The 57671-nt window shown below is 41.9% G+C and carries 54 protein-coding genes, 1 tRNA gene and 1 pseudogene (1 of these 56 running past the window's edge); 30 read left to right on the top strand and 26 right to left on the bottom strand.

From position 1 onward, the window contains the following. From ACE1CC_RS10610 to ffh, 6 genes and pseudogenes are all read right to left on the bottom strand, one after another. Positions 1 to 92: pseudogene (locus tag ACE1CC_RS10610) on the bottom strand (ChuX/HutX family heme-like substrate-binding protein) (its annotated part extends 325 nt beyond the left edge of the window); the annotation flags it as partial. 95 nt (positions 93 to 187) lie between these two features. Continuing rightward, the gene (locus ACE1CC_RS10605) at positions 188 to 1144 is read right to left on the bottom strand and encodes a PhoH family protein (protein WP_413270423.1); all 957 of its coding nucleotides are present in this window, start codon (positions 1142 to 1144) and stop codon (positions 188 to 190) included. A 196-nt stretch (positions 1145 to 1340) separates the two neighbouring features. Next, positions 1341 to 1514 (bottom strand): 30S ribosomal protein S21, encoded by a 174-nt coding sequence (gene rpsU / locus ACE1CC_RS10600; protein WP_073595038.1) that lies wholly within the window; start codon positions 1512 to 1514, stop codon positions 1341 to 1343. 172 nt (positions 1515 to 1686) lie between these two features. Then, positions 1687 to 2115, bottom strand: coding sequence for a KH domain-containing protein (locus tag ACE1CC_RS10595; RefSeq protein WP_413270422.1), 429 nt, complete (start codon positions 2113 to 2115; stop codon positions 1687 to 1689). After that, positions 2078 to 2338 (bottom strand): 30S ribosomal protein S16, encoded by a 261-nt coding sequence (rpsP, locus tag ACE1CC_RS10590; protein ID WP_193981862.1) that lies wholly within the window; start codon positions 2336 to 2338, stop codon positions 2078 to 2080. Before rpsP ends, ACE1CC_RS10595 begins: the two co-directional genes overlap by 38 nt. Positions 2339 to 2416: 78 nt before the next feature. Next, on the bottom strand, positions 2417 to 3880 hold the full coding sequence (gene ffh, locus ACE1CC_RS10585) for a signal recognition particle protein (protein WP_413270421.1): 1464 nt from the start codon (positions 3878 to 3880) through the stop codon (positions 2417 to 2419). 330 nt (positions 3881 to 4210) lie between these two features. Between ffh and ACE1CC_RS10580 the strand changes: the two genes are divergently transcribed. The 5 genes from ACE1CC_RS10580 to hpsP all read left to right on the top strand — a co-directional run bounded on the left by ACE1CC_RS10580 (position 4211) and on the right by hpsP (position 10129). Beyond that, entirely contained in the window at positions 4211 to 4885 is a 675-nt protein-coding gene (locus ACE1CC_RS10580) for a glycosyltransferase family A protein (RefSeq protein WP_413270420.1), read from the top strand. A gap of 87 nt (positions 4886 to 4972) precedes the next feature. Next, on the top strand, positions 4973 to 6652 hold the full coding sequence (hpsL, locus tag ACE1CC_RS10575; protein WP_413270419.1) for a hormogonium polysaccharide biosynthesis protein HpsL: 1680 nt from the start codon (positions 4973 to 4975) through the stop codon (positions 6650 to 6652). A gap of 51 nt (positions 6653 to 6703) precedes the next feature. Further along, positions 6704 to 7702, top strand: coding sequence for a hormogonium polysaccharide biosynthesis glycosyltransferase HpsN (gene hpsN, locus ACE1CC_RS10570; protein ID WP_413270418.1), 999 nt, complete (start codon positions 6704 to 6706; stop codon positions 7700 to 7702). A gap of 84 nt (positions 7703 to 7786) precedes the next feature. After that, positions 7787 to 8962 carry a hormogonium polysaccharide biosynthesis glycosyltransferase HpsO gene (gene hpsO, locus ACE1CC_RS10565; RefSeq protein ID WP_413270417.1) on the top strand — a complete coding sequence of 392 codons (1176 nt, stop codon included), beginning with the start codon at positions 7787 to 7789 and terminating at the stop codon, positions 8960 to 8962. After that, complete coding sequence (gene hpsP, locus ACE1CC_RS10560; RefSeq protein WP_413270416.1) at positions 8963 to 10129, top strand: hormogonium polysaccharide biosynthesis glycosyltransferase HpsP; 1167 nt, start codon at positions 8963 to 8965, stop codon at positions 10127 to 10129. A gap of 147 nt (positions 10130 to 10276) precedes the next feature. On the opposite strand, the gene ACE1CC_RS10555 is transcribed toward hpsP, so the two are convergent. Then, complete coding sequence (locus tag ACE1CC_RS10555; RefSeq protein ID WP_413270415.1) at positions 10277 to 11548, bottom strand: MFS transporter; 1272 nt, start codon at positions 11546 to 11548, stop codon at positions 10277 to 10279. Positions 11549 to 11690: 142 nt separating this feature from the next. Between ACE1CC_RS10555 and ACE1CC_RS10550 the strand changes: the two genes are divergently transcribed. The 7 genes from ACE1CC_RS10550 (at position 11691) to aroF (ending at position 18027) form a co-directional block, all read left to right on the top strand. Beyond that, positions 11691 to 12590 carry a tetratricopeptide repeat protein gene (locus ACE1CC_RS10550; protein ID WP_413270414.1) on the top strand — a complete coding sequence of 300 codons (900 nt, stop codon included), beginning with the start codon at positions 11691 to 11693 and terminating at the stop codon, positions 12588 to 12590. Between the two features lie 107 nt (positions 12591 to 12697). Beyond that, positions 12698 to 13447 (top strand): sucrose-phosphate phosphatase, encoded by a 750-nt coding sequence (locus ACE1CC_RS10545; protein WP_413270413.1) that lies wholly within the window; start codon positions 12698 to 12700, stop codon positions 13445 to 13447. Next, positions 13444 to 14079 (top strand): Holliday junction branch migration protein RuvA, encoded by a 636-nt coding sequence (ruvA, locus tag ACE1CC_RS10540; RefSeq protein WP_413270412.1) that lies wholly within the window; start codon positions 13444 to 13446, stop codon positions 14077 to 14079. The genes ACE1CC_RS10545 and ruvA overlap by 4 nt, the downstream gene beginning before the upstream one ends. A gap of 121 nt (positions 14080 to 14200) precedes the next feature. Further along, entirely contained in the window at positions 14201 to 15853 is a 1653-nt protein-coding gene (locus tag ACE1CC_RS10535; RefSeq protein WP_413270411.1) for an alpha-amylase family glycosyl hydrolase, read from the top strand. A gap of 129 nt (positions 15854 to 15982) precedes the next feature. Then, entirely contained in the window at positions 15983 to 16252 is a 270-nt protein-coding gene (gene rpsO / locus ACE1CC_RS10530) for a 30S ribosomal protein S15 (RefSeq protein ID WP_413270410.1), read from the top strand. Between the two features lie 5 nt (positions 16253 to 16257). Then, positions 16258 to 16767, top strand: a complete 510-nt coding sequence (locus ACE1CC_RS10525; RefSeq protein ID WP_413270409.1) for a PAM68 family protein — start codon at positions 16258 to 16260, stop codon at positions 16765 to 16767. A 201-nt stretch (positions 16768 to 16968) separates the two neighbouring features. Next, positions 16969 to 18027 carry a 3-deoxy-7-phosphoheptulonate synthase gene (gene aroF / locus ACE1CC_RS10520; RefSeq protein WP_413270408.1) on the top strand — a complete coding sequence of 353 codons (1059 nt, stop codon included), beginning with the start codon at positions 16969 to 16971 and terminating at the stop codon, positions 18025 to 18027. 183 nt (positions 18028 to 18210) lie between these two features. Here aroF and ACE1CC_RS10515 read toward each other — a convergent pair whose 3' ends face one another. The 3 genes from ACE1CC_RS10515 to ACE1CC_RS10505 all read right to left on the bottom strand — a co-directional run bounded on the left by ACE1CC_RS10515 (position 18211) and on the right by ACE1CC_RS10505 (position 20652). After that, the gene (locus ACE1CC_RS10515; protein WP_413266424.1) at positions 18211 to 18564 is read right to left on the bottom strand and encodes a DUF1257 domain-containing protein; all 354 of its coding nucleotides are present in this window, start codon (positions 18562 to 18564) and stop codon (positions 18211 to 18213) included. 108 nt (positions 18565 to 18672) lie between these two features. After that, positions 18673 to 20199, bottom strand: a complete 1527-nt coding sequence (gene ycf46 / locus ACE1CC_RS10510; RefSeq protein WP_413270407.1) for a stress-responsive protein Ycf46 — start codon at positions 20197 to 20199, stop codon at positions 18673 to 18675. 102 nt (positions 20200 to 20301) lie between these two features. Beyond that, positions 20302 to 20652, bottom strand: a complete 351-nt coding sequence (locus tag ACE1CC_RS10505) for a slr0373 family blue light stress response protein (RefSeq protein ID WP_193981847.1) — start codon at positions 20650 to 20652, stop codon at positions 20302 to 20304. 353 nt (positions 20653 to 21005) lie between these two features. Between ACE1CC_RS10505 and ACE1CC_RS10500 the strand changes: the two genes are divergently transcribed. Further along, positions 21006 to 21076 (top strand) — tRNA-Cys (locus tag ACE1CC_RS10500). 51 nt (positions 21077 to 21127) lie between these two features. On the opposite strand, the gene ACE1CC_RS10495 is transcribed toward ACE1CC_RS10500, so the two are convergent. Then, positions 21128 to 21607 carry a GNAT family N-acetyltransferase gene (locus tag ACE1CC_RS10495; protein ID WP_413270406.1) on the bottom strand — a complete coding sequence of 160 codons (480 nt, stop codon included), beginning with the start codon at positions 21605 to 21607 and terminating at the stop codon, positions 21128 to 21130. Positions 21608 to 21801: 194 nt separating this feature from the next. Here ACE1CC_RS10495 and rnhA point away from each other — a divergent pair, with 194 nt between their 5' ends. From rnhA to ACE1CC_RS10480, 3 genes are all read left to right on the top strand, one after another. Further along, positions 21802 to 22656, top strand: coding sequence for a ribonuclease HI (gene rnhA, locus ACE1CC_RS10490; RefSeq protein ID WP_413270405.1), 855 nt, complete (start codon positions 21802 to 21804; stop codon positions 22654 to 22656). Between the two features lie 184 nt (positions 22657 to 22840). After that, entirely contained in the window at positions 22841 to 23185 is a 345-nt protein-coding gene (locus ACE1CC_RS10485) for a hypothetical protein (protein WP_413270404.1), read from the top strand. 37 nt (positions 23186 to 23222) lie between these two features. Next, a complete protein-coding gene (locus ACE1CC_RS10480; protein WP_413270403.1) occupies positions 23223 to 23627 on the top strand; it encodes a hypothetical protein in 405 nt (134 codons plus the stop codon). A gap of 68 nt (positions 23628 to 23695) precedes the next feature. Here the strand turns inward: ACE1CC_RS10480 and ACE1CC_RS10475 are convergent, their stop codons facing one another. From ACE1CC_RS10475 to ACE1CC_RS10465, 3 genes are all read right to left on the bottom strand, one after another. Further along, entirely contained in the window at positions 23696 to 25624 is a 1929-nt protein-coding gene (locus ACE1CC_RS10475) for an alpha-amylase family glycosyl hydrolase (RefSeq protein ID WP_413270402.1), read from the bottom strand. A 195-nt stretch (positions 25625 to 25819) separates the two neighbouring features. Next, positions 25820 to 27544 (bottom strand): ABC transporter ATP-binding protein, encoded by a 1725-nt coding sequence (locus ACE1CC_RS10470; RefSeq protein ID WP_459563824.1) that lies wholly within the window; start codon positions 27542 to 27544, stop codon positions 25820 to 25822. A gap of 40 nt (positions 27545 to 27584) precedes the next feature. Beyond that, complete coding sequence (locus ACE1CC_RS10465; protein WP_413270400.1) at positions 27585 to 28637, bottom strand: YegS/Rv2252/BmrU family lipid kinase; 1053 nt, start codon at positions 28635 to 28637, stop codon at positions 27585 to 27587. Positions 28638 to 29066: 429 nt separating this feature from the next. Here ACE1CC_RS10465 and ACE1CC_RS10460 point away from each other — a divergent pair, with 429 nt between their 5' ends. Further along, positions 29067 to 29840 (top strand): class II aldolase/adducin family protein, encoded by a 774-nt coding sequence (locus ACE1CC_RS10460; RefSeq protein WP_413270399.1) that lies wholly within the window; start codon positions 29067 to 29069, stop codon positions 29838 to 29840. A gap of 65 nt (positions 29841 to 29905) precedes the next feature. Continuing rightward, positions 29906 to 30559 (top strand): VOC family protein, encoded by a 654-nt coding sequence (locus ACE1CC_RS10455; RefSeq protein WP_413270398.1) that lies wholly within the window; start codon positions 29906 to 29908, stop codon positions 30557 to 30559. 409 nt (positions 30560 to 30968) lie between these two features. On the opposite strand, the gene ACE1CC_RS10450 is transcribed toward ACE1CC_RS10455, so the two are convergent. The 4 genes from ACE1CC_RS10450 to ACE1CC_RS10435 all read right to left on the bottom strand — a co-directional run bounded on the left by ACE1CC_RS10450 (position 30969) and on the right by ACE1CC_RS10435 (position 33142). Next, positions 30969 to 31340: a hypothetical protein gene (locus ACE1CC_RS10450; RefSeq protein ID WP_413270397.1), complete on the bottom strand. Its 372-nt coding sequence runs from the start codon at positions 31338 to 31340 to the stop codon at positions 30969 to 30971. Between the two features lie 143 nt (positions 31341 to 31483). Further along, positions 31484 to 31750, bottom strand: coding sequence for a hypothetical protein (locus tag ACE1CC_RS10445; RefSeq protein WP_413266437.1), 267 nt, complete (start codon positions 31748 to 31750; stop codon positions 31484 to 31486). Positions 31751 to 32038: 288 nt separating this feature from the next. Then, entirely contained in the window at positions 32039 to 32254 is a 216-nt protein-coding gene (locus tag ACE1CC_RS10440; RefSeq protein ID WP_413270396.1) for a hypothetical protein, read from the bottom strand. A gap of 267 nt (positions 32255 to 32521) precedes the next feature. Then, on the bottom strand, positions 32522 to 33142 hold the full coding sequence (locus ACE1CC_RS10435; RefSeq protein WP_413270395.1) for a hypothetical protein: 621 nt from the start codon (positions 33140 to 33142) through the stop codon (positions 32522 to 32524). Between the two features lie 239 nt (positions 33143 to 33381). On the opposite strand from ACE1CC_RS10435, the gene rpsD reads away from it, so the two are divergent. After that, positions 33382 to 33990, top strand: a complete 609-nt coding sequence (gene rpsD / locus ACE1CC_RS10430) for a 30S ribosomal protein S4 (RefSeq protein WP_193985684.1) — start codon at positions 33382 to 33384, stop codon at positions 33988 to 33990. Positions 33991 to 34073: 83 nt separating this feature from the next. Here the strand turns inward: rpsD and moaA are convergent, their stop codons facing one another. The 4 genes from moaA to ACE1CC_RS10410 all read right to left on the bottom strand — a co-directional run bounded on the left by moaA (position 34074) and on the right by ACE1CC_RS10410 (position 37090). Next, positions 34074 to 35060: a GTP 3',8-cyclase MoaA gene (moaA, locus tag ACE1CC_RS10425; RefSeq protein WP_413270394.1), complete on the bottom strand. Its 987-nt coding sequence runs from the start codon at positions 35058 to 35060 to the stop codon at positions 34074 to 34076. A 693-nt stretch (positions 35061 to 35753) separates the two neighbouring features. Then, on the bottom strand, positions 35754 to 36089 hold the full coding sequence (locus ACE1CC_RS10420) for an STAS domain-containing protein (protein ID WP_413270393.1): 336 nt from the start codon (positions 36087 to 36089) through the stop codon (positions 35754 to 35756). 538 nt (positions 36090 to 36627) lie between these two features. Further along, positions 36628 to 36954, bottom strand: a complete 327-nt coding sequence (locus ACE1CC_RS10415) for a zinc ribbon domain-containing protein (RefSeq protein ID WP_413270440.1) — start codon at positions 36952 to 36954, stop codon at positions 36628 to 36630. After that, complete coding sequence (locus tag ACE1CC_RS10410; RefSeq protein WP_413270442.1) at positions 36917 to 37090, bottom strand: hypothetical protein; 174 nt, start codon at positions 37088 to 37090, stop codon at positions 36917 to 36919. The genes ACE1CC_RS10415 and ACE1CC_RS10410 overlap by 38 nt, the downstream gene beginning before the upstream one ends. Before the next feature lie 151 nt (positions 37091 to 37241). Between ACE1CC_RS10410 and ACE1CC_RS10405 the strand changes: the two genes are divergently transcribed. The 6 genes from ACE1CC_RS10405 to guaA all read left to right on the top strand — a co-directional run bounded on the left by ACE1CC_RS10405 (position 37242) and on the right by guaA (position 47826). Beyond that, positions 37242 to 41411 carry a TIR domain-containing protein gene (locus tag ACE1CC_RS10405; protein ID WP_413270392.1) on the top strand — a complete coding sequence of 1390 codons (4170 nt, stop codon included), beginning with the start codon at positions 37242 to 37244 and terminating at the stop codon, positions 41409 to 41411. Between the two features lie 75 nt (positions 41412 to 41486). Further along, a complete protein-coding gene (locus ACE1CC_RS36765) occupies positions 41487 to 43043 on the top strand; it encodes a DUF4231 domain-containing protein (RefSeq protein WP_459563823.1) in 1557 nt (518 codons plus the stop codon). Positions 43044 to 43056: 13 nt separating this feature from the next. Continuing rightward, positions 43057 to 43383, top strand: coding sequence for a hypothetical protein (locus ACE1CC_RS10390; protein ID WP_413270391.1), 327 nt, complete (start codon positions 43057 to 43059; stop codon positions 43381 to 43383). Positions 43384 to 43430: 47 nt separating this feature from the next. Beyond that, positions 43431 to 44774, top strand: coding sequence for a hypothetical protein (locus ACE1CC_RS10385; protein WP_413270390.1), 1344 nt, complete (start codon positions 43431 to 43433; stop codon positions 44772 to 44774). A 10-nt stretch (positions 44775 to 44784) separates the two neighbouring features. Continuing rightward, positions 44785 to 45984 (top strand): cobalt-precorrin-5B (C(1))-methyltransferase CbiD, encoded by a 1200-nt coding sequence (cbiD, locus tag ACE1CC_RS10380; RefSeq protein ID WP_413270389.1) that lies wholly within the window; start codon positions 44785 to 44787, stop codon positions 45982 to 45984. Between the two features lie 234 nt (positions 45985 to 46218). Further along, on the top strand, positions 46219 to 47826 hold the full coding sequence (guaA, locus tag ACE1CC_RS10375; protein WP_413270388.1) for a glutamine-hydrolyzing GMP synthase: 1608 nt from the start codon (positions 46219 to 46221) through the stop codon (positions 47824 to 47826). A gap of 85 nt (positions 47827 to 47911) precedes the next feature. Here guaA and ACE1CC_RS10370 read toward each other — a convergent pair whose 3' ends face one another. Continuing rightward, positions 47912 to 48148, bottom strand: coding sequence for a hypothetical protein (locus ACE1CC_RS10370; protein WP_413270387.1), 237 nt, complete (start codon positions 48146 to 48148; stop codon positions 47912 to 47914). A gap of 480 nt (positions 48149 to 48628) precedes the next feature. Here ACE1CC_RS10370 and ACE1CC_RS10365 point away from each other — a divergent pair, with 480 nt between their 5' ends. Continuing rightward, complete coding sequence (locus tag ACE1CC_RS10365) at positions 48629 to 49576, top strand: outer membrane protein (RefSeq protein ID WP_413270386.1); 948 nt, start codon at positions 48629 to 48631, stop codon at positions 49574 to 49576. A 142-nt stretch (positions 49577 to 49718) separates the two neighbouring features. On the opposite strand, the gene ACE1CC_RS10360 is transcribed toward ACE1CC_RS10365, so the two are convergent. From ACE1CC_RS10360 to sat, 3 genes are all read right to left on the bottom strand, one after another. Further along, positions 49719 to 50675 (bottom strand): TPR end-of-group domain-containing protein, encoded by a 957-nt coding sequence (locus tag ACE1CC_RS10360; protein WP_413270385.1) that lies wholly within the window; start codon positions 50673 to 50675, stop codon positions 49719 to 49721. A gap of 4 nt (positions 50676 to 50679) precedes the next feature. After that, positions 50680 to 52950 carry a caspase family protein gene (locus ACE1CC_RS10355; RefSeq protein WP_413270384.1) on the bottom strand — a complete coding sequence of 757 codons (2271 nt, stop codon included), beginning with the start codon at positions 52948 to 52950 and terminating at the stop codon, positions 50680 to 50682. Positions 52951 to 53109: 159 nt separating this feature from the next. Next, positions 53110 to 54288 (bottom strand): sulfate adenylyltransferase, encoded by a 1179-nt coding sequence (gene sat / locus ACE1CC_RS10350; RefSeq protein WP_413270383.1) that lies wholly within the window; start codon positions 54286 to 54288, stop codon positions 53110 to 53112. 100 nt (positions 54289 to 54388) lie between these two features. Here sat and ACE1CC_RS10345 point away from each other — a divergent pair, with 100 nt between their 5' ends. From ACE1CC_RS10345 to ACE1CC_RS10330, 4 genes are all read left to right on the top strand, one after another. Further along, positions 54389 to 54631 (top strand): hypothetical protein, encoded by a 243-nt coding sequence (locus ACE1CC_RS10345; protein WP_413270382.1) that lies wholly within the window; start codon positions 54389 to 54391, stop codon positions 54629 to 54631. A gap of 163 nt (positions 54632 to 54794) precedes the next feature. Then, positions 54795 to 55553 (top strand): MinD/ParA family ATP-binding protein, encoded by a 759-nt coding sequence (locus ACE1CC_RS10340; RefSeq protein ID WP_413270381.1) that lies wholly within the window; start codon positions 54795 to 54797, stop codon positions 55551 to 55553. A 5-nt stretch (positions 55554 to 55558) separates the two neighbouring features. Then, positions 55559 to 56590: a glutaminase A gene (gene glsA / locus ACE1CC_RS10335; RefSeq protein WP_413270380.1), complete on the top strand. Its 1032-nt coding sequence runs from the start codon at positions 55559 to 55561 to the stop codon at positions 56588 to 56590. A 75-nt stretch (positions 56591 to 56665) separates the two neighbouring features. Next, positions 56666 to 57499, top strand: a complete 834-nt coding sequence (locus tag ACE1CC_RS10330) for a hypothetical protein (protein ID WP_413270379.1) — start codon at positions 56666 to 56668, stop codon at positions 57497 to 57499. The last annotated feature ends 172 nt before the right edge of the window (positions 57500 to 57671 follow it).

Genomic DNA, 57671 nt, shown 5'->3' with positions numbered 1-57671 from the left:
ACTCCGGCACTGCTAGTTACAATTAAACGCAGAGTACCTAAATTTTCGCAAGCTTCGAGAAACTCTTTCAAATTAGCAGACATAATGGTTTTGGTAGTTGGTAGTTGGTATTAAGTTTGTTGTGACGACTTTAGTCGTTCTTTGCTTAATATAAGAAACACTAAAGTGTTTACAAAGAACCATTTTTTTAAGTGTTTTCGTACTTTTCGTAAGCGGAGACGATTCTTTGTACTAAAGGATGGCGCACGACATCTGCTTGGGAGAGGTGACAAAAAGCAATTCCTTCGACGTTTTGCAGAATTTTTTGAGCTAATGCTAAACCAGAGGTTTGATTAGGTGGTAAATCTGTTTGGGTAATATCGCCAGTCACCACCATTTTTGAGCGAAAACCTAAGCGTGTCAATACCATTTTCATTTGTGCTGCTGTGGTATTTTGTGCTTCATCCACAATTACGAAAGAGTTGTTAAGAGTGCGTCCCCGCATATAAGCTAAAGGAGCAACTTCTATCACGCCTCTTTCCATTAAATTGGTGATTTTTTCTGGGTCAATTAATTCATGTAAAGCGTCATACAAAGGACGTAGGTAAGGGTTAACTTTTTGCTGTAAATCTCCTGGTAAAAACCCTAACTTTTCCCCAGCTTCGACTGCGGGACGAGTTAAGATTAACCGTTCATATTGATTAGCTAAAAGTGCTTGAACTGCTAAAACAGCTGCTAAGAAAGTTTTACCAGTACCAGCAGGGCCAATGCAAATGGTTAGGTCGTGGGTGCGAACTGATTGGATATATTGACGTTGACGAAAAGTTTTAGCGCGTATTTCTTCACCGCGACGACTCCGGGCGAGCACATCTCGCTGTAAGTCTTGTAACTCTTCAGTGCGCTGAGTGTCTAAGGCGTGACGGGCGGTGAGGATATCAACGTTAGTGATAGTTTTACCATGTTTCCAGAAGTCTTCTAGCGATCGCACTAACCTACCACAAAGCTCTACTTGATTCGCCGTTCCCGAAATCAATAAATCTTGTCCGCGCAATACCACTGTCGCGCCAGTTTGTCGCGCCAAAGTCTTCAAATTTTCTTCTTGACTTCCGCTTAATGCGATCGCACTTTCTATTGTAGGTAACTGAATCGTTGCAGATTCCGGCATTGTGGAAAAATTTTGCAGCAGTTTAAGATCACCTTTTCTTTATAGAATACTTAATCCATCAACAAAGCAAAAAGACGCTTTACCCGAAAAACCAGCCACCACAGATGCCAAATCTGAGATAACGAAAGGTGTGGTTGAGCGTCATTTTTGCCTTTCTGGAAATCAAAAATTTATCGTTTTATTCCGGCAAATATAATTAATATCTGCGCTTGCGTGAAGCTTCAGCTTTCCGCTTGCGACGGAGGCTGGGCTTCTCGTACCGTTCACGGCGTTTAACTTCCGATAAAATTCCCGCTTTTTGAATCTTTTTTTTGAAGCGTCTCAACGCCGAGTCAATTGACTCATTTTCTCCCAAACGGACTTCTGCCACTTTTTAACTTTCACCTCCTTAAGGCTTTCTAATTTACTGCTAAGGCAATTGTATTGCTTGAGTCCTGAGATTGCCTCAATATTACATAGTAATGCTAGTGCAGCACGGCAGATATAACTAAATCAGTTGAACAAAAAAGTCTTCTTCTGTTCTGTCTTCTGCCTTGAAAGCACTAGCGTGGTCGGAGTCTATGAGGACCTCTCGAAGGACCAGGAGGACGGGGAGAAGGTCTTCGCCCCATATCTCTATCTCTCGGTGGTGGGCTGCTATCATGCTCTGCTGGGGTACCGCCGTAAATATCCAGGTAAACCGATTGTCCGGCTAATTTTGCGGCTGCGGAAATTACGGTTCGGATTGCCTGAATATTACGTCCACCACGACCAAAAACCCGCCCTTTATCTTCCCCTTCAAAAGCCAAGCGAATCCAAACTTTCGGTCTAGTCGCTGAAATTTCGCAGTCTACCTTTAAAGAATTAGGCGACTCCAAAAACGGCAGAAGCAGGAATTTCACAAGTCCGGGATAATCTGGTGGACTTGTGGTTAACAAGGGCTGGGCAGAACCATTATTCGGTAACTGGGGTACGTAGCTGCTCGAAGACATTAGCTTTTTGGAGGATGCTGCGAACGGTGTCGGTGGGTTGAGCGCCTTCTTTGAGTCGTTTGACGATCGCTTCTACATTCAGTTTAGTCTCATCAGTACGAGGATTATAGAATCCTAATTCTTCGATCGGACGACCTTCTCGACGAGATGTACTCAGCGCCGCCACTATCCGATAGCTGGCTTCCCGCTTTTTGCCGTATCGCTTTAATCGCAATTTGATCATTTTGGAAAACTAATTTGCACAATTCTGACTAATCTACAATTGTACTTCTCTACGAGGAGCAATTGGGTAAAGAAGTCATTATAATTGACCAAAACCTTTTTTCTTTTTATCTTTTTTCGGTTTCTTTTTGCCACCGCCCCCGCCATGACCGCGCCAGCCCGGAGGTGGTTGCCGATTCCCGAAAGGACTCATCCCACCGCCCATTCCGGGCATACCCATTCCGGGCATCCCCATGCCTGGGATTCCGCCTTGTCCCATTTGCTGCATCAAAGAACGCATTTTTTGGAAATCAGCTACCAACTTAGAAACTTCTGTTTCTCGATAACCTGAACCTTGGGCAATGCGTTTGCGGCGACTGGGAGAGGAAGCTAATAATTCCGGTTCCCGGCGTTCTTGGGGAGTCATGGAATTAATCATCGCCTCAGTTTGTTTGAGTTTTACCTCAGCTTCCCGCAACTGTTGGTCGGAAATTTTCGGCATTCCGGGCAACATTTTTAATAGCCCGCCGAAAGATCCCATATTTTTCATCAACCGCATTTGCTTGAGGAAGTCGGTAAAGTCAAACTTAGCCGAGAGGATTTTTTCCTGCATCTTTTCAGCGTCGGTGAAATCGATCGCTTCCTGCGCCTTTTCCACCAAAGTCAGCACATCACCCATCCCCAAAATCCGGGAAGCCATTCGGTCAGGGTAAAAAGGTTGTAAAGCATCAACTTTTTCACCCACACCGATAAACTTAATCGGTTGACCAGAAACCTGCCTTACCGAAAGCGCCGCCCCACCTCTAGTGTCACCATCCATCTTGGTGAGAATGGCACCAGTAACTCCTATTTGTTCGTGGAAAGTCCGAGTCAGAGTCGCCGCCTCTTGTCCCGTCATCGCATCTACAACTAGCAGAGTTTCATCAGGTTGCACGGTTTGTTTAATTCGGGCTAACTCTGCCATCATGTCTTGGTCAATTTGCAAGCGTCCGGCAGTATCGATAATTACCGTATCAAAACCTTCCGCTTTCGCCTTTTCCACCCCTTGACGGGCAATTTCTACGGGGTCAGCATCTTTCCCCAGTTCAAAAACTGGGACTTCAATTTGTTGACCTAATGTTACCAACTGATCGATCGCCGCCGGACGATATACGTCAGTAGCTACCAGCAAAGCAGAACGATTCTCTTTTCGTAAATGTAAAGCTAACTTAGCCGTAGCCGTAGTTTTACCCGTTCCCTGCAACCCTGCCATTAAAATAACAGTGGGTTTGGTCTTCGCCTCTGCCAAAGGGACATTGCTTTCCCCCATCACCGTTACCAGTTCGTCATGAACGATTTTGATAAACTGTTGATCGGGGCGCACGCCAGCAATGACTTCTGCGCCTTGGGCTTTGGTTTTTACCTGGGCCACAAAATCTTTCACTACTTGCAGGTTGACATCTGCTTCCAGCAAAGCGCGGCGCACTTCCTGCAAAGCTTCTTGAATGTTGCTTTCGGAAATGCGGTCTTGTCCCCGTAACTTTTTCCAGGCACTTTCTAAACGATCGGCGAGTGCATCAAACATAAATCAGTATTTCTTAGATAATCTTAACCTTACACAGAGAGAGCCTTATGAGCAAAGTTGCTAGCCACTATTTACCAGCTTAATGGCTTTTAACGCCACTAGTCGAGCAGTTTTCCGAATGTTATAACAGAGTCGGATAACATTTAGTATCGCCCCCCAATTTTTTATCTCATAGCGAACTCTACCAAAAGTAGAGTAGGCTGAACACCTTGATATAGATATCTGTAACTAAATAATAGGCTACGCTTTGACTATGGAGCTAATATGCTTGTATTTGTTGTACCACTGAAGAGCCGTAAAGTTTCCCAATCCTGGGAGCGGGTATGCCAATTGTTTGAAAGATCTATTAAATCAATCTGTAATCAAACTTCACCTGATTTTAGAGTAATTGTAGTTTGTAACGACAAGCCTGAAATTACATTTACCCATCCCCATATTACATATCTAGAAGTAGATTTTCCCCCTCCCAATGAATCGTCGCCCATAGTTAATGGAGATACAGACAAGGGTCGAAAAATCCTAGCAGGAGTAAATTACGCTCGTCAACTAGCACCTTCTCATACCATGTTTGTTGATGCCGATGATTGCGTCAGTAAACACTTAGCAGAATTTGTAAATCAACATTCAACCTCTAATGGATGGTTTATCAACAAAGGCTATAAGTATCGCGAAGGAAGTAAATTTATCTATCTAAAAAATCAAGAATTTCACCATCTATCGGGTAGCTGCAATATAATTAAATACGAACTAAACGACTTACCTGAAAATCCTGAATACGATCGCGGTTGTGGCTATTATAAATTTTACATTTTTCATAAAAGAATAAGCTCTATTCTAGCTGAAAAGGGAACACCAATAGCACCATTGCCCTTTGCTGGCGCAGTTTATGTACTTGAAAATGGAGAAAACCTGTCTGCTAATAAATATCAGCCAAGTTTCAATTGGCTAAATTGCCGAATTTTAACCCCAGCTACTAAAGACGAGTTTGGTTTGTATAAACTATAAAGATGAATAGTTATTGAAGCCAAATCATAATTTTATTCAATGATTTTTACTAAGATCGCTAAATAACAACTGATACAATATTCCTCAATGCGGAAATTAAAATCTAAACGGAAATCTAAGAAACAGGATAATGCTACTGAAACCATAACAGTCAGTCTTAAGGAGCAACTAATACAAAAGAGGAAAGCGGCGCAGGCAAAGAAAGAATTTATTAGCTTTACGAGTTCTGTACTTTTTCTCGCTATATTTCTTGGTCTATTGCTGTTTCCTGTGGGTGGTATTAAAGCATCATTGGCAGCGTTCGGGGGAATATTTTGTATGATCATGTCGTTCAAATATCCCCGTCAAGCTCTCTGGGCTTTCATGTTCTACGTACCCTTTGGCGGTACGGTAGTATACGCCCTTGCAGGCGGTAATGCTCTGTTTCAGTTAGCTAAAGATGGGTTTTACATTCCCGCAGTAGTAACCATATATCAGGAATGTAAACGGAAACGGTTGCCCTTCTTAATTCCCGATGGGCTCAAGACAAGTTTATTTTTTTTGCTAGCAGTGTGTGTATTAACCTTACTCCTGGTTAACGGTGCCCAACAGTTCGGCCCTGCGTGCAGTAGTCTTCCGAGAGGAGCTAGAATACCCTGTAGAGATGGTCAGCCAATTTTGCTGGGAATCTTGGGATTGAAAGTTCTGTTGGGATACCTGCCCCTGATTACCTGCGCTTTCTATCTCATCCGTAGCAAGCGGGAGTTGCTTTTCCTGACTCGAACAAATACGGTTTTGGCGATCGTCTGCTGTGCTTTAGGGTTCATTCAGTATTATTTTTTGACCAGCGGCAGGTGTGCCGGAACTCGTGGGTTCTCAGGAGATGCTTTATTTAAAGCAACCTTGGAGGCTAGGTGTTTGGTGGGTGGTTCCCTGGTGTTTAGCCCGGAAGTTGGGATGATTCGCTTACCAGGTACATTTGTTTCCCCTTGGCACTGGGCTTGGTATCTGATTTCTGGAGCCTTTTTAACTTTTGCTACTGCTTTCAGCGACCCTGCCCCACTTTGGCGGATCACAGGTTTGGTTGGTATGTTGGCGGTGTTGGTCAATGCGGTTATTTCTGGTCAAAGGATTGCTCTGGCATTGGTTCCACTGGTCTTTATCATCCTGTTGGTGTTGACAGGACAATTGGCTAACCTGAAACGGTTTCTCCCAATTGCCGCCGGAGTAGCGGTGGCAGTGACAATTGGTACGATGCTGTTCCCCGATCTAGTCCAAGAGCGGGTTGATAGCTTTATCGGTCGTTGGAATGCCGCACCACCGACGGATTTTATTGCCGCTCAAGCGGAAAACTCTTCTAAAAAGAGTGATGGATTTTTCGGGCAGGGATTAGGTCGTGCTACCAACTCAGCCCGCGCCTTTGGTAATGTGGATTTGATAGAAACCTATTATCCCAAAATACTCCATGAGATCGGGCCGTTGGGATTGCTCGGCTTTTTGGGGCTGGTGACGAGTCTAACTTATTTTACTTTTAAAGCTTATCGATCGGTTAAAGAGCCAAATTTACGCAGTTTCGCCGCCAGTTTTTGGGTTTTTGTTTTAGTGATCAGTTACAACACTTACTGGTATCCTCTCGATACAGACCCAGTGGCTGTTTATTACTGGTTCTTTGCTGGGGTAATCTTAAAATTGCCACAAATAGATAAGGAAGAACGAGAGAAACTAAAAGCAACAGAGGTGGAAGATCCTAAGTCTAAAAAGAAGAAAAAAGTCAAAAAAAAGGTGTGAAATCTAAGTAAATGTTGCAAATTTATTAATTGGTAAACAGGAGGTAAAAGCGTGAATTGGCCTTTAATTTCGGTGATTATTCCTACTTATCAACGTGAAGAAGCTTTACGGGCGACGATCGCAGATGTATTAAAACAAGATTACCCCTATTTTGAAGTAATTGTAGTCGATCAAACTAAAACCCATCAACCAGAAACTCAAGCTTATTTAGAAGAGTTAGCCAACGCCGGAAAAATTCATTGGTATCGTTTAGATTGGGCGAGTTTACCAGGGGCGAGAAATTACGCAGTTCGGCGGGCAACAGGAGATATTATTTACTTTATTGATGATGATGTAGAAATGCCAGTTGATTGTTTAAAAAATCATGCCCGTAACTATATGGAAAACCCGGAAGTAGGGGCAGTGGCGGGAAGAGTTTTCGATCGCATGAAATTGGCAGATTCCCAAAGGGAAAAACCAGGAGAAACTTACACAATTGAATATTTGCCACCGCAAGCAATGGACCCTGGAATAGCTTGGTATTATATTGATTTAGTCCATACGACAAAACCGCAACAAGTGATTACAGCGAGAGGTTGTAATATGTCGTTTCGTCGGGAAATTTTTAGCAAACATGGGTTGTATTTTGATGAAAGATTTCGTGGTAGTGCGGTGCGGGAAGAGTCAGATTTTTGTTTAAGATTGCGAAAAACGGGTTATAAAATTTGGTATGACCCAGAGGCTTTTTTGGTACATTTGGGAGAAGAAACGGGAGGGTGTCATGATATCAGTACGCGATCGCTAAAATACCAAATAACTTTCTACCACAATCATTTTTTGATGGGTATGAAAAATCTCACCATTGACCAACAATTAAGATTATTTTACCGTTTATTTGACTGTCACGTACTCGGTCGTCCACCCTGTCACAAAAGCGGTTCCCCATTAAAAATTATTACCCGTGCCGGATTTTACAGTTTAGGTTTTTTCAAAGCTTTAGGTACAGTAATTCAGTCTAATTGGAATAATGGGCAAATTTACACTAAACAAGATTTAGTTAAAGAGTCATAAGTTCGTTGTCAGGACTTTAGTCCTGCTATTGAGGAAATAAACGACTAAAGTCGTCACTACAAACACCCTAAATTAACAAAAAAAATGAGAATTCTAGTTGCTAGCCATACTTATATTGTTGACCTGAACCGCGAGAAATTAAGAGAATTATCTCGGTTAGAATCAGACATTGAAGTGACAGTAGTTACTCCCCGAATTTGGCAACCGGGAGGAGTCCAAAATAAAACAATTGAAACTCAACCTTTAAAAGAAGGTTCTTTCCGGGTAGTGCCAGTTTCTAACTTTAGCAAAAACAACCAAGGTTTATTAACTTTTGGCGCAGATTTGATTCCTTTATTACGTCAATTTAAACCAGATATTATTCAGGTTGAACAAGGTTCTAAAGCTTTGGCTTATGCGGAATTTATTACTTTGAATAAACTCCTGGGGTTGCAGGCAAAAAATGTCTTTTTTACTTGGTGGAATCTGCCTTATAACTTAAAATTTCCCATCTCATTACTAGAATCTTACAATCTCAGTAATACTCATGGAATAGTTGTGGGAAATAAAGATGGAGTAGACATTTTACGGGAAAGAGGCTACAAAGGGCCAATGGTAATTATGCCCCAATTGGGTGTTGATGAAAGTTTATTTAAGCCGCAAACTCAACCCGAATTAGCTAGGCAATTGGGGATTCAAGAAAATGATTTTGTTGTGGGTTTTGTGGGTAGATTTGTTGAAGAAAAAGGCTTACTTACTTTGGTGGAAGCTTTGGCAGGTTTAGCAGAAAAGCCTGGGAAGTTGTTATTATTAGGTCGTGGGCCTTTGGAATCAACTTTGTTGGCAATGGCGGTGGAAAAAGGAATTAAAGAAAAGTTGATTTTGGTGGAAAGTGTGCCGCACGATCGCGTTTACCAATACATCAATTTAATGCACACTTTGGTATTACCATCACAAACAACTTATCAATTTAAAACTTTGACTGCTGCGGGTTGGAAAGAACAATTTGGTCATGTTTTAATTGAAGCAATGGCTTGTAAAGTTCCGGTGATTGGTTCTGATTCGGGAGAAATTCCTAATGTAATTGGTGATGCTGGTTTAGTATTTCCTGAAGGCAATGTTGAGGAGTTGCAAAAATGTTTAATGCAGCTAATGGAAAACCCGGAATTAAAAAATAAGTTGGCAAATTTGGGTTATCAAAAAGCTATGAATCAATACACTAATAAAGCTTTAGCTAAACAATTGTTAGATTTTTATAAGCAAATCACTGAAAATAATTAAATGCGAATTCTCCAAATTGTTCCCTCTATTTCTCTAGTTTATGGTGGCCCTAGTCAAATGGTTTTGGGTCTTTCTGCTGCTTTAGCTAAAGCAGGAATTGAAGTCACAATTTTGACTACTAATAGTAATGGAGATGCTGGACAACCGCCTTTAGATGTTCCTTTAAATTGTCCGGTAGAACAAGATGGTTATCAGATTCGTTATTTTCGTTGTTCTCCGTTTCGCAGATACAAATTTTCTTTGGATTTGCTGAAATGGTTAAATGATCATGCCAAAAATTATGATTTGGCGCATATTCATGCTTTATTTTCGCCTGTGTCTTCAGTAGCAGCAACCGTTGCCAGATACCAAAAGTTACCTTACATTTTGCGTCCTCTAGGAACTCTCGATCCTGCTGATTTACAAAAGAAAAAGTTACTCAAAAAAGTTTATGCAGCTTTGTTAGAAAAACCTAATATAGCTGGCGCATCTGCGATTCATTTTACTAGTTTGGAAGAAGCGAAAGTTTCGGAAAGATTTGGGGTAAAAACTAAAGATTTAGTGATTCCTTTGGGTGTGAGTTTGCCAAGGCAGGAGAAGGAAGAAACCGAATTTGCTAATCTGCCATCTCCGGTAATTTTATTTATGTCGAGAGTCGCTCCGAAAAAAGGGTTAGATTTACTAATTCCGGCTTTGCAAAATTTGGCAAACTCAGGGATAGATTTTCATTTTGTGTTAGCGGGATCGAATCCGCAAGATCCAGAATATGAGGAGAAAATTCGATCGCAAATCTCCATCACACTACCAGGCAAAGTAACGATAACAGGTTTTGTGAGAGGCGATCGCAAACTTTCCCTCTTACAAAAAGCCGACTTATTCCTATTGCCATCTTATTATGAAAACTTCGGTATAGCTGTAGCCGAAGCAATGGCAGCGGGAACACCAGTTTGTATTACTCGCGGAGTTTATATTTGGGAAGATATTCTGAATGCAGAAGCTGGCTGGGTATGCGATCGAACTGTAGAATCTCTGACAGCAACATTGCGATTAGCACTTCAAAATCCAGCAGAAATTAAACGCAGAGGATTAAACGCAAAAGAATTAACAATCAAAAATTATAGTTGGCAAGCAATAGCCGAACAAACAATCCAAGCTTATCAACAAATAATCTCTGACTCACCCAATTAAATCCTTTATTTCATCTGTGTTTATCTGTGTTTATCTGTGGATATCTGTGGTGAAAAAATCCCTGACTTTAACTAAGATCTTACACCAAGAGGCTCCAGCCTCTATTTTCGTTCCCTGGTTCAACCAGGGAACGAGATTTGGGAGGTTCTACCTCCTTCCTTGGGTCTGATTGTAACGCCTGAATATGTGATTTAAATACTGCAAAATCGCAATTAAACCACTAACACTAAAAGCAAAAACCAACCAAAAATTATTAGCTAATATGGGGTTTTGATCCATTACCCAACCACCTAAAGGAGGGCCGATCGCATACCCGATCGCCCAACAAAGGGAATTAATTGAAAGGTAAACTCCGCGTAAAGAAACAGGGGCAATATCTGCCACAAAAGCGGCTGCCGAGGGAGTATAAGAAACCGTAGCGATCGCCAAAATTCCCATCCCCAATATTGCCCAAATTAATTGTAATTCTGGTACGCCACCAATCAACCAAATTAAACAAAAACCAATCCCCCAAAATAAAGCCGAGATCGTTAAAGCTTGGGGATGATTAAAGCGTTTGAGAAAGCGAGATACGGGAATCATGGTTAAAATCGCTAAAACCATGTGCCAACTGAAAAGTAAACTAATTAATTGCGAAGAAAACCTACTACTAAAGTACAAACCAAGGGTACTGTGTAGCTGAGAAATGTAAGTAGTAAAAATGATATTGACTACAACAAAAACTAACAGTAAGCGATCGCTTAAAGCCGTTTTCCAGGAATTAGGCAAAAACCCCCAATTTTTGCTGGTGGTAGAGGGAGTTTCCCCATTCCCTTTGTAAGTTTCGGCTATAGCTAAATAAACTACTGCAAAAAAGACTATAAAAGAAATCCCATCAATAATAAACAAAGTTCGATAATTACCAGTACTGCTAATTAAAATACCCCCGAAAATAATTCCCAAACCTAAGCCAAGGTTATCAGCTAATCTCACTACAGCATAAGCTTCTTGTCTTACTTGACCTTCAGTTAAATCGGCTACAGCTGCTTCTGTAGCAGGCCAATATAAACCAATACCAAATCCCGCCAATAAATTAGCTAAAACAAAGGTAAAAAAGCTGTTTGTTGCCGCTAATGCAAAAGAAGCTATTGCCGAAATTCCTGCCGAAAGTAACAAAGTACGACGACGACCCCAAAATTGAGAATCACTAAATGAACCACCAATAATTCTTCCGAAAACGCCAGAAATAGAAGCACTACCTAAACCTAAACCTACCTGGGTAGCAGTTAGACCAACACCTTTAGCAAAAAAAATCGGCGCATAAAAAAGTGTGAAACCAGTGCCAACTTCAGATAAAAATCTACCAATAGCTAGAATCCAAACTTGTGAATTTAGCTGGGGCAACCAAGCACGTAATTTAGACGGTAAAAAAGATTTCATTGGGAAAATTGCAGAAAATATAAAAACTTTTTGGGAAACATTTCTAAAATAAAGTGCTAAACCCTGATATCCTATTTGGCAACAATGTTAATTTCTTTGAAGTCTAAGCTTATACTGACTACCAAGCCGATTGGTTACACACATGAAAATCATTCACCAATCAATCACAATTTTAAGTATTGTCACTCTACTGGGTAGCGTCTCTGTTTTAGATGTTAATGCACAGTCAAAACCTGGACAGAGGGAATCTAAGCCAACCCCGGAAGAGTCGGTAAAGCCTTCTCCTAGTGATAAACCTGGGGAAACTCAAGTAGTTCCGGCAACACCAGAAGTTCCGGCAAATTCCACTCCCAGCGATCCCACTCCGGGGGAAACTCCATCAGCAAGTCCCCCTGCCTCAACTCCGGGGGGTACTACTCAGACAACGCCCAATCCGGGGGAAACGCAGTTAACTGCGGAGGAATACTACCGTCAAGGTGCAATTAAGGCGGAACAACGTAATTATAAAGGAGCGATCGAAGATTATACTCAGGCAATTAAGTTAAAGCCTGATTATGCCGAAGCTTATCTGAGGCGAGGAATTGCCCGTTACTTTTTAAAAGATTACCAAGGGGCGATCGAAGATAGTACCGCAGCATTGAAGATAGAACCCAATAATGCTAGGGCTTTGACTAATCGTGGCAATGCTTATGATGATTTAGGTCAACATGACCAAGCCCTTGCTGATTACAATGAAGCGGCACGCATTGACCCTAAAGATCCTAAAGTCTTTTACAATCGAGGCATTGCTCATAATAGAATGAAAAATGATCAAGCTGCGATTCAAGATTATACTCAGGCAATCCAACTGAGAGCAGATTTTGCAGAAGCATTCTTTAATCGCGGTGTGAGTTATTACAATCTGAAAAATAATCAAGCCGCCATTAAGGATTTTCAACAGGCAGCAGAACTGTTTAAACAACAGGGAAATACTAAGTCTGCTAATCAAGCACTAGAGGCAGTGCGATCGCTTCAACAACTGCGTCCGCAAACCCGTAGCTAAAGAAACATGAAAAATCAAAATGAAAAATTAAAAATTGCGGCGAAAAACTCTTTTTTAATTTTTCATTTTGTATGTTTGATTTAGGTAATATTTCCCCAGAGGTCTTTATGACTAAATTTTTATTTGTTAGCGATTTGGATAATACTCTAGTCGGTGATGACCAAGCCTTAGAAGAACTTAACCAAAAGTTAAAGCAACATCGTCAAGAATATGATACCAAGATTGTTTACACCACAGGGCGATCGCTTACCCTATATCAACAACTAAGAGACGAAAAGCATTTGTTGACACCAGATGCTTTGGTCACTGCTGTAGGTACAGAAATTTATTACCATGTCGGCGATCACCCAGACCCCACTTGGTCAGAACAAATGGCGAGCGGTTGGGATCGGGAAACAGTAATTAACACTGCTTCTCATTTTGCTGATTTAACTCCTCAACCAGAAACCGAACAACGCCCTTTTAAAGTTAGTTATTTTCTCTCAGAAGTTGTAGCAGCAGATGTGCTTTTTGAGCTAGAAGATTTATTACAAAAACGGGGCTTAAGTGTAAGATTAATTTACAGTGGCAGCAAAGATTTGGACATTATCCCCCGACGTGGTAATAAAGGTGCAGCAATGCAATTTCTCCGGCAAAATTGGGGAATTGAAGCTACCCAAACCGTAGTTTGTGGTGATTCAGGTAATGATATTGCTTTGTTTAGTGTTGATAAAGAAAGGGGTATAATTGTTGGGAATGCCCTCCCAGAATTGTTGCGCTGGTGTGAAATTAATCCGGCAGATTATCGTTACTTAGCAAAATCACATTACGCCGCTGGAATTTTGGAAGGTTTGTATTATTTTGGTTTCTTTAAATGATTGCCTATCTTAAAGGCACGATCGCAGGCATCTACAAAACTAGTGGCAATCGCTGGACGCTAATTCTAGAGGTAAATCAAATCGGTTACGAGTTACAAATTCCGCCTCTATTAGCCCAGCAATTGCCAGAAATTGGCGCGACAACTCAAGTTTTTACTCATTACCAAGTCAAAGAAGACCAAACTGTTTTATATGGTTTTGGTTCAACTGCGGAAAGAGATTTGTTTCGTCAGTTAATTAGTGTTAGTGGGATTGGTGCAGCATTAGCGATCGCACTTTTAGATACACTAGGATTACCAGATTTAGTCCAAGCAATTGTTACAGGTAATATTCGCGCCTTAACTAAAACTCCCGGAGTCGGTAACAAAACCGCTGAACGTATCGCCTTAGAATTGAAAACCAAACTATCTCAATGGCGTACAGAAACCGGACTTTCCAAAGCTATCCCATCTAGCCCTGACGCAGCAATCATCGAAGATGTAGAAATGACTTTGTTAGCTTTAGGATACACTAACAACGAAGTAGCAAAAGCAATCAAAGCTGTCAGTGAAGATGGGTTAATAGCTAAAAGTAAAAATGCCGAAGATTGGATTAGAGGTGCTATTTCTTGGTTAAGTCAAGCAATTGAATAAGCAATTAATTCTCTCTTTAGAAGGATATGCAACAAGCAAACTTATCTCTTGCGACTGATCCTAAAAATGAGATGGTAATTAGACAATAACCTTGTAAGCATTCTCTAACCAAATAATTACTATGACCAGTTTAATTGAATTTAAATTATTTGCCCCTTATAACAAAGGTGCAGCTTTAATCGGTTCTTTTTCCAACTGGAAAGAAATCAAGATGGAAAAAGGCAAAGATGGATTCTTTCGCACCAAAGTAGAACTTAAAGACGGGACTTATCAGTATAAATTCCGCGTCCAATCTAAATCATGGTTTTTAGAAGAAGACCAATGGGTAGATATCGTCGATCCTTACGCCACAGACATTGACGACCCTACCCAAAACGGCATAATTCGGATTAAAGACGGGGAAAAAATTGTTGATACTTACGTTTGGCAACATGATGACAAACCTTTACCCCCAGACCATGCTTTAGTAATTTATGAAATGCACATTGCAGACTTTTCTGGTGGAGAACCCGATCGTTATGTAAGGGGTAAATATAAGCACGTAATTGAAAAATTAGATTACCTTTGTGATTTGGGGATAAATGCGATCGAACTAATGCCAGTTAAAGAATATCCAGGTGATTATAGCTGGGGATATAACCCCCGTTACTTCTTCGCCACCGAATCTAGCTATGGCACAACCGCAGAACTAAAAGAATTAATTGATGAATGCCATGCTAGGGGAATTCGAGTATTTATGGACGGGATTTATAACCACTCCGAAGCATCAAGTCCTCTAACACAAATTGACCACGACTATTGGTATCATCATTCACCCCGCGACCCAGGAAATAACTGGGGCCCAGAATTTAATTACGAACATTACGACGAAAATTACCAATGCTATCCTGCCCGTTGGTTTATGGGTGATGTTGTGCGATATTGGGTAAGAGAATATCATATTGACGGCATTCGTTACGACGCAGCAAGACAAATTGCCAACTACGATTTTATGCACTGGATTACCCAAGAAGCCAAAAAAACAGCTGGTGCAAAACCATTTATTAACATTGCCGAACACATCCCCGAAACTACCAGCATTACCAACATAGATGGCCCAATGGATTCTTGTTGGCATGACAGTTTTCGCGCTTGCATTGTCGAACATATTTGCGGCGATACTTTCGATTTAGAACGTCTTAAAGATGCCTTAGATGGCAAACGCCAAGGTTTCATGGGTGCCACAAATGTTGTTAATTACCTAACCAATCATGACCACAATCATGTAATGGCAGAATTAGCCGATCGCGAAATATTTGATCAAGCAGCTTTTCAACGCAGAAAGTTAGGCGCAGTTTTAGTAATGACTGCTGTTGGTATTCCTCTATTATGGATGGGAGAAGAATTTGGCGAATACAAATACAAAACTATTGAAACCGCCAAAATTGAGTGGAGTTTATTGGGGAACGAGTTAAACCAAAACTTATTTCACTACATCAAAGGTTTGATTCATTTACGCAAAAATAATCATGCCCTTTATACAGAAAACATCGACTTTTTCTATGAAAACGACGAAGACAAAGTATTAGCTTACTGTCGTTGGAATGACGAAGGTTCTCGCGTAGTTGTAGTTGCCAATTTTTCTGACAATTTCCTTGGTGGATATCAAATTCCTAACTTCCCAGCAACCGGAAATTGGCACGAATGGACTTACGACTACGATGTAGAAGTTGGCGAAGAAGGTTTAATTACCGACTTAGGCGAATACGAAGCAAAAGTCTTCGTTTGGCATTAACCGCATCCGGGTTCGTTGTAAGCACTGAGCTTGCTGTAACGAAGACAGCGTTTACAACGAACTGACTACATCATGAGTTAACTGTGATAATATAGTAGACTGCTGAATTAATAAAAATAGATTTCATTCATGGCCCTGACTCAAGAACGTAAGCACCAACTAATTACTGATTACCAAGTCCACGAAACTGATACAGGTTCCGCAGAAGTGCAAATTGCTATCCTGACGGAACGAATCAACCGCCTTAGCGAACACCTGAAAAGTAATCAGAAAGACCATTCCTCCAGAAGAGGATTGTTAAAACTGATCGGTCAACGCAAACGCCTCCTGTCATACATTTCTGACCAGGATCAACAACGCTATCAAGCTTTAATCGGTCGCTTGGGCATTCGTGGTTAAAAAATATGTCCGGGGAATTTAAATCCAATCAAGAATCTGGTCAGAATCCGCAGAATGCTTCGTCGGGTAAGGAACGCTTACCTTTTGAACCGAAAAAGAATCGTAAGAAAACGCCAAAAAAACCACCTGTAAATGCGGTGGAAGCGAAAAGCCAAGCTCCGACAAAAACCCTTTCTAAAGAGCAAACGGCAATCCCAGCTGCGGTTAGCGAAAGAATGCTGCGGCGGATGGGATTATTTTCTGGTATTCCCGCAGTTTTTGGCATTTCTACATTCATTATTAGTTATTTTGTAATTACTCATGCCTGGTTCCAACTGCCAAATAGCGCAGTGGTACTGGTCAGCATGGGCTTTTTCGGTTTGAGCGTTTTGGGGTTAAGCTATGGGGCAATTTCGGCATCTTGGGATGAAGAAAGACCAGGAAGCATTTTCGGTTGGCAAGAGTTTACCACTAATTTTGGACGTTTGACGGAAGCATGGCGATCGGCAAAACAGAAAAACCAATCTGAAAATTAGCCCAGCCAAACGGAAATTTTCCTTAAAATCGAGTAATTTGCAGGATTATAAATGATAAGCCGTACAGTAAGGATGAATTGTGCTCGTACAGCTTAGGAAGTAAAAACTCGATTTTTCTCTTAAGAAGTTTAGCCTCTTCATCCTAAGTAGCGGCTACATAAGCTTAATTAAAACCCAAGTGAGTTAACAGGGAATTTTCAAATGATCGTAGTAATGAAAGTCGGCTCACCAGAAGGTGAAATTGCCCGCATTAGTGAAGAATTACGCAAATCGGGACTGACACCAGAACCAATTTTTGGTAAGCACAAGGTAGTAATTGGTTTAGTTGGTGATACAGCTGACCTAGACCCTTTACAAATGCAGGAACTCAGCCCTTGGATTGAACAAGTTCTGCGTGTAGAACAACCATTCAAACGGGCAAGTATCGAGTACCGTCACGGAGAAGCTAGTGAAGTTTCAGTATCAACTCCCAACGGTGTGGTTCACTTTGGGTTGCAGCATCCTTTGGTAGTGGTTGCTGGGCCATGCTCGGTAGAAAATGAAGAAATGATTATTGAAACTGCACGGCGAGTTAAAGCTGCTGGGGCGCGGTTTCTCCGGGGTGGCGCTTACAAACCTCGAACTTCTCCTTATGCTTTCCAAGGTCACGGGGAAAGTGCTTTAGAATTATTGGCAGCTGCTAGACAAGAAACTGGTTTAGGGATCATTACTGAAGTCATGGATGCTGCTGAACTAGATATCATCGCAGAAGTGGCTGATGTGATCCAAATTGGTGCCCGCAATATGCAAAACTTCTCTTTACTGAAGAAAGTGGGCGCTCAAGAAAAACCTGTATTGTTGAAGCGGGGAATGTCAGCTACCGTTGAAGATTGGTTGATGGCAGCTGAATATGTGTTAGCCGCTGGTAATCCAAATGTGATTCTTTGCGAAAGAGGTATTCGGACTTTTGACCGTCAATACACCAGAAATACTTTAGATTTGGCTGTTGTACCTGTGTTGCGGCGGTTAACTCACTTACCGATTATGATTGACCCCAGTCACGGTACTGGTTGGGCGGCTTATGTCCCGGATACGGCGAAAGCTGCGATCGCGATCGGTGCTGACTCCTTAATGATTGAAGTTCACCCCAACCCCGCCAAAGCTTTATCCGATGGGCCACAATCTCTCACGCCCGATCGTTTTGACTCTCTGATGCAAGAACTCTCAGTTGTTGGCAAAGCAATGGGTCGTTGGCCCCAAGCTGTTGCCGCTGTAGTTTGAGGCACGTTGTTGCGCTTTAGCGCTCGCTTTAGCGCTAAAGCGCAACAACGTACATTAACGAGAAAGGCCAGCGGAAAGCTGGCCTTTTTAATCCACAATATAATTCCATCTATCCGATAGGCTGTTGAGTAGAGAAACGGGCTAACAGCAGTTAACCCGTGAGCTTGGGAACGCGCAGAGCAATTATTTTTGCACTACTAGTTTGACGTTGGCGTTTTGCAAACCACGTTGCTTAACTTCAGCCAAAGTCTTGTTCACAGCATATTTTTGGTTGATAGAATTGATCAATTCGGTTTGGTTGTGCTTCTTAGCAACGCCCCACAGGTCAGCGATCAGGTCAAATGTGCCATCGCTGTTGCGAGACCAACCCAGGTCATATTCGCCTTCGAGAACTGCAACCAAGTCAGCACGAACACGCTGTCCATTGTAACCACGAACATCTGCATTGCTCTTAACAGAGATGCCCAGGTCGCGCAAAGAAGTTTTCAGGATTTCAGCGTCGGTGATTTTGGTACGCAGTGTGCTAAAGTGAGACATTGGGATTCCTCCTAGAGAAACTAGAAACAAACAACAACATTTTGTTTTTGGTCAGAAACTGCTAGCTATTAGCTAGCCTTTCCTCCTGTTGGGAGCAGGAGAAAGCTTTTAAAACTCCATTCGCTGATATTCAGCAACGGAGGAGGCAGCTGGTCTGGCACGCTGTCTCGCCCAATCTCTCAAAGCTGTGACTTGTTCAGTCATAGTCCGAGATAAGGGTTGCGTAGCCTTAATTGCGGCGATAATGTCCAACTGCGTGAATTCTCTATCTTGGGCAAACGCTTCATACATTGCAGCGACCAGCGCTTGCTCAATCTCTGCACCAGAAAAGCCATCGGAAACTTTGGCTAATTGATCCAGGTCGAAGCGTGCGACTTCTCGACGGCGTTTGCTGAGGTGAATTTTGAAAATTTCTTGACGTTCCTCTGCATTTGGCAGATCTACAAAGAAGATCTCGTCAAAACGTCCTTTTCTTAAAAACTCTCCGGGTAACCGTTCTACTCGGTTTGCTGTTGCCATCACAAAGACTGGAGAACTTTTCTCTTGCATCCAAGTGAGGAACGAACCAAAAATGCGACTAGAAGTACCACCATCTGAATCAGCAGAACCCGCACTTCCGGCGAAAGCTTTGTCTAATTCATCAATAAATAGAATAGCTGGAGAAACCGATTCTGCGGTCTTTAAAGCATTTCTGAGATTGGCTTCCGATCGCCCTACCATTGAACCGTCGTAGACTCTACCCATGTCTAGGCGCAATAGTGGCAAACCCCAAAGACGAGAGGTAGTCTTAGCAATTAGGGACTTTCCACAACCAGGCACACCCAGAATTAACATCCCTTTTGGTTGGGGTAAACCATACTCTCTCGCTCTTTCGGTGAAAGCATTAGAGCGCTGCATCAGCCATTTTTTCAGTTCTTCTAAGCCACCTACCGCATCGATCGTTTCATCTTCTTCGATATACTCCAGAATCCCGTTGCGGCGGATAATTTGCTTTTTCTCAGAGAGTACGATGTCAACTTCGGCTTCGGTCAGGCGACCTGCTGTGACTTGAGCTTTGCGGTAAACTTTTTCGGCTTCGTCTTTAGTCAGACCCAAGGCTGCACGTAATAGCTTTTCTCTGGCTTCCGTACTTACCTTTCTTCCCCGTCCACCTTGCTCTAGCTGCTGGGTTAATACCTGATTCAGTTCTGCCATGTCCGGTAGCGGGAAGTCTAGAACTACAACTTCCTTTTCCAGCTCAATCGGAATCGTCTGCACCGGGGACATCAGGATAATTGATTTCTGAGTGCCCTTGAAGCTGGCGATCGCATCCCGCAGCCATCGTGTAGTCTGTGGATCGGTAAAAAACGGATGCAGATCTTTGAAGATGAAAATACTAGAATCTCGCTGGGGGTCTCGCTGCTGCCGATTCATTGCCCACTCAATCGCTGCTTGCGGAGAGACTGTGTTGTGCTGCACGCTGCGTGGTTGTCCATATTCCACCATGCCCTGCGTTACTGTCCACACAAACACCCTTCTTTGGGGTTTCATCTGCGCGATTGTCGCGATTGCCTGCTCTGCCCGCTCTTCCTCGGAGGTTACGAGGTAGATCAGAGGATATTGAGCTTGTACTAGAATGCTGAGCTCTTCTTTCATTTCGCCACGACCTACTTACCTACAACCGATTTAAAGAGACGATACAGACAGTACCAGAGAAATCATTTCCTGCTATATCAGTTGCTTACTTATTTAGCTACTTTAGCAGGGAACTAATTCTTCGGCCTCTCCCTGTTGAGTAGATTCCGTTACCGTTACCTTCTCAACCGATGAAAGCTGCTCTTCTGGCAATATACCTGGCTGCTTTTTCAGGGAAGCTAACTCCCCTTGTTTCATAACTAGCGAACCCGTACACTCCGGACAACTGTAAACCCGATGCGTTTGCCCGTAAGCTGCTTCTATTTCTCCCACAATCTCTGGATTGTCTAGGTAGAAGATTATCGCTCGTTCAGCAATCGCTGACATCGGTTCTGAGTCAATAGCGGCTTTTATTTTGAGTTGACGGTGCAGCTCTGGTGAAAGATACAACGTAACCTTTTGTTTGTCTTGCATAATTGACTCATTTCAGTTGTTCTACCCGGGTATGTGTATCAGACTATCGCTTGATTTTCGGGATGTCAAGACATCAAGCTGCTATGACAGCAATATTGTTACATTTGTTCACAATCATTTGATTAGCTGGTATGGTTACGAGGTAGTTCAACAGCCAGAAGATATATTCCATATAGTCCTTAAGTGTGATTGAGAGAAAGTTTTGAGTTTTGAGTTTTGAGTTTTGAGTTAGGGAAAGAGTTTTAAGTTCAAATTTCACCTTGTCTCCCCATCCAATTCTCAAAGATGAAACTCAGTTTTTAGAGCAGTTGCTAAAGAAATAGTAGTTTGATAAGATAGTAATTCTGAAAGATGGCGGCATAGCCAAGTGGTAAGGCAGAGGTCTGCAAAACCTTCATCCCCAGTTCGAATCTGGGTGCCGCCTTTTAAAAGTAACTTACCAATTACTTAACTTTGTTGCGGTACATTGGGATTGTTATACAACAACACTTCCCAGTACCTTGCGGAAAATAATTTTGTCCTCTCCCGCTTTGTAAAATTCTCGAATCCTCGCTTCCTCTTCATAACCGTTCTTTCGGTAAAATGCACGAACGTATTCAAACTCCTCCAGCCCAGAGGTTTCCACTAGTAGAATACGCTCACCATTTTCAGCCAGCATTTGCTCGACGTGACCTAACAAAACGGCTCCGCGTCCCTGCCTTTGCCAGTTAGGGTGAATAGCGATTAGATAGAGATTCCATGTCCCCTTGGTCATTCGTTCCGGTGCAACGTAAGCAACACCCACTGGCTCACGATCGTAGTCTGTAAACCATACACCTTCGCTGTCTGCTTTGTCACCCAAATGCTGATTGAGCATTTGAGCGAGTTCTTCAATTTGGTTTGACTCGAAAAGTCCTGTCGCTTCTGCCAAAGCAAGTAGTGCGTTCGTGTCATCGGGTGTGGTCAATCGAATCATCGCGAGTTCCAGTTAAGGCTTGTACGTTTGCTTCCATTATTCAAGCACCAACATTAGAATTTCCCATCGCCTGGAATAATAAATTCCTGAGATACTTGTAACTAGTGCGATCGCACCAGCTTGAGGAAAACAATTCTCAGTTTTTAGGTATGCTCAAATAGCGATCGCATAGAAGAGAATTACACAAAATTTTGATGTCTTCCTTTCCTCAAATCAAAAGCATATACACTGATGGAGCCTGTAGCGGAAATCCTGGCCCTGGCGGTTGGGGTGTGGTAGTTTATTTTGCAGATGACTCCGTTTACGAAATGGGGGGCGCAGAAGCTCTCACTACTAATAATAGGATGGAATTACAAGCTGCGATCGCAGCCTTAGAATTCCTCAGCAAAACCGGACAAAAAGAACCCGTCACTCTCTACACTGATAGTGAATACGTGAAAAAAGGAATTACCATCTGGGTCAAAGGTTGGAAAAACAAAGGCTGGAAAACCTCCCAAGGTAAAGCAGTACTCAATCAAGACCTTTGGGAAACACTCGATCGACTCAACTCGACAAAAATTAACTGGCAGTATGTTCCAGGTCATGCTGGTAACGTGGGAAATGAACGCTGCGACGAAATAGCCCGGAACTTTTCCCTGAGTCGCCCGCAAACACTCAAACAACTGCCAATATTAAAGACATTTAGTTCGGAAACAACAGTCCAATCTGGTTACACAACGTTACAATCCAGTGATGTACCCTCTGACCTTTCTACATTCAAAATAACTATGACCGATGCGACTATTTCTTCTTCTGCTGAGACACTGGAAAGTTTGTCTAGTGAAGCTAGGGTGACGCAACTACGTAATTTAGTAGAAGTTCTGCATATTGCTGATGATATTGCCGCCAAAGGCTATCTAATCACCAGTTCTGAATTAGCAGACTTAATGGATATTCATACCAGCGCCGTTACTAGTCGCGGAGACAACTGGGTGTGGCGTAACTGGGTAGTGTCGCGAGTCCGGCGAGAGGGTAATCAAATTCTCTGGCAATTGGAACGGGTAGACTAGTGCAAGAAGGCAGAGGGCAGAAGGCTTTTATATTTAGCTTTTTACCTGTTTCAACTGCTCGATCGTTTCTGCTTTGCTGCACTAGAAAAGGTGTGAAATTGCGGATTTTTTCTGCAATTTCACAATTTCATATCTACTAAAGATTGTGCTTTTATCGAAATAAAAAACAAATTTGGTTATTTTTATGGCGGATTCTTCATGGATTGTTAGAGGTGCTTTGAAAGTACGAAATCATTCTGCTTCTGACAAAATGTTACCAATTTTAACAGATAGTCTGATTCGTCTGGGCTATCAGCATCCTCTTCTTTTAGAATCTTCAGAACCGATGGAGTCTCGAAATAAGTGGTATAAAAAAATTCAAGCTGAAACAATAGATTATGAAACCTATTCTCGTTTTATATCAGATGATGAATTTGAGTCTAAAGCATCTACATCTCGACAAGCAGATTCAATAAATATGCGTCTAGTAGAAGGAATTTGGGAATATCAAAAAGACTGGGCTAAAAAGTTCTTTAAAAAAATCAATTAAAGAAGTATGTAAAATTTCGGTAAAAAAAAGAAAGGATATGTGTTTATCCAATGCTTGGGGGGTATTCAGTTGTAACGAAAAAGATTGTGAAATCGAAATAGCTGAGGAATGTGTTTATAATACTAATGCTTTACTTTTGGTTCTTGCACATGAATATATTCATTACATACACTATAAGCTGGTAGATTACAAAGATTACTGTAATTGTCCTAGTATTTTTTCTGAAGGTTTAGCTGAAGTTGGTGCTAGAATGTTTTATGAAGTATCAAATTATCAGATTCATAAAGACCTGAAAAAATCATGGGATGAATCATACGAAATAGCCAGATGTGTCGTTGCTCAAATTATTTCAGAAGGTTTTAATTTAGAGAGCTTTAAGTATTCATTTTTAATGAATATTTCACATAAAACCCCTTGGCATGACTTAGATAAGCTGTTCTAGATCTAAAATGTGTTCAAATTAATAATTAGTCTAGATCCCCGACTTCTTCAAGAAGTCGGGGATCTGGGCTAAGATTCTCTTCCACTCGCCCACATATCACGCCATTTCACAGTTCCTTCACTGGCGACTACCCAACGCCGACAAACCAAATTTTCCCGCAAAGGAGATTGACCTTCTCGTAACAACGCATACTTGTAACTAATCAATTTACCAGCGCTTTCATTGAAAGGAATTTCGCCAAACCAAGTGTTAGTATTGATGTATTCCAAGGGAAAACCTTTAGCAATATCCCAATTACCTAATTCTGGACAATCTCCTATTACCACAATTCTTTCACCTGGTTGAGTATTTACACCGTTAAGTTGGGCGCGAATAATTGTTTGGGCTTTGACTCTTTCGCCAACGTGACTAATCACAATTACATCTCGCGTTTCTAAGGGTAAATCAATTAATTTACCTTCTACAACTTGGAATTTCCGGCGAGTGACAACGCAAGTATGTTCGCCATCAGGTAAATCTGTTAGCACTTCGGGAACTGTGGTTGCTGCGCCACGATTTAAGGCAACAAAACAAATTGAATCACGATATTTTCGCACATAACAATATACATCTGGGGTGATAAATCGCTGCCATTGTCCACCCATTGAAACAGCAGGATTTAACCTTCGCAATCCAGAAAGTAAGCGCATATAGCGATAAATTTCTGTGTCTGTATCCCAGCTACTCATCATGGGGCGATTATAAGGATCGTTACCGCCATTAGTATCATCATGCAAGTATTGTTCTGTGCCGTAATAAATGCAGGGAATACCGCGACAAGTCATAATCAAAGAAATTGCCACTTTTAACATCTCAGGATCGGGATTGAAACTTTGAAAACGTGGCATATCGTGATTATCAATAAATGTCACCAATTCATTGGAACTTTTGTATCGATAATCTAGGTCAAAGATATTCTGAATTTCATGAAATCCTCCCTCTGCACCTTTTCCTAATGCTTGGCGAATCGCGACACAAAGTCCAAAGTCAAGAATTGACATTCCCGACTCGTTGGCAAATTCTACCGATCGCTCATCAAACGGACTACTATAAATCCATTCTCCGAAAATGAAAACATCTGGTCTATGTCTTTGAATATCGGCATTAAATTCTTGCCAAAACCAGATCGGCATGTGTTTAACAGTGTCAACCCGCAAGGCATCTACACCTCGGTCTAACCACTGTTCGATCGCAGATTTAATGTAATTGCGATACTCAATATTGTTCTCGTTGAAAGTAGCTAAACCGGAAAGTTCGCAGTTCTGTACTTGCCATTCATCTTCCCAATTAGTAACAGGGCCATAATGGTGATACCAGTTATTTTTATCATCATTAAAGTCGGCAATTTTAACTCCGTCGTCGTAGAGTTCGCCTTTTTTACCGCTAAAGTCGGGGTTACTATGATTGCAAACAATGTCGAGAATTAACTTCATGTTTCGCTTGTGCATTTCGGCAATTAAGCGATCGAAAGTTGTATTTCTAGTTTCTTGGGTTTGGTTAAGTGATGGGTTTTCTCCAGGGCCGATAAAACGAGGATTCAACCGTTTAAAATCCTTAATCCAATAACCGTGAATTGCTGCTTGTTCAATAAACAAAGCTTCAACTTGTTCAAACAAAGGAGTTAACCAAATTGCTGTGACTCCCAAGTTTTTTAAATAATCGAGTTTGTCAATTATTCCTTGTAAATCTCCACCCCAATATTTACCCCAATCTTTTCCTTCGGGGTCATAAAGTTCGGGATTTGGCCCTTCGCTATTTTCAGGGTCGCCATCAAAGAAACGGTCTACAACAATGAAATAAATTGTTTCTTGGCGAAACTCAATATCTCGCGTATAAAGGAACTCTAAATCAATTTCTGTATCCGGTTTTTGTTCGGATACTAATTCAGCAAATTTTGCAGGTGCATCTGTTACTTCGTACTGTTGCGAAGTAGATTTGGGAGGCGGAGTGGCGACCATATTAGTATTTTTCGTGAGTATAGGTTAGTGACCAAAGAAGGTCTGATATCTACTAACTTTAGTCAGTAGAGCCTGCTTTTGTATATCTATCGATGGGTAGAAGCTAGTAGAAGAAGGCAGTTGGCGTAGCCTGCGACTTTAGCCGCATAGGTAGAAGGAAAGGAAGCGTGTGCAAGTGATTTTTTAGTTAATTAACTACTGAAATTGTTGGGCATAAAAGCCTGCATAACGTCCACCTTTTTTGAGTAATTCTTCGTGAGTTCCTGATTCGACTATTTCCCCATTTTCTAATACTAAAATTCTGGTTGCACGGCGCACAGTTGCTAATCTATGAGCAATTACAAACACAGTTCGATCGCGCATTACCCTTTCCAAAGCTTCCTGTACCAAAGCTTCTGACTCCGAATCTAACGCCGAGGTTGCTTCATCTAAAATCAGAATTGTGGGATTATTAAATACGGCGCGTGCGATCGCAATTCTTTGTCTTTGTCCTCCAGATAAATTAACACCTCTTTCTCCCACCCAAGTTTGATAACCTTGTGGTAACTTAACAATAAACTCATGAGCATTGGCAATTTCTGCGGCTTTTCTTAGCGCATTCATATCAAACTCATTATGCCCATAAGCAATGTTTTCCGCAATAGTTCCCGAAAATAAAACAATATCTTGCGGAACAAGTCCGATTTGCCGACGCAAACTTTTTAATGTTACCTTTTGGATATCAATGGTATCAATAGAAATCTGTCCCCCTTGGGGATCGTAAAACCGCAACAGCAAATTTATTAACGTAGTTTTTCCTGCACCGGAAGTACCAACTAAAGCAATCATTTCTCCCGGTTTAGCAGTTAAACTAAGCTTTTGTAAAACTGGTTTATCGGCTAAATATGCAAAATAAACATCCCGATATTCCACCTTACCACGAGTTGAAAATAACTTAATAGCCTCTTGGTTTTCTACAATTGATGGTTGAATTGCCATCAGTTCAAAAATCCGCTCTACAGATGCTTCCGTTTGTTTAAATTGGTTGTAATTAGTAGTGCTAAAAGATATCGGATCGATTAGCATTGCTACCGCAGTTACATAACTCACAAAACCCGGGCCTGTTAAGTTATTTTGAGCAATTTGCCAACCACCTAACAAAAATAGAATTAATACACTAATTCCCTGTAAAACTCCGACAATAAAAAACTGTAACGCTCTAATTTGTTCCGATCGATATCGAGCAATTCTATGCTGTTCTGCTTCTCCAGAAAACCTCTTGATTTCATAATCTTGAGCCGAAAAAGCTTGTACCAAACGAATCCCGCTAAAAACTTCCGTCAACAAAGCGGATAAATTAGAAATTCTGGTTTGACTGCGCCGGGAAAAATAGAGCATTTTTTCGCCAAACCAACTAATTAATATTGCCATTAAAGGAGCTACAATCAAAGCTGCTAAAGTTAATTGCCAATTCAACCAAATCATGTAGCCTAAAACGACAATTAACTGCAAAATACAGGGAACAAATTCATTAAAGAATTTATTTATTACTTCGCCAATTCGGTCAATATCTTCTGTTAACCGATAGGACAAGTCTCCGGTTTTCGCCGTTTCAAAAAAATCGAGATTCAAATGTTGTAAATGAGCGTAAACTTGTCTGCGTAATTTCAGAGAAATTTTTAATGCAGCTTTTGCCATCAAAGCATTTTGACCATACTGCACTATTCCCCGAATTAGGAAAATTATTGCACCAAAACCCGCAAGTTGGGCGATCGCTCCCAAATTACCTTCACCAATGTATCGCGCAAACTGACCAGCCAAACTCGCCAAAATCGGCCAAAATATGGTAAACGCGAGAGTGCAAACTAACGCTAGAGCGATCGTTTTCCACTCAGGAACAATATAAGGAATCAGTAACTCGTAATTAGAACGCTTTTTCAATCTCGAACTTCCACAAAACATCATGCTGAAATTTAGGTTATCAGCTTTCTGGGTACTCGCTGTCACTATTGGACAAATTGTGATTTTCTTTCGGCTCTATAGTTAGATCGGGTAATCCATCTAACTTCTCAACGGGTGCAGCGGCTTGACTCTGCGGTATCATCACAATTAAACTTTTAGGGATAGTTTCCACAAACACAGGTGTAGTTCCAATCACCTCCCCATCTACAACGACTTTTTGTGGTGGGTCGGTATTAATTAATGCTTTTTTCACTCGCAAATAACCAATATCGTTGCGTTCTGTAGGCGTACCACTAAAAGCAGTTTGTAACAAATGGTAGGATGCTGCGATCGCATTTAACACAGTCACCGGAGCAAAAATTGTTACATCTAAAAACTCATCATCAGGAACCAAACTCGCAGGCCCTTGAGCCAAAATAGAAGTAGGTGGCGCAACATTGGCGATCGTCACTCCCACAGCCGAAAAACTAATAACTTCATCTTCCCTTTCTAAGCGAGCTTCAAAAGATTTTAAATCTCTTAACTGATTAATTGCTGCTAAAATATAAGCCAAAATTCCCAATCTATTTTTAGCTGTTCTGTCTGCTTTGGCAATAGTTTCTGCCTCCAAACCAATACCCGCTAAGAGTAACATTGGTTTTCCATTACAACGAGCAGTACTAATTACTCTGGTTACTCCGTCTAAGATTGCCTGACAAGCAGCTTCCATATTAGTAGGAATTGCTAAACTAACAGAAAAAGCATTTGCCGTACCACGAGGAATTACAGCTAACGGTACATTACTATTAATTAAAGCATCAGCCACAGCAGAAACAGTGCCATCACCACCAGAGGCAATTACTAATTTTGCATCCCGTTCCAAAGCTTCACGCGCCAATTGAGTCGCGCTTACTTCTTTACTAGTTAACTGAATATCTAACTCCATTTCTGGCTCTAAAATTGACTTAATTAATTCTAAATCTCTTTCTGGATTTCCCCTGCCCGCAACCGGATTAAAAATTAAGCAAGCCGAAGCGTATTTCTCTGTTTGTTGAACTTTTTCTGTCTCAGGTGAGTTGTTTTTTGACATCATCAGTGATTGCTGTAACTAAAAATATATCTTTAGATAGTTGTGGATATTTTCCGAAATTGAATAACAAATTGGTGGATTACAAAGAAAATAATCACTTTCTCTAATTCTAATTCTGACAAATTTTTTAGTTGTCAATCTGTTTACCAATAGCTACTGCATCAAAATTTTCTGGAAATCATCGATCGATAGGTGTTTAACTTTAAGTTCACCTACTTTGAAAAATAAAAATTACCTAGTTAAACTAAGTACTGTAGAGACGTTTATAAGTAGAGACGTTTCATGAAACGTCTCTACAGAGTAGTAGGGTGCTCTACTACCCAAGATCCGATCGACAAAATAAGGGCTTTAGCTTCTGACGCACCCTACTAATTGTGCCAGTTGCGTAAGTCCTGATTAAACGTCTTCACTGTACCCAAAAAAAGCAAACTTATGGTTAATGTTAGAGTTCCCAAAGTAGTTCCTCAACCGCCAACATTTTCATCAGTTGAAGCCGAACGTCTGCACCGCAAACAACGTCTGGCTGCTGCCTTTCGTCTGTTTGCCAAATTTGGCTTTAGTGAAGGTATCGCTGGGCACATCACCGCTCGTGACCCAGAAAACCCAAATCATTTTTGGGTTAACCCTTTTGGAATGCACTTTCGGCTAATTCGTGCCAGTGACTTAATTTTAGTTAACCACCAAGGCGAAGTCATTGCTGGAAACAAACCTGTAAACGAAGCCGCTTTTGCCATTCACTCCCAAGTCCACGCCGCCCGCCCTGACGTAGTAGCTGCCGCCCACGCCCATTCGACTTACGGCAAGGCTTGGTCTAGTTTAGGTCGTCTCCTCGATCCTTTGACTCAGGATGCTTGTTCCTTTTACGGAGACCACGCTTTATTTGATGACTACACGGGAGTGGTGTTGGAAATTGAGGAGGCGCGACGAATTGCAAAGGCGTTAGGCGATCGCAAAGCCCTCATCCTCCGCAATCACGGACTTCTCACTGTAGGTCATACTATAGATGAAGCAGCCTGGTGGTTCATCACAATGGAGCGCTCTTGTCAAGTACAACTAATGGCAGAAGCCGCTGGCAAACCAATCTCGATCGAACCAAACTACGCCAGCTTAACCGCCAAACAAGTAGGTTCACATCAGATGGGTTGGTTTAGTTTTCAACCACTTTACGACCTAATTGTACAAGAACAACCCGACTTACTCGATTAATTTTCCTATTCGTAGGGTGCGTTAGTAACGCACCATTCGATCGCAAATTAACACTAGCGAAAACCATGAAACAACTAGAGACTAGCAAAGGAAAATTTTCCCCTGGAGAATCACCATTTTGGGAAAAATCAGGCTTACTGGAATTTAAACCCGGTTATGCCACATCTGAATTTTTTGCTCAGTGGTCTTTTCAGACTAAAATTTATGGCGAAGCAGTAGAAGTAGACCATTTAGTTGTCAGTTTCCCTGACTTTACCAGCTTGGAAAATTACGCCGCAGCTTTGGCTAAATTCCAAGGCAAAATTGTCGAAGGGCCAGGAGTTTTCCCCTTGGAATTCTGTCCCCAAAACTATACCCTAACCACTGATTTGTGGATACATTTAGAAACCATATTAATGCCTTCTGGTGGGTTAATTGTTTTACAAGCACCGCACACAGAAGGCGATCGCACAGACCGCTTTATCCAAGAACGAGGACTAGCAGCTGTCCATCACGTAGCAATTAAAGTTGATGACCTGCAAACAGCAGCTTTAAACTGGCAAGAAAAAGACTTTACACCCCTATCTTTAGAACCTGTAGTCGGTGACTCTCTCTCTCAATGGTTCTTCAGAAATTCTGCCGGACAAATCATCGAACTAATTAACCGCAGTCCCGAAAATCAAGCCACTTTCTTCTGCCAAAATATCGGCGGACTTCGGATGTCGGAAACTCAGGTTTAGTAGAAGATTACCCATATTGTAGAGACGTTGTATACAACGTCTCTACTTCTTTAGAACTTACGCACTGGCGATCCCCCAACCCCCTTACCAAGCAGGGCTAATTCATGTTCGGAGGAGAAAATCATTGAACTGGAACAGGAGTGACACAGAACATCTAATGTAGGAGTAATTCATGAATTACCCCTACATTAGATGTTCTGATTCTGTCAAATAGTCCCCTTGTGGGGAAATTTTCTTCAAAGACAATGAAGTAGCCCTGCCTTACCAAGGGGGCTTGAGAAATTCCCCCCTTGGTAAGGGGGGTTAGGGGGGATCGGGGTTTAAAGCAAAGAGTGCGTAAGTCCTATTCTGCAAAAAAAAGTAGGACAAAAAGCCCTACCACCACCCAAAGGAGAAAGTTTATTACTATTTAAAAACCTGCAAATTCTCTTGATTCTAACCCGGAAAGTTGTTGGGCGATCGTTAATCTCGCTTCTAGCTTAGCAACACTAAACTGATTTCTCAGATATTCCAAATGAGCAACAGCATTACTTTTTTCGGTTGCTAATTTTGCTGAGAGTTCTTGAGCTTTTTGGTATTCTTGATTAACTTCGAGTAATTCAAATCTTCGGGCTTTCCGTTGGCTATCATTTTTTAGGTTAGAATCAGTTGCAACTATCATCTCTGCTTTGCATTCAAAAGCAGAAATTACTTGACGTAACGCAGACAATTCATAGTCTAATTCTACGATCGCTTGGTTGGTTCTAGCGATCGCCACCGGATAATCACTCAGCTTGAGCATTAAAACTTATCCTCTCAAAGAGTAGCCAGCAAAAATTACATAACTAGCAACAACTAATCTAGTGCAAGCAGCATGGGAGGTAGAACCTCCCAGATCTCGTTCCCAGGTTCAACCAGGGAACGAAGAACAGAGGCAGAGCCTCTTTAAGCAACCAATTCCTGTGGATGAGAATTAACAGAAATTTCCGGCAAACTAAGGGTTAATTGTTCAGATTGTGGTAAACCTGCTTTATCCAAAACTTCAACTTCAATCTGCACAGAAACTAAGTAAGAACCTGGTTTTCCTCCCACCGCTTCTGCAATTAATTTAGCCAAATCTGGACGCTTAGCTGTTAGCGGATCTCGCAAAGTGCAACGATCCCACTCCTGCTTCGCGTGAGGATTGAGATTGAGAATATAATGCTTATTCATAAACAAAACCCGCATCCATGCTCTACAACATTTTCCATTAGCCAGTTCCGAAAAAAGGTTGGCTTCATGACTCAACTTGACCATATTATAGTACAAATGTACTGATTTGTCTACCCCAATTCTTATAAGCACTAAAAAAACCTGTCCTAGTCACTAACTAGACAGGCGGAGAGAGATTGTATGTCTTTAGTTTCTCATAGGAACGGCTGATTAGGAAGCAGCTATTAATATCTCTGATATAGATAAAATTAATAATCATGAATTTAGAGTGATTAAAAATCGAATCACTCAATAAGAATTGCTAGAAATTTCATCTACAACAACTAACTTTCTTTTGTGGATCGCATAAAGAATTCGATTGACAGCCATTCTTTCTTCTTCGTCTAAAGATTCATCCAATACGGCTGCCATTAATCCATAGCGATCGGCCAAAGTAACTCGTCCAGAATTACTAACTTGAGCATACAACTCAGAAATAGCGTTGGGTAGGAGTTGGACTTGCATGATGAAAACTGGAACTCGATACTTAATAATATCGTTTATCTAAATCAGTTTCAGGGTGATTCAAACGAGCAATTAAAGGTGATTAATGGAAATCACGGGTTGTGAGAGAAAAGTATTTTTTTGATGAGCGAAATAACCGGAAAACTGTGATACTTATCACTTACTTATGTGCAAATTGGTAGCTAATTAACAAAAAAAGCCGTCCCAAAGATGGAGACGGAAAATCAACAAATCAAATCATGAGGAATCCACACCAATACAGCTTGCTCAAGGAATAGATGGGACAGCAGGAAGTCTGATTGGATCAGATGATGGTGGTACTAAGGGAGTGATTGGTGTGGGAACAATTAATGGTTGCTGCGGGGGTGCTTCTCGCAACGGAAATCTTCCCGGTGGAAAGAAATCTTGAGGGCGATCGCTACCATCAATGCAATCTGCCATCACCCTAGCCACCGCCAAATTTAACGACTGAACTAAACCGACAACACACTTACCAAAACGCACTGGTAACAAACTGCGACGACAATTATCCAAAATTGCGCCTGGATTACCCCCGCGAGTATTCACACTGATATTAACCACACAATTACCTAAATCGCGAGGTCGTCGCACTTGTCTACAAGTAGCCAGCGCAGCACCAGGAGAAATATCCGTTTGCTTGTAAATAGTTAAAACGCAAGTCGTTAAATCTCTCGGATAAAGTGTGCCAGAACAGGAGTCGGCTGCCACCGATGCCGGAATACGCGCTCGCGCCAACTCTTGTCCACAAACCTTGAAATCATAATCAAACGCATTCGATTCCACCGCCAGAGATTCACTGGGAATGGCAACCGTCAACAACAACAGGGTAGCCCAAGATCGGGCAAAAGAACGAAACAGCATTCTCATGCTAGTTCTAGTAAAAAATATAGGAACTGAGAAACATTCAGAACTATAGTTAGTCTGGAAGGAATTGACAATGTTTTTTCCCCTCAGTGCAAAGAAACTCAAATCAACAGAAACCAGATCTGCGTTTTGTTCGTAAATTAAGGTAAAATTTATCAGCGCCCAGTTAAACAAATTGTTAGTTTAACTATATACTAGAAATTCTGGGTAAAATTTGATCTGGATACTAGAGAGGAAGCGAGATGTCGCGATACAGAGGCCCACGCCTCAGAGTGGTTCGTCGCCTGGGAGACCTCCCCGGCTTAACTCGTAAGTCAGCGAGAAAAACCAGCCCTCCAGGGCAACACGGTGCAAACCGGAAGAAACGTTCTGAATATGCGATTCGTTTAGAAGAAAAACAAAAACTGCGCTTTAACTATGGTGTGTCGGAAAGGCAACTCCTGCGTTATGTGCGGAAAGCTCGTCGCGCCACTGGTTCTACCGGACAAGTGCTGCTGCAATTACTAGAAATGCGTTTAGACAACACTGTTTTCCGTTTGGGTTTAGCTCCTACTATCCCAGCAGCTAGACAAATGGTAAATCATGGTCACATTACAGTTAATGGTCGTAAAGTTACCATTGCTAGCTACCAGTGCAAACCGGGCGAAGTGATTAGCGTTAGAGATCGAGACAATTCTCGTCAGTTAGCGCAAGCAAACCTGCAATATCCCGGTTTGGCTAACTTACCAAGCCATTTAGAATTCGATAAAACTAAGTTGGTTGGTAAAGTTAACAGCGTGGTTGAGCGGGAATGGGTAGCGCTACAGATTAACGAACTACTGGTGGTTGAGTACTACTCACGCCAAGCTTAAGGATTTTAGATTTAGGATTTTAGATTTTGGATTGCAGTTAAAATCTAAAATCTAAAATCTAAAATCTGAAATCTAAAATTGTCTCAGCCGCCAATTTGTGACATGGTGCGCGTGTAAACGCCTGTGGTTCCAGAGTTACGTTGTTTAAAGTTAATCTCTGGTTTAATCATTAGTAATTCTCTAACTCGCTCTCTTAATTGGGCAAGGTTAACACCATTGCGGAGGGCGGTTTTTAAGTCAATTTCTCCGGTTTCGTTCAACAAACAAGGGCGCAACCATCCATCAGCAGAAAGCCGCATCCGGTTACACCGATCGCAAAAACATTCCGACATCTGACTGATAAATCCTAGCGTTCCCTTGGCTCCCGGAATTTTAAATACATCAGCAGGGCCATTACCACAGACTTGGGATTCTGTCAAGCCCCAGCGCGAGCGAATTTGTTGGCGCAACTCTTGGGAAGCTATCCAACCACGATCGCCAAACAAATCAGAATTTCCGATCGGCATAAACTCAATAAATCGGACGTGCCATTCTCGATCGATCGACAAAGCAGCTAAATCTAAAACCTCGCGATCGTTTACCCCTGGAATCACCACCACATTAAGTTTCAGGGGATTAAAACCAACTTGGTAAGCAGCTTGAATCCCTAACCAAACTTGTTCCCAGCGAGAACGTCCCCGATTACCAATAATTTTGTCAAAAGTCTCAGGATTGAGAGAATCTAAACTAATATTAATTCGCCGCAAACCTGCATTGTAAAGGTCTTGCGCCAGTGGTGCGAGTAAAAATCCGTTGGTTGTCATTGATAAATCTTGAGTTTGGGGCAGAGATGCGATCGCACCCACCAACTCCACCACCCTTGGACGCAACAAAGGTTCACCCCCAGTCAACCGGAAACGAGTAAAACCTACAGGGATGAACACTTCCTCAATCAGCGTCAGCAGTTCCTCATAAGTAAGTAATTGTTGCTGCAAAATATAATTCAGTTCCGCACCTTCCGGCATACAGTACTGACAACGAAAATTGCAACGATCGATTAAACTAATCCGCAAATAATCAACTTGGTTCATTCGCCTGTGGAATTTCCAATGGGACTACATCTAGTGTAAGGAAAGCAGAAGGCTCCAGAGCACAAGTGGGAAAGTTTTGAGGGCTATTGGAAATGCCAGTGACGTACTTCGATTCGGTTTGCTGTCCACAAATAATGATTTTTCAGTTAATTTTCGCTTAAATGCCGAAAACTAAAATAATTTCAGGCTAACAATGGGCAATTGTTTTGTCTATGGTGCAATACGGTTCAGTTAAGAGGTTTTTGCTGATTATTGTAGAGCGAGCATCTTGCTCGCTAGCGATATATATAAGCTAGAAAAATGGAGAAGTATACATGACAGAAAAGAAATGGACGATGGAGCAACTGACGGATCAGAAAATAGACTCAAACTTATCTAGAGTTATTTAGATAAGGTCTTTTCTCAACCAGCTACTTTCGACTGCATCCGCCAACTTTGCAGCATTGCTCTTAAAGAGTGACTGCGTTGTTCCCAAACTAGTAGCAAGGGAATTAAAGCTAATAAACGCAATCCGCTAGTTAGAACGAATAATCACTGAATGTTAAATCATCTTTACCCAAGCGAAAAAACTCAAGTATGAAGCAGATATTTTCTGACAATAAACAATCAGCCTCACCTACTTAAAAGTAGATGAGGCGAAATGAATTAGCACTTAAAAGCTCAAGTGTAGTGGTTATAAATGGGAGAAAAACTTTAGACGCACTGACGATTGTACCCAGCTTCAACTGCTGCTTGCGTCGTTACATCCATAAATCGCAAAGAGAGATTTTTACCTAAAGCAGAGGCTTGTTTCAACCCTGCAATTAAGCAAGAAATTCCCTCGGCTTCTACAAAATCTACCCATAAAAGATCTATAACTACAGTATCAGTAGTTAGCTCTAGAGCTTGTTCGAGAGCCTTGGTGAAAGATGGACTACTCACACTATCAAGACAACCATTAGGTCTGAGAACAACAGTACGAGGGCGTTTTTCTTCCCAGCTGTTGCCTGAGTGTGAGAAGTTGGGGATCAAGTCCATGAGAGGTTGCATGGGAATCTCCAATGAGTACGCAGAACGAATCAAAGGTAAAATTTATGCCTCGTAAAAAAACAGCTTATTATTCCTTCTACTATACAGCGTGAACTAAAATAACTTTTATGGGTTGCTTTTTAATCACAATAGACCTGTGTTTTGAATCACAATGATTGGCATTTAGAGTTAGCAAAGGTACACTCAATTGATTTCAATCACAATACAGGGAATGTTGATGCCGATGTTAACCAGTTGATGAGAACCTTGATCCCGATACTAAATGGTGACACAGAGCGCTGACTGGTGTGAGACTGCAAGGATAAAAGTGCTCACCTATTCTTGGCAAGAGGAAATGCGTAAGCAGCCCAACGCCAACAAAGCTACCAACCTCAAACGGAACTTTCAAAGCATCTATTAGTAAAGAGGTTGTATCTAACATCTGTACAGAAAACCGCCTAAATTTCTCTGTCTGCTCCGAAAAACTTACCCAAATCTAACTAAACTTGTTAATTTGACCAGGTGTTTTCTTCCTGCTTCCACCAAGGAAGTCGGCTTCTTATTGTCCACAGGCGCAGGGACATACCTGTGTGTCTGTCCGTTCAGGTCGAGCCGACCTTACTTTTTCTTTTGGGGCATTTTCCAAGTTTATCGAGGTGTTTAAATCCCTGTCTATGATGCTGTCACATTTTTGGCAATGAAATACTCTATCTGATAGTTTCATTTCCTGAATGTGACCACATTTAGAACAGGTTTTCGATGAAGGAAACCACCTATCAACTAACTCAACTTTGGTTCCATAATGCGCTTGCTTATAAACCAATTGACGACGTACTTCATAGAAGCAATTATCGCTTATTGCCTCCGCAAGTTTGTGATTTGCCATCATTCCCGATACATTCAAATTTCAAATCGATGAAAGCTGACTGATAAACTGTTTTGCGATCGCTAACGACCCAGGCGGCATTCCTGAAATCATCTTGATTTAGATAAATATTATGTGATATGGTTTGACTTGACACAAAAGTGAAATTACATCTATCTAAGGGAAGAAGTTTATTTACCTTTAGAAGCAATTCTTGATTTTTTTTGATAGTGCATCTACCTTATTGAGGAATATCATGATGAATATCAGGGTAAATATCGTATCTATATCAAATTCAACAGACAGAAATGAATAATAATTTTTGCGATGCTTTCATTTCCTACGGTCGAGCCGATAGTAAAGCCTTTGCGACAAAACTGCATTCTCGATTGGTAGAACAAGATTTAAAAGTCTGGTTTGACCAAAATGATATCCCTCTGGGTGTAGACTTTCAGAATCAAATTGATGATGGCATTGAAAAGGCGCATAACTTTCTGTTCATCATCGCCCCCCATTCAGTCAACTCCCCCTATTGTGGCAAAGAAATCGAACTCGCCCTCAAGCGCCACAAGCGGATTATTCCCCTGTTGCACGTCGAAAAGATTAGTCGTGACACCTGGCAGGAGCGCTACCCTCAAGGAACAGATGCCGACTGGGAAGCTTATCAAGCTAAGGGACTACATTCGAGTTTTACCAATATGCACCCAGAAATAGGCAAAATTAACTGGGTGTATTTCCGTGAAGGCATTGATGATTTTGATAAGTCACTGGTAGGACTCCTAAGTATTTTAGCAAGGAACAAAGATTATGTAGAAAAACATAGCTTCTTTTTAGCCAAAGCCTTAGACTGGGAGAAAAATCAGAAACAGTCGCGTTACTTGCTAGTAGGGGAAGAACGCCAGCAGGCAGAAGAATGGTTAAAAGTCCGTTTCAAGGGAGAACAAGCGCCCTGCACCCCCACCGACTTACATTGCGAGTACATCACCGAAAGTATTAAGAACGGTCAAAATCTGATGACTCAGGTGTTCCTCGCCTACGCCCACCAAGATAAAGAGGTGATGGAGAAAATTCGCAACAGTTTAAGGCGTGAGGGGATTACTGTCTGGACAAATACCACCGACATTCAAACCGGAGAAGCTTATGATAAAGCCATTCGGCGGGGCATTGAACAAGCAGATAATGTGGTCTATCTCCTGTCACCAGAGGCATTAAAGTCAGAATTTTCTGTGCAGGAACTCAACTATGCTCTTTCCCTCAACAAGCGGATCATCCCAGTTTTGGTAAAAGAAACACCAGCAGAAGAGATCCCAGATACCTTACGTTATTTACAGTATATTAACCTAACGGACAATGTAAAAGAAAACGATTACAAACTTGATGAAAGCCAACTATTGAAGATTGTGCATCAGGATGAAGCTTACTACAACGAGTATAAAATTCTGTTGACGAAAGCGCTGAAGTGGAAGCAGCAAAATGATAACCAAAGTATACTCCTGAGAGGATATAACCTACGGAGTGCGGAAGCATGGTTAAAGATAGCAAACAAGAGAGCGCTACATCCGCCCACACCATTAATTGAAGAATTTGTTACCGAAAGTCTGCGGCAACCGCCTGTAACCTCGTTAGATGTGTTTGTTTCCTACTCCCGCTCTGACTCGGACTTTGCCCGCAAGCTGAATGATGCGTTACAGATGCAGGGAAAAACCACTTGGTTTGACCAAGAAAGCATTGCTTCGGGTACAGACTTTCAGCAGGAAATTTATCGGGGGATTGAAATTTCCGACAACTTTTTATTCATTATCTCACCTCGATCGATAAATTCCCCCTATTGTGCCGATGAGGTGGAATATGCAGCCAAGCTGAATAAGCGGTTTGTGACAGTACTCTACCAACCAGTGAACCCAGCCGAGTTACATCCAGAATTAGCAAAAATTCAGTGGATTGACTTTCATCAGAAGAGTACTAATTTTATCACCACTTTCGGCGAACTGATCAGAACCCTGGATACCGATCGCGAGCACGTCCGCAGTCACACCAAATGGTCGCAGCGGGCAATGGAGTGGGAGGAAAAAGGCAAAAATCATGACTTGCTACTGCGAGGAACTGAGTTTGTCATTGCTCAAGATTGGTTAGAAACCGCCTTAGAACAAAAAAAACAACCTCCACCAACTGCCTTACAGCAAACATATATAGAGGACAGTCAAAAAGCGATCCTCGCTGCCGAAGAAGCCGAAAAACAGAGGCAAGCTGAACTACTGCGCTTGCAGCAAGAAAAGACCAAAGAAGCCGAAGCCAGACTGGTAGAAGAAAAGAAAAGCGCCAGACGGCAAAAAATGTTCCTGGGTGCCGTGAGTGCAGGTTTTGTCATTGCCACCCTGTTGGGAGTACTATCTTTTTATTTTTTAAAGCTTGCCACCAAAAAAGAGCAGGAGGCAAAGGTAGCCACAGCTGATGCCTTGGCAGAAAATTCTGATGCCCTGTTTGCTTTTAATGAAAAATTAGAAGCCCTGGTGGCAGCACTCAAGGCAAAGCGAACACTAAAAGATCTCACAGGGGCAAGTCCTGAACTGAAACAAAAAGTTGAGGGCGTACTTCAGCAAGCTGTTTTTGCGGGGAGAGAAAAAAACCTCCTCTATGGACATAAAGCAGCAGTACTTGCTGTTGCCGTTAGCCCCGATGGGAAAACGATCGCTTCTGGTGGCGAAGATAATACGCTCAATCTCTGGAGTCAGGATGGCAAACGCCTGAAAAGTCTCACAGACCATAAAGATTCAGTCAAAGACATAGCTTTTAGCCCTGATGGGAAACTGATGGCTTCAGCGAGTGTGGACAAAACAATCAAACTGTGGCAGCCAGATGGCACTTTACTCAAAACCTTAGAAGGACACACTAAATCGGTGGAAGCTGTCGCTTTCAGCCCTGACGGTAAGCTGATTGCTTCCGCTAGTAATGATGGGACAGTGAAACTGTGGAATTCAGATGGTGTTCTACTCAAAACCTTGACTGGACACACCGATCAGGTAAAAGCTGTGGCTTTCAGCGCCGATGGTAAGCTGATTGCGTCAGGCAGTAACGATCGAACAGTGAAACTGTGGAACACAGATGGCGTTCTACTCAAAACCTTGACAGGACACACTAATGAATTGAATGCGATCGCTTGGAGTCCCAATGGTCAGCTGATTGCTTCCGCTAGTGATGACAACACCATTAAACTGTGGAAAACAGATGGCACGTTGCTGAAAACCTTCACTGGAAACTCCGAATCATTGACGGCAGTGGCTTTCAGTCCAGATAGTCAAACGATTGCCTCTGCTAGTGGCGATCGAACTATCAAACTGTGGAACCTGAATGGCGATGTGTTGTTAACTTTGCTCGGACATGGCGATAAAGTCAGAGATGTAGTGTTTAATCCAGATGGGAATACGATTATTTCCGCCAGCGAAGACAACACCCTCAGACTCTGGAGACGTGACACACCCTTCTTGAAGATCCTCTATGGGCATCAAAAAGGCGTAAACGCAGTTGCTTACAGTCCTGACCAAGACAAGAAAAACCAGTTAATTGCTTCTGCCAGTGAAGACCAGACTGTAAAACTGTGGTCGTCAGATGGGAGATTGCAAGCGACCATTCAGCAAACTGACAAAGTTAATGATGTATCGTTTAGCCCGGATGGTCAGATGATCGTTACAGGGAGTCGAGACCGGAAAATCACCCTCTGGAATCGCAATGGCATTCGGATACAAAAACCTTTCATTGACAATGACAAAGTAAATCGGGTGTTATTTAGCCCAGATGGTCAAGAGATTGCCTCCGCAAGCGACGACGGTACTGTTAAACTTTGGCGGCGAGATGGTCAAGGGGTAAAAGTCCTCAAAGGACATACCGATAGAGTGAAAAGCCTTGCCTTTAGCCCAGATGGGAAACTGATTGTTACCGGAAGTGCGGATAATACTATCAAGCTCTGGAATCGTGACGGTTTGTTGCTCTCAACTATGACCGCCCATAAGGGTGCGATTAACTATCTGTCGTTTAGTCCTGATGGTAAACAGATTGTCTCAGGTAGTGTAGACAACTTGATTAAACGCTGGGAACTGGATGGGATTAAGCTAATCTTTGTGGACTCTCAGAAACGTGATGAATCAGTAAATGCTGTTACTTTTAGCCCTGATGGTAAGCTGATAGCCTCAGCAAGTGCCGATCAAACTATCCTGCTCCAGACTCTAGATGGCAGCAGACCACCAATTCCTTTTTACGTTCATAACGATGGGGTTAATGATGTCGCTTTCAGTGCAGATAATCAGACCTTCGCCTCAGCTAGCAGCGATCAAAGGGTGATAGTGTGGAATTTAGATACAATTCAACAGTCAGAGAAGCTAGAGGTTGAGGCGTGTAATTTGCTGGAGGATTATCTGCGGACGAGTCCAGAGTTAGACGATAAAACTCGCCAGATCTGCAATAACATCAATTCCCATAAATAAGTTGTTGAATTGATTATTTGTAACTTGTGCAACCCAGTTACGAACAAATACTAGCATAGGAGAAATTAATAAAGAATGGCAAAGAAAAACGACTATCGGCAATATCTCAAACAGACTCTGGGTGGATTGATAGACCAACTGGACCTATCAGAGTTGCGAAAAGACTTTCTCAAGCAGCGCTGGCTTGACCAAGTATTGTGGTTGGAGGGAAGAGCCACGAAAAACCGCGATCGCCATTACGCCCTCAGACTGACTACAATCATTGGTGGGGTAATTATTCCAGCTTTGGTTGGTTTAGGGAAAGGGAATGAAAGCTGGCAAATATATTTGAGTTGGACGGCTTTTGGTGTCAGTCAGGCGGTAGCGATATCGGCGGCATTGGAAGAATTTTTTGGTTATGGAGATAACTACCGCACCTATCGCAACACTGCCGAAAGCTTAAAAATTGAGGGTTGGGAGTACTTTCAACTAACTGGAAACTATCGTGACTTTGAAGACCATACTGATGCTTACAGTATTTTTGCTGAGCGCGTCGAGCAGTATATTAAGCAAGATGTAGAAGGCTTTATTACTAACTTAGAGCAAAGACAAAAAGATAGCAAAAAGAAAACCGACGAAGAAGCCGAACAAAATGCCGAAAAAGCCAGGGAATTTCTCAACAAGCAGTTAGAGCTACAGGCACAGTATGAAGCACAACGTCAACAGATAGAGGCAGAGAAGCGCCGTCTGGAAGAAGAAAAACAGCGGTTGGAACAACAGCAGTTGGAACAACAGCAAGCGGCTCAAGCTCAGAGCGAACAGGAGGAAAAACCAGCAGACCAAGTTGTGGAAGTTACAGCAGAAAAGTTGCCTGACTTAAATAATGTGCTGATGGATTTCCATGACGATCAAGAAGATCGCGACAGCACGACTGTCAAAGCTGAAACAGTAGAGTACCTCAGCGCGAACGAAATTCTAAGTAAGGTGACGAACAATCCCATACGTGCGCTCAATAATGCAAATCAGCCACCGTCAGGTACGACATCAACCACAACGACAACGACAATTACCACAACAACTACAACAAACAGTACCCCAGCAAACACAGTAGACCCAGCTAAGGTAGCCGCTGTTTTAAGCGTAGTACCAAAAGAATTAAAGCCTTATGCCGAAAAGTCAGTTCCCCTAATTCTAAAGGAATGTGCGGAGTGTGGAGTTACCGATCCCGGACAAATAGCTTATGTTTTTGCGACATCTGAACATGAGTCGCATTTAGGGCAGTGGATGGTTGAGTTCGCCAGCGGCAAGGCTTACGAAGGGCGCAGAGATTTAGGAAACACTCAGCCAGGAGACGGTGTAAAGTTTAAGGGTCGCGGATTCTGTCAAGTCACTGGCAGAGTTAACTACAAGATGTGGTCTCAGAAATTGGGCATTGACTTAGTGAGCAATCCAGAAAAAGCCGCAGACATGGCGATCGCTGCCAGAATCATGGTAATGGGAATGCGAGATGGCACATTCACTGGGAAGAAACTATCTCACTACATCTCAGGCAGCACCCGCGACTTTCGCAATGCACGCCGCATTATCAACGCCCTAGACAGGGCTGATAAAATTGCTGGACACGCACAGAGATATTACAGTGCATTAGCATAAGGAAACAAAATTTATGATTCGTAACAATAAAAAATACTCGATCGAAGTCAGCAAAATTGGCGAAGATATTTCGATTAGCGTCTCACTGGAAATGGAACTTAGTCCCGATCTAGCTGAGTTGGTATTGCGTGACTTAAGTACCGATATCAAAGACTTCCATGAGGCTCGTATTCTGGCAGAAATTGTCCGCGATCCAATAGTCATATATAGACTCTGCCAGCAAATAGAAGAAGTTAAAAATCAAGAGGTGCGATATCCAGAATTGCGGTCAAACATGAGACTTCAAGATAATAGAAGAGAGGCACCAGACTGGAACTTAGAGCTTGACACCACAAGCTAACAACATTTCACCTAATTGATTGATAGAGTTGCAAGAGAAAGGCAAAAATGACTAATACTGTCAGTATTCTGGACAAATATACGGAACTGTGGCAAAATTGTAAGATCCAATCAAATTTATTGCCAGATCTAGAGAAAATTGCTGAGAAGCTGTGTTACGATCGCGGCTTTTACGAAAAGATTGAGTGCTACTATCCCAACATACCTTGGTACTGGGTAGGCATCTTGCACGCATTGACGCACTTCGATGGTTCTAGCCAATTCTTAGAGCAAGTCACGCGCAAGCTGAGTGCGATTCAAGCTGACCAAATATCAGCCAATTCCGCCGCTCGCTTACTCGCATTCGATAAATTCAACGACTTCAAGGGCAAAGATGACCAGGGAATTACACCGTTTGTTTGGTCTGGAACTAATCATACCAAGACTTATGATACCGATCCAGGTTGTGCGGCAATTCTGTACTTTCTAGAAGCACTCGGACTCAAGGACGATCAGACAGAACAGGGTGAGTTTAGTCTGACGGTAGCTTCTGACACCGTGTTTAAGAACTGCTCGTTTCCTTCCACCAAGCTGTTAGCCAACGAAAAAATCAGTGTCAAAGCTGGGACACAGTTGCAGGTAACTCAGATAGCGCTGGCAGACTCTCACCACGTCCGAGTTCTGCTGAAATCTCCATTCCAGGATAAGCAAGTTTGGTTTATCTATGGTGAGCACGTCCAAATTCAAGGCTCTAAACTCGCAGCCGCCCCGAGCAAGCCCAAGACTTTAGTAGAGAAAATCATTGCCTACTGCCAGAAGAAGGGTTACAGAATTGACAGAGAACCTGGACAAAAGAATATTGTCTACATAGAAGGCATGAACCCAGACGGAACGCTCAATAACAATGCCCTCAATGTCTGGAACGACCTTCGCACTGTGATTGAGTTCAAAGATGGTAAGCCTGTAATGATCGGCTGTTGGGAAGCGACGACTAACCCCGGTAAGTACTATGTAAAAAATCCCATGAACCCCAAAGGTGCGGCAATTATCGCATTTGGGCAATACACGTCATGGCGCGTCGGAATGCACGGACACGCTAGCCGCCATGAGGCTCTGGTGCAATGCAATCCCGTAACTGTCCATCGTGATGCAAATCGTAATGGCACCCGTGATGCTGGTGAACCGATAGACTCAGGTGTATTCGCCATTAACCAACATTGGGGAGGTGACAACCCTCATTCAGATGTCGGAAAATGGAGTGCAGGCTGTCAGGTAGGTAGGACGAAACAGGGACATCGGGAGTTTATGGCGATCGTTAAGTCAGATCCCCGCTATCTAGCCGATCGCAATTTCGTCTTCACTGCCACCATCATTGACGGCAAAGACCTCCTAGCACACTTCCCAGCCAGCTGAGGTTAGAGACTTGACCGAGAAACCCCGTTCTGGCTATACGTTACCAGTTTTTGCTACTGCCAGTGCGCTCGCCGCTTTGCAATGGTTAAAACAACGCCAAGCGATTGCGCCCAACGCAGCGCCTGAGATGATCGCATCTGTAATGGTAGATTTAATTAATCCCGATCGAACTGTGGAAATTGCGATCGAACAAGTCAGCGGGATCAATGAAACCACAGCCTTAGCCATTACTCGCAGCGATCCTGGAGATAACCTCGATCTCACACGCAATACTCCTATTTGGGCGCTAGTAGAGTTAAGCAGGGGTGCAAGGGAACTCTTCTCTAACCCCTACCCCCTAACCCCTAACCCCAGTGCAGAGGAGCAAATTACTTTGAAGGGTGGAGAAGGAATTGGGAGAATAGTTGAGGCGCAGGGAAAGGCGGCGATTTATGCTTATGCAAGGCAACTGTTACAAGGGAATTTGGCGCGGTTGCTGACACCAGAGGAGCGAATTACGGTTACGATTATTTTGCCAGAGGGAAGACAATTAGCCGATCGCACCTCTAACGCTGCTTTCGGAGTCGTCGAAGGACTCTCTCTACTCGGCACCAGCGGAATTTCACAACCCCTGAGTGCCTCCGGTCAACTAGACATCTCCCTCGAAGAACTCAAAGAAAAAATCAAACAACTCAATAACTCACCTGTGCTCGTTTTCTGCATTGGAGAAAATGGTTTAAACTTTGCTTTGAAGCTGGGCATTTCACCAGAAAGATTGGTAAAAACTGCCAATTGGTTAGGGCCAATGCTGGTAGAAGCGGGAACACAAGGGTTGAGGGAAATTTTGCTGTTTGGCTATCATGGTAAACTGATGAAGCTGGCAGGGGGAATTTTTCACACTCACCATCACCTCGCTGATGGGAGACAAGAGATTTTTACGGCGCATTGTGCCAAGATTGGTTTACCGACTCCAGTATTACAGAGGGTTTTTGCTCAGTCAACTGCTGATGCAGCTTTAAATTATCTGCGGGCTAGTGATGGGGAAAATGGCAGTAATTGGGTAGAACAGGTTTATGAGTCCATTGCTCAAGCAATTGACGATCGCTGCCAAAATTACATATATAATCAGATTCAACAGCAAGTGAGTGTGGGTTCGGTTTTGTTCGATCGCCAACGCCAAATAATCGTTAAAAGTAAAATTGGTACTAAGCTACTCAATCAACTGTGTTAAATTGGTGAGAATACCTATAAGATATTAGGTAAGATGTAATTTTCTGACTCAAGCTTGTAAAATCTATATACGTTTTTAGGAATTTTTCACAAAGATCTAAGAAGACAAACTTTTAGCTTTGTACAAGGGGAAGGGGAAAAGGCGAATGGGTAAAGTTAGATTCAAACCTTTAACCTTGTAACCTTTAACCTTTTCCCTTCTTGACACTCTATCTTTAACTTTTTGGATTTATCAGTGACAGTACAGACATCTCAACCGCTTTCTCCCCAATCTTTGGGTGAACTGAACCGCCAAATAATCGTGATTTTGGACTTTGGCTCTCAATACTCCGAGTTAATTGCTCGCCGGATTCGCGAAACTCAAGTTTATTCTGAAGTTCTTTCCTATCGCACTAGTGCCGAACAACTTAAACAACTCAATCCCAAAGGGATCATTCTTTCTGGTGGCCCTAATTCAGTTTATGACCCGGGCGCACCCCATTGTAACCAAGGAATTTGGGAGTTAGGCATTCCGATTTTAGGAGTTTGCTACGGAATGCAGTTAATGGTGCAGCAACTAGGCGGCGAAGTGAAACGCGCCGAACGAGGTGAGTATGGCAAAGCATCACTAGTGATCGACGATCCCACAGATTTGTTGACCAATGTGGAAGATGGTTCGACAATGTGGATGAGTCACGGAGATTCTTGCACCGCTTTGCCAGAAGGGTTTGAAATTTTGGCACACACGGCGAATACTCCCGTAGCGGCGATCGCTGATCACCAGAAAAAACTCTACGGTGTACAATTTCACCCAGAAGTAGTTCACTCAGTTTGCGGTTTAGCTTTAATTCGTAACTTTGTCTATCACATTTGCGACTGCGAACCAACCTGGACAACTGCGGCTTTTGTAGAACAATCTGTGCGGGAAATTCGGGCAAAAGTTGGCGATAAACGAGTATTATTGGCGCTTTCGGGCGGTGTGGATTCTTCAACTTTAGCTTTCTTGCTGCATAAAGCGATCGGGGATCAGCTAACTTGTATGTTTATCGACCAAGGCTTTATGCGGAAGTATGAGCCAGAACGGTTGGTAAAATTGTTTCACGAACAATTTCATATTCCGGTAGAGTATGTTAACGCACGCGATCGCTTTTTACAAGCTATTGCCGGAGTAACTGATCCCGAAGAAAAACGCCGTCGCATTGGACACGAATTTATTCGGGTATTTGAAGAAGAATCAAAAAGACTTGGACCGTTTGATTATCTCGCCCAAGGTACACTTTATCCAGATGTGATTGAATCTGCTGATACTAACGTCGATCCCAAAACTGGGGAACGGGTAGCAGTGAAAATTAAGAGTCACCACAACGTCGGCGGTTTACCGAAAGATTTACGATTTAAGTTAATTGAACCGCTGCGGAAACTGTTTAAAGATGAAGTGCGGAAAGTGGGAAGATCGATCGGTTTACCAGAAGAAATTGTCCAAAGACATCCTTTCCCTGGCCCCGGACTCGCTATTCGCATTTTAGGCGAAGTTACCGACGAAAGGTTAGATATTCTCCGCGATGCCGATTTAATCGTGCGTCAAGAAATCAACCGTCACGAAATGTACAGCGAGTTATGGCAAGCTTTTGCTGTTCTCCTACCCATTCGTAGCGTTGGTGTAATGGGCGATCAACGGACTTATGCTTATCCGATCGTCCTCCGTTTCGTGAAAAGCGAAGATGGCATGACAGCAGACTGGGCGCGAGTACCCTACGATTTGTTAGAACTGATTTCTAACCGCATTGTCAATGAAGTTCCCGGAGTTAATCGAGTAGTTTACGATATTACTTCTAAACCACCTGGAACGATCGAATGGGAGTAAATTAGCAGGGGTGCAGGGGTGCCAAGGGAGCTCTCGGAGTTTTTCCCTACCCCCTACCCCCTACCCCCTACCCCCTCCCCACACCCTAATACTCCCACTCCAGTTCGCCTGCGGTAATTTTGTTGTAAATCATCGTGCGGCATAACTCCAATTCTTCAGGGGTAATTTTGCCATCTGCCCACATGATTCCTTTAATTCTCTCGCACTCTGCCTTACTGACTTTGCCATTAGCAGTTACTTGCTCAATAGCTTTTTTAAGTCTTGCTAAGTCTTGTAATTCTTCAGGGGTGGGCGAATTTGCATTTGGTCGTTCTATTTTCATCAGTAACACCTCCTGACAAAGGTTATCACCAAGTAAACTGAAGAGAATATTTGATACCCGGATATTTATCTTTTGCTGACTATTCGTAACTGTATTTACCTTAAAAGTATCACCTATAATTGAAGTAATTAGGTTGCCAATATACAAAATTTAGACAAATATTTAAAATTTATGGATAAACTTTAAATATTATCAGGATATTTGAATTTATTGTAACTTTTGCCTAAAATCATTCCGCAGTGACGAATAGATGTAGAGTTTGTTTGGCGATTATTGAGAATCAGCAAAAATAATTTTTTTGATTAATTTTTCATAAAAAATAGGTTTTTAGCATTGGTAAATAAATAAAATTTTATCCTTTAATCATCAACAGCTTTTCAACAAATTTAAAATGCTGAAAAACTGCTTTGGGTATTGACAAGGGAATATTTACTGATATATATTCGGCTTGGTGTAGTTATAGTAGTGAGGATGTTTAACTTGAAGCAGAAATTTTACTACAACTTATTACTGGGAATAACTACCTCTTTAGTTGTTCCCACTTTGATAAGAATACCAGCAGTTCAGGCAGAAGAAAATAGCATTAATATTCAAAGTTTAGAAGCTATCAATCCGTCATTTTACTTCATAGATTTAGCAAATTTCAGTGTTATTCAAGAGCAAAATCAAGAAGATTTCCAACAGAGAAAGCAGAGAATAACTGAAGTACCAAAACTCAACCTCAGCGGAGCTACTGCAAGGGAATTAAAAGCTAATTCTACTCAAGCTCAGGATTTAAGTGGTACTGAGGCTCAATCATTACCTAATACGCAAAATCAACCAGTATTTTTCAGTCAAGCAACCAAACAAACAATAATTCCCGATCGCGGATTTTATATTTCTATCACCCCAGGACTGATGTTTGGATATAATATTGACACTGTTTCCTCTGTAACAGCACCTAGCACAATTAAAACTGATACAGGATTTAGTGTTAGTGGAGCTTTAGGTTATAAGTTACGGGATTTCCGCGTTGAAGCAGAATTTACTTATGGAAGAAATGATGCGAAGGAAATAGAGTTGGAGAATGGAACTTCTACCAGGATAGGCGGTTATTTTCAAACTTTTGCCTATATGCTGAATGCTTATTATGATATCCCTTTAACTAGGAGGATTCGACCTTACATTGGTGGAGGTTTAGGTGCTGCTACGTTCTCAGCTGAGGATATTGTGCAGGTTAATACACCAAGATTTTCCGGTTCAAACACCGCTTTTGCTTATCAATTTAAAGTAGGTATTGCCTACCAACTAACTGATAATGTTAATGTTTTTGCGGGATATCGATTACTTGGTATCAGTGGACAAGATTTTGAGCGAGGTGACGAACGGGTTGAAGGTGATAGTTTCACAACTAATTCTTTACAATTTGGGGCGCGGATTTTGTTTTAATGTTGTTTGAATTTTCCCAGATGTGGAGACGTTTCATGAAACGTCTCTACAGTAAATGATGTTTATTTGGATCGCAAATAAATCCCCTGAATATCAAACTACTGAACTCGTTACTAAGAACTTTATGTAGAGGGAAGTTTTGTTAATCATTAACTAGTTGTTGAAACTGCTGATCGTTGCGGATGTAATCAAATGCTGGATCGGTTTGGGCAATTTGTTTGTATTGGGGAGCGAGATCGATCGCCCATTGCAAATTACCAATAGCGGGATTGATACTACCTCTCAAAGCATAAGCTTTAGCATTTTGATATCTAACTTCTGGCAAATTGCGCTCTATTTTCAAGGCAGCATTGTAAGCGTCTATCGCCTCTTGATAACGACTTCTTGCCAAATAACTATTACCTAAACTTAAATAATCTTCAACAGTCAAAACTTCAGTTTGGTTAGGATCTAATTCTGGTGCTACAGTTGGCTCATTGTGAGTTAAGTTAGAGATTTCATATTGATCTTGTGCCATTAAAATTTGAGTTTCTCCGGGAAGAAAATCCTTAATTCCAGAATTAACAAATTGCTGATTTTCCGAGGTTTCAGTAACATAGTTATCTGCAACATCAGGAGCAGAATTTGCCCCAGTTTGTAATTGCGAGAAATAAGTAATATATTCTCGCTGCAATTGTGCCATTTCCTGTTTAAAAGCAGCAGTTTGCTTTGTTACTTCTGTTGGTAATTCTTGTTTAATTTCACTAACTAACTGATTAATTATACTACGACGCAACAACCAAAGTCCCAGCGCCATAGCTAAAGGAAATAAAATTATTACAAAGAGGAGAATAGTAATTAAAGTGGTTGTGCGATTAAAAGCGCGATCGACTTCTGTTTGAACTAAATTGCGAATTTGGGTTTCTTGCTGAAATTTTTGCCTTTCTTGTCGTAATATTTGCAGTTCTCGACGTTCCAGAGGCGACAACTTTTGGGCGATAATTTGCCCAGTTGACACTGTTAGTGTAACTAACTGCGGTTTTGGTTGTGCAGTTGCATCAACAGTAAACAGGGCCATTCCTAAAAGGGTTAATTTAGCCAGAAACAGATGATTTTTCATCTTCTTAAACTATTTGGTAAATAAAGCTGAGAGTTGCCCAATTATTCACATCTAAAACCCAGGTATCTGGAGGTGTGGCGATCGCTTCCGTCAGATTACCGCTAGCTTGATGTAAATCATTTAAAATAGACCGAACCACTTCTAAAGGATTTGCTAAAGTAGTTAAACGACCCAAAGCAGAAATTTTGGCATTTTCCCAAGTTTCTAAAGTTTGGGAAAAAGGCGCACGACTGAAGATTAATTGAATTTCTACCACACCGGGAGGCCCTTGGACAAACCATTTAAAAGGGCTATTATTTGAGGGAATAATAGTAGTTTCACCGGGAGTAATTACTTGAGTAGCAAAAGATTTGCTACCTTGTTCATTCAGGTTAGTTGTGGATCTAGTAGGAAGCAGAGCGATCGGACAACCATTAGCATCTATTCCCAATAAAATAAAGTAAATTGGCGCATCGCCATAATTATGTATTTTGTACTGAATTGAACTGCTAATTGGCAATTTAACGATCGCTTCTTTTGGTGCAGTTGATGATAGACTAACTTTAGGAGTAGGCCAAGGTGCCCTAACTGTACTGCGTTGCATTAAGACTTGTTCGCTGGGTGCGATCGTTTCTAAAATAGCTTGTACTCCCAACCGCGAAGAACCCTCATTTGCAGTTAAGCGCAACAACTTCGCCGCCAACAAAGTTTGCAATTTTGGCACCAAACGATTAACAGCTGTTTTTACAGCTTCTCCTGCTTCTCCAGAAGTATTAGGAATTGGTGACAAACCGGGAGAAAATAAACCATAGCTACTCTTAGGTAATGGTGCAGATATTCCTCCTAGTGAATCCGACTCTGCAAGGGCCAAAAGTGACTCAGTAGTAGAAACTCGACCTAACAAACAATCAACAGACTGTTCTCCTGCTACTACTGATGTTACATGAGGAATCCCCGAAAAAGCACTAGTAGCATCTACTCTTTCAATTCTTGCTAAACAACTATCTAATGCCACAGTCAAACTAATATTATGAGGCAGCACTCGCACAGCTTCTTGTACTAATTGCCCCACTTGCAGTTGACTAATATCATTAAGATTAGAAGAATTAACCCGTGCCTTAGCTTTTAAACCTTCATGAGAACGAATAGCTAGTTGCAAAGGAGGCGTATTTTGATTAGTCGAATTCGTTGGTGTTACAGTAGTAAACAAAGAATTAAGGCTATATTGCAGCACTTTTGCAGGTAATCCCGCCAACCACAATTGAGCAGTTTTCCCATTTTCCTCCACCGCCATTACTACACCATCAGCACTTAGCATTTCTGGAGATAAAACATGATAAGTGAGTAACTTTTGTTGAGGATTACTTTGGCTACAAATTTGCGGTTGTTGTTTATTTCCGACTAATTGTTCAACAGTTCCCGCCACTCGATTTAAGCTAATTTGGACAGTAGTAGCGGGAGTTGCTTGCCAAAGGTGCTGAGTTAAAGCATAAGTAAAAAATCCACTACTAAAACCATCTATTTGCCCTTCCGTCGCCACTTGTTCTGGTTTCGCCGCGACTAAAACAATACCAGGATCTGGGCTAATGATTTGGGAATTTTGTTTAAGTTGGTCTTGCAAAGCCAACTCTTCAGCGGTAATTTCTCCTGTAATAATTGATGGTCTAGACCTAACGCGCAGATTGCCTTGTAAAATAATCCCACCGTCAGTATAACTAGTATCTAAAACCGAAGTTACTAAGTTAGTTGAGAGCGATCGCAACAACAACCACAAAGTATCTTCCGTCAAAGCATTAACCACAGATTGGTTTTTAATTTGAATAATCCCATCAACAGGCAATAACAAATTAGTTACCGTCCATTCTTTCTGATTCTTTTGTTCTCCTAAATTGCTGCTTTCTGGTAATGTTGCTTTTCCGAAACGGCTACCATAACCGCTAAAGTGAAAAACCACCACATCACCTGGTTTTACCTGCTTGGTGAGATGTTCCAAAAAAGCGGTTTCAATATTTTGTCGAGTTGCTTGTAAATCTGTAATAGTCAGGATATCGCTGGGATGAAAACCGAAACGGTGAATTAAAAGTTCCCGTTGCAGTTCCACATCAGTCACACAACCTGTTAGTGGAGTACCGAATAAATATTGATTAATCCCAACTAGCAAAGCCAACTTGCGAGGACTAGACTGTGCTAAAGCTTGATAGTAGCGATCGCTCAACAACGACAATCCAGCCTGACTCAAGCCCAACGCAGCCAACATTATACCAGATTTTTGCAAAAAAGTCCTGCGCTTCATCATGTTGTTAGTTATTTAAATTGTTAGACGCAACGACATTAGTTGGTAGTTGGTAATTGGTAATTGGTAATTGGTAATGGGAAAAGGTTAAATATTCAACTCTTTAATTAAAAAGTATTGTACCCACTACCAACTACCCATTACCAACTACCCAACAAACAATTAAGCTTCTACTGGCACTCGCATTGCCTTTGCCAATTCAGCTGCTACCTCTGGACGGGAAAATTCGGGTGGTGGAAGTTCACCCCGACGCAGCAACTCCCGCACTTTAGTTCCTGAAAGATGAACCCGCTGTTCTGGCGTACTCGGACTCGTTTTCGTCGTTGCCATACCTTGAGTCACAGTGCAGTAAAAAGCGTGTTCAAACTTCATTGGCACAATGCCCAACTCCCCTGGCTCAAACTCATCAAAGATATACTGAGCATCATAAGTGCCGTAATAATCACCCACACCAGCATGATCTCGTCCCACAATGAAGTGAGTACAGCCATAGTTTTTCCGAACTAAGGCGTGAAAAATTGCTTCCCTTGGCCCAGCATAACGCATCGAAGACGGATTAATTGCCAAAATCACGCGGTCTTTGGGGAAATAATGTTCCAGCATAATCTCATAACAGCGCATCCGCACATCAGCCGGAATATCATCTTCTTTAGTTGCGCCTACCAAAGGATGCAAGAACAACCCATCAACTACTTCCAAAGCACATTTTTGAATATACTCATGAGCACGATGGATTGGGTTACGAGTTTGGAAACCAACTATAGTTTTCCAACCCTTTTCTTTAAACAGTTTGCGAGATTCTGCTGGGTCAATTTGGTATTTGGGAAAATTAGGATGGGCATCGCGTTGTAATAGCCAAACAGGGCCAGCTAAATTTATTGCCCCTTGGTTATATACAACTTGTACGCCTGGGTGTTTAATATCGTCAGTGCGATAAACATTAATAGCTTCATGGGCTTTGTTGTAGCGATATTTTTGGGTTAATTCCAATACACCCACAAACCGCCCATTAGGATCGTCCAAACGCACCCAATTTCCTTCTTTTAAAGGTTCTGCGACTTCTTCTGTCACCGACAAGGTAACAGGAATTGACCAAGGTAGTCCATTTACCAAGCGCATATCAGTGACGACTTGTTCGTAGTCTGCTTGCTGCATGAAACCATTCAGGGGACTAAAGCCACCAATGGCAATCATTACGAGGTCACTATAGCTACGTTCGTCGAGTTGGACGCGGGGTAAAACATCAGCTTGGGCGAGAAATTCTGCTTTTTCCTGTGCTGTAGCAATGCGATTGATTAGATGACCACCATGAGGGGCTATGCCATCGGTCGTATGACTCATAATTAATTTAGGTTTTCCGATTGTTGCTCCAAGAAATCATCCTACCAAGGATTGCTCATATTTTGAGCAATTGAGATAGTTTATTTTGGCAGGGAAAATTTTGCTGCCCTCTAAGCCAGAGTGGTCTAGAACAAGTGTAGTCAGCTTCCGACTTTTGTTTTCAGTCAAGAAAAAAGTAGCAATTAATTATTTGATTTTTGGTCTGTTTCTTACCAAAATAAAAGTTAAAACTTGGAAGTTTAAACTATTTAATTTCTCTTTAATCGATACCCAAATAGACTTTTCCAGTTTAGATGATTTAGTCAATTGGTTAAACATAGATGGCAATTCCGTCATCAAGTAACAATAGACACTTGCGGCAAACATTTGACTTTCTATAGAGCTTCTCTTATCCTAGAATCTATAATTTTTACTGAAAATATTTGCCAGCCCGATCGGGAAAAAATCATGGCTAATATATTCAGTCTCGATCGAGCAATTTTTGTAATTTTAGTATTGACTCGAAGATGCCCAAAGTTGTTTCTATCCACTCTTATCGGGGTGGTACAGGTAAGTCCAACTTTACTGCTAACTTAGCAACAACTGTTGCTTTACAAGGTAATCGAGTTGGTGTGGTAGATACAGATGTTCCCTCGCCTGGTATTCATAATTTGTTTTGCTTAGAACCTGAACAGATGAGCAAAACTCTGAATAATTACCTCTGGGGTGATATTCCCATTGAAGAAGCAGCTTATGATGTCAGCGGTAATGTTGGGTTAACTCAATCGGGTAAGCTCTATCTAATTCCCTCTAGTGTGAAACCCGATGATATTGCCCGGATTCTCAAAGATGGCTATGATGTCAGGCTGATGAATGATGGGTTTCGTAGCTTAGTTAAGACGCTGCAATTGGATTATTTGTTTATTGATACTCACCCTGGATTGTCAAAAGAAACGTTTTTGTCGATCGCTATTTCCCATTTTCTTATCTTGATTTTGCGTCCCGACAAACAAGACTATCAGGGAACTGCTGTTACCGTCGATGTGGCACGGCAATTAAAGGTTCGCAAAATGCTACTGGCTATTAATAAAGTCCATAGCAAGCTCAACCCAGAAGCGTTGAAACAGAAAGTTGAGGAAACTTACCAGGAGAAAGTTGCTGGAGTCTTTGGGCTTTCGGAAGATGTGGTTCAACTAGCGAGTGAAGGTGTGTTTTGTGTGAAGTACCCAGAACACCAGTTGAGTCAAGAGTTTCGTAAGGTAGCGCAGCAAATTGTTGAGGGGTGAGCATCATGTCTAACTTTGGAGATTTACAATCCCTGGCTAGTTCGATTACAGCCGTCACTTCACCTTTTCGGAATTATTTGACAGACTTGTACCAAAAGTATCGTAAGCTCAATGACGGTGCTGTTGCTGATTATATTCCTGAACTAGCATTGGCAAAGCCAGAATGGTTTGGCATCTGTGTGGTAACAAAAGACGGACAGGTGTTTGAAGTCGGAGATTGTGACAAGCTATTTACGATTCAATCAATTTCTAAAGCTTTTGTCTTTGGTTTAGCACTGGAGGATCACGGGCGCGAGTATGTCAATAGCAAAGTCAGCGTGGAACCTACAGGGGAAGCATTTAATTCCATTGTGCTAGATGAAGCCACCAACCGTCCCTACAACCCAATGGTAAATGCTGGAGCGATCGCAACAGCTGACTTAATTGAAGGTGAAAATGGCACTGAACGCCTGAAACGACTGCTGGAAATGTTTAAACGCTACACTGGGCGGGAGCATGACATCAATGTTCCCGTTTTTTTATCAGAAAAGGCAACAGGCTTTCGCAATCGGGCAATGGCATACCTGATGCGAAATTTCGGTATGATTAGCGACAAAATTGATGAAACCTTAGATCTTTATTTTCAGCAATGTTCGATTCTGGTGAACGCGAAGGATTTGGCAATGCTGGCGGCAACTTTGGGGAATGGCGGCGTGAATCCTGTTACGGGGGAAAGAGCGATCGATGAACGTTATGTGCAAGATGTAATCAGTGTCATGCTCACCTGTGGGATGTATGACGCATCTGGTGAATGGTGTTATCGAGTCGGAATGCCTGCCAAAAGCGGTGTTGGCGGTGGGATTACCGCAGTTGTTCCGGGAAAACTCGGCATTGGGACTTTTTCACCTCTGTTAGATGCAAAAGGGAATAGCGTTAGAGGCATTAAAGTGTGTGAAGACTTATCGCAAGATTTTGGTTTACACCTGTTTAACGCAGCAAAATCAGAACGGGATTTACAGCAATGGATTACCGGAGGTGCTGGCATTAATGATTGGTAGACAGAATATTTGGCTAAGAATTCTCAATGCTTGAAAGGAAGTAAAAAACGAACTTTAGTAATCCAAAATTTAACAATGGACTTTAATTACTTTGATAAGCTGCGGGATGAAATTTTTCAAGCGATCGATGGATATGCACCCAGCAGTAATCCAGTTTTTTACGAAACACTGCAAACTCATTTTCCCGGCAGTTTGCCAATGTCAGACTACATTAAAAACACTTACAAAACTCTAAATGCTTACGGTTTTGATAAGGGTAAAACAATCGGAATGGTGGCAATTTGTCGGGACGAAATCACCGATATTTTAATTGATGAAGTGATTAAATATTGGGGAAAAACGTTCAATTGTTGCAGTTTAGCAGGCTTTGTAATGATGGGGAAAACAGGTTTAGCCGCAGCAACAGACCACACTCCGATCGTTGATGGCATAAGGCGATTTACCTTTTATGCAATGCCCCACATTGCTATTTCCCGAAATGGTGAAATTGGCAAAGTTTACCGAGACGGTATTCAAAAAGCTTCCCATGCTTGTGGGGCGCTAGAAGCAATAGTTAAAGAACTACAATCTGGTTATGTTCCGCTAATGACCGATATGCAGGATATTGAACAATCAATTATCCGGCAAAAAATTCTTTCGACAATCAAGTATGGTGATAAACCCGATTTGGTAGAAATCACTAAATTAGCTGGTCAGATTATTTCTCAAGATGTCGATCGACTCTTAAGTTCTTTAGACAGTTCTATATTTAATTATGCAGTGATGACTGGAATTCAAATACACGGCCCATTGGACACGCATTGGATTTATCCTCAAGATTTTTATGTCGTTGGTTCTGATATTCCTGGTGGTAAGAAAAATCTAAATGAAGATAGTTATTGGAGAATTAATGAAAGTTATCATCCGTAGGGTGCGTCAGAACTAACAATTCCTGTGGCTTGCCCGAATTGTACAGTCTGACGCACCCTACCAACTAGTTATCATCTGTAAGGTGCGTCAGAACTAACAATTCCTGTGGCTTGCCCAAATTGTACAGTCTGACGCACCCTACCAACTAGTTATCATCTGTAAGGTGCGTCAG

The sequence above is a fragment of the Floridaenema aerugineum BLCC-F46 genome (genome assembly GCF_041929345.1).
GTDB classification, from domain to species: Bacteria; Cyanobacteriota; Cyanobacteriia; order Cyanobacteriales; family Aerosakkonemataceae; genus Floridanema; species Floridanema aerugineum.
The sequence above is the reverse complement of the archived record's forward strand: the minus strand, read 5'-3'. Positions and strand labels throughout refer to the sequence as shown.

Coding starts and splice junctions, on each gene's coding strand:
- ACE1CC_RS10605 (WP_413270423.1), bottom strand. CDS start 1,144: ATGCCGGAATCTGCAACGATTCAGTTACCTACAATAGAAAGTGCGATC.
- ACE1CC_RS10595 (WP_413270422.1), bottom strand. CDS start 2,115: ATGTCTTCGAGCAGCTACGTACCCCAGTTACCGAATAATGGTTCTGCC.
- rpsP (WP_193981862.1), bottom strand. CDS start 2,338: ATGATCAAATTGCGATTAAAGCGATACGGCAAAAAGCGGGAAGCCAGC.
- ffh (WP_413270421.1), bottom strand. CDS start 3,880: ATGTTTGATGCACTCGCCGATCGTTTAGAAAGTGCCTGGAAAAAGTTA.
- hpsL (WP_413270419.1), top strand. CDS start 4,973: ATGCGGAAATTAAAATCTAAACGGAAATCTAAGAAACAGGATAATGCT.
- hpsO (WP_413270417.1), top strand. CDS start 7,787: ATGAGAATTCTAGTTGCTAGCCATACTTATATTGTTGACCTGAACCGC.
- hpsP (WP_413270416.1), top strand. CDS start 8,963: ATGCGAATTCTCCAAATTGTTCCCTCTATTTCTCTAGTTTATGGTGGC.
- ACE1CC_RS10555 (WP_413270415.1), bottom strand. CDS start 11,548: ATGAAATCTTTTTTACCGTCTAAATTACGTGCTTGGTTGCCCCAGCTA.
- ACE1CC_RS10550 (WP_413270414.1), top strand. CDS start 11,691: ATGAAAATCATTCACCAATCAATCACAATTTTAAGTATTGTCACTCTA.
- ACE1CC_RS10545 (WP_413270413.1), top strand. CDS start 12,698: ATGACTAAATTTTTATTTGTTAGCGATTTGGATAATACTCTAGTCGGT.
- ruvA (WP_413270412.1), top strand. CDS start 13,444: ATGATTGCCTATCTTAAAGGCACGATCGCAGGCATCTACAAAACTAGT.
- ACE1CC_RS10535 (WP_413270411.1), top strand. CDS start 14,201: ATGACCAGTTTAATTGAATTTAAATTATTTGCCCCTTATAACAAAGGT.
- rpsO (WP_413270410.1), top strand. CDS start 15,983: ATGGCCCTGACTCAAGAACGTAAGCACCAACTAATTACTGATTACCAA.
- ACE1CC_RS10525 (WP_413270409.1), top strand. CDS start 16,258: ATGTCCGGGGAATTTAAATCCAATCAAGAATCTGGTCAGAATCCGCAG.
- aroF (WP_413270408.1), top strand. CDS start 16,969: ATGATCGTAGTAATGAAAGTCGGCTCACCAGAAGGTGAAATTGCCCGC.
- ACE1CC_RS10515 (WP_413266424.1), bottom strand. CDS start 18,564: ATGTCTCACTTTAGCACACTGCGTACCAAAATCACCGACGCTGAAATC.
- ycf46 (WP_413270407.1), bottom strand. CDS start 20,199: ATGAAAGAAGAGCTCAGCATTCTAGTACAAGCTCAATATCCTCTGATC.
- ACE1CC_RS10505 (WP_193981847.1), bottom strand. CDS start 20,652: ATGCAAGACAAACAAAAGGTTACGTTGTATCTTTCACCAGAGCTGCAC.
- ACE1CC_RS10495 (WP_413270406.1), bottom strand. CDS start 21,607: ATGATTCGATTGACCACACCCGATGACACGAACGCACTACTTGCTTTG.
- rnhA (WP_413270405.1), top strand. CDS start 21,802: ATGTCTTCCTTTCCTCAAATCAAAAGCATATACACTGATGGAGCCTGT.
- ACE1CC_RS10485 (WP_413270404.1), top strand. CDS start 22,841: ATGGCGGATTCTTCATGGATTGTTAGAGGTGCTTTGAAAGTACGAAAT.
- ACE1CC_RS10480 (WP_413270403.1), top strand. CDS start 23,223: ATGTGTTTATCCAATGCTTGGGGGGTATTCAGTTGTAACGAAAAAGAT.
- ACE1CC_RS10475 (WP_413270402.1), bottom strand. CDS start 25,624: ATGGTCGCCACTCCGCCTCCCAAATCTACTTCGCAACAGTACGAAGTA.
- ACE1CC_RS10465 (WP_413270400.1), bottom strand. CDS start 28,637: ATGATGTCAAAAAACAACTCACCTGAGACAGAAAAAGTTCAACAAACA.
- ACE1CC_RS10460 (WP_413270399.1), top strand. CDS start 29,067: ATGGTTAATGTTAGAGTTCCCAAAGTAGTTCCTCAACCGCCAACATTT.
- ACE1CC_RS10455 (WP_413270398.1), top strand. CDS start 29,906: ATGAAACAACTAGAGACTAGCAAAGGAAAATTTTCCCCTGGAGAATCA.
- ACE1CC_RS10450 (WP_413270397.1), bottom strand. CDS start 31,340: ATGCTCAAGCTGAGTGATTATCCGGTGGCGATCGCTAGAACCAACCAA.
- ACE1CC_RS10445 (WP_413266437.1), bottom strand. CDS start 31,750: ATGAATAAGCATTATATTCTCAATCTCAATCCTCACGCGAAGCAGGAG.
- ACE1CC_RS10440 (WP_413270396.1), bottom strand. CDS start 32,254: ATGCAAGTCCAACTCCTACCCAACGCTATTTCTGAGTTGTATGCTCAA.
- ACE1CC_RS10435 (WP_413270395.1), bottom strand. CDS start 33,142: ATGAGAATGCTGTTTCGTTCTTTTGCCCGATCTTGGGCTACCCTGTTG.
- rpsD (WP_193985684.1), top strand. CDS start 33,382: ATGTCGCGATACAGAGGCCCACGCCTCAGAGTGGTTCGTCGCCTGGGA.
- moaA (WP_413270394.1), bottom strand. CDS start 35,060: ATGAACCAAGTTGATTATTTGCGGATTAGTTTAATCGATCGTTGCAAT.
- ACE1CC_RS10420 (WP_413270393.1), bottom strand. CDS start 36,089: ATGCAACCTCTCATGGACTTGATCCCCAACTTCTCACACTCAGGCAAC.
- ACE1CC_RS10415 (WP_413270440.1), bottom strand. CDS start 36,954: ATGGCAAATCACAAACTTGCGGAGGCAATAAGCGATAATTGCTTCTAT.
- ACE1CC_RS10405 (WP_413270392.1), top strand. CDS start 37,242: ATGAATAATAATTTTTGCGATGCTTTCATTTCCTACGGTCGAGCCGAT.
- ACE1CC_RS36765 (WP_459563823.1), top strand. CDS start 41,487: ATGGCAAAGAAAAACGACTATCGGCAATATCTCAAACAGACTCTGGGT.
- ACE1CC_RS10390 (WP_413270391.1), top strand. CDS start 43,057: ATGATTCGTAACAATAAAAAATACTCGATCGAAGTCAGCAAAATTGGC.
- ACE1CC_RS10385 (WP_413270390.1), top strand. CDS start 43,431: ATGACTAATACTGTCAGTATTCTGGACAAATATACGGAACTGTGGCAA.
- ACE1CC_RS10370 (WP_413270387.1), bottom strand. CDS start 48,148: ATGAAAATAGAACGACCAAATGCAAATTCGCCCACCCCTGAAGAATTA.
- ACE1CC_RS10360 (WP_413270385.1), bottom strand. CDS start 50,675: ATGAAAAATCATCTGTTTCTGGCTAAATTAACCCTTTTAGGAATGGCC.
- ACE1CC_RS10355 (WP_413270384.1), bottom strand. CDS start 52,950: ATGATGAAGCGCAGGACTTTTTTGCAAAAATCTGGTATAATGTTGGCT.
- sat (WP_413270383.1), bottom strand. CDS start 54,288: ATGAGTCATACGACCGATGGCATAGCCCCTCATGGTGGTCATCTAATC.
- ACE1CC_RS10340 (WP_413270381.1), top strand. CDS start 54,795: ATGCCCAAAGTTGTTTCTATCCACTCTTATCGGGGTGGTACAGGTAAG.
- glsA (WP_413270380.1), top strand. CDS start 55,559: ATGTCTAACTTTGGAGATTTACAATCCCTGGCTAGTTCGATTACAGCC.
- ACE1CC_RS10330 (WP_413270379.1), top strand. CDS start 56,666: ATGGACTTTAATTACTTTGATAAGCTGCGGGATGAAATTTTTCAAGCG.